Source organism: Flavobacterium sp. LK-23 (assembly GCF_058135255.1).
Window position 1 is genome coordinate 57,672 of sequence record NZ_JBYUVT010000013.1, and the last position, 57,671, is coordinate 115,342.

The following is a 57,671-nucleotide window of genomic DNA, read 5'->3' on the forward strand; positions in this document are numbered from 1 at the left end:
TAGAAGAAGAAATCTCCGGTTTCAAGTTTGGATTTGCTTTTGTGTTTTGTCCGTATAACATACCACCATTACCACCAATGTAAGAGAATCTTTGTTGTGTTTGATAAGGATCTGTATCGTTACCCACTTGAGCATAAGAAGCTCTTAATTTTGCAAAACTAATTACTTCTGGCAATGTAAACATATCAGAAAGAACAGCAGAAAGTCCGAAAGATGGGTAGAAATAATCTTCTGGTAAAGTAGAAGACCAGTCATTTCTAGCTGTTAAATCTAAGAATAAGTAGTTTCTGAAACCAATTTGACCAAATCCGTAAACAGAGTTAATTCTTTTCTCTGAAGCTGTAGAAGTAGATTGAACTGTTTGCACGTTTGATAACGCGAAGAAGTTTCTTTTACTTAATACACCACCAGAATTTAAAGCTGAACTGTTTTGTTGCAATGAACTCGCACCAGCATTAAGACCGATAGAGAAATCTCCGAATTTTTCATTGTAAGAAAGTAAAGCATCAATGTTTAATTCGCTTACTGTTTCATAAGATTCACTGTATGAACCCATGTTGCTGTTGAAAGCTGCAGTTGCATATCTGTTTCTTACGTTTTTGTTTGTCATTTGGTCTAAACCAGCTCTACCTTGTAAACTTAAAGTTTTTGTAAACTCATATTTAAGAGAAGCTAAACCAATAAATCTATTTCTTTTATCTGTACGAGCATCATCTCTTAAAGCAGACCAGAATGGGTTTCCTCCTGGAGCTCCAGTTTCGTCAAGGAAATAGTTTACTTGTCTTTGTCCTGCAGCATCGATATATTCGAAATCTTTGTAATCGTTGTAAGCGATACTACGAGGTAATAAATAAGCAGATGTTCCAATAGACTCTTCACCAGTTCTCAATAAGTTATCGATATCTTGAACGATGTAGTTTGTTTTAGCATCTAAAGTTAATCTGTCTGTAATTTTACTAGTCAATCTTAAGTTAAGATTGTGTCTGTCCAATTGGTTTCCTCCAACAATACCTTCAGCACGTGTGTTAGTATAAGAGAAATATCCTTGCGCTTTTTCGTTACCAGCTGTAACAGTCAAAGTGTTTGCTAAGTTATATCCTGTTTTGTAGAAATCAATAACGTTGTTTTTCTGTGGAGAATAGCTTTGTGTAGCTGGTCCTGCATAATTTGGATTACGAACCAACTGCCAAGCAGATACCTGACGTCCGTCTAAAGGCGCACCCCAGCTTGAGCTTGAGTTAGAAACATAATTTCCATTTGTACCTTGTCCGTACTCGTTTTGTAAATTCATCAAGTTATAAGCAGAAGAAGCCATAAAGTTAGATGATAACGAAACTGAAGTTTTTCCAGATTTTCCAGATTTAGTTGTAATTACGATTACACCATTTGATGCTCTAGATCCATAAAGAGCTGCTGCAGATGGCCCTTTCAAAACAGTCATCGAAGCAATATCTTCTGGGTTAATGTTAGAGATACCATCAGGCTGAGTAGTTCCTCCTGTATCAATATCAGGGTTTGTATTCGTTGTTCCGTTAGAAATTGGCACACCATCTACTACATAAAGAGGCTGATTGTTTCCGTTAAGAGATCTGTTACCTCTTAAAGTAATTCTAGAAGAAGAACCCACACCATTTGATGTTGTAGAGAAGTTAAGACCTGCAACTTTACCAGAAAGTGAGTTGGCAACGTTTAATGATCTAGCTTCAGAAAGTTCGTCTACAGAAACGTTTTGTGCAGAATACGTAATTGCTTTTTTCTCTCTTTTAATACCAAGAGCTGTAACGACTACCTCTCCTAATTGCTGCGTATCTGGACCTAATGATACGTTAATTGTAGTTTGTGATCCAACAGCAACTTCTTTTGTAGAAGATCCTACATAAGTAAAAACTAAAACTGCTGATTGATTTGGAACGCTAATGCTGTATTTACCATCAAAATCTGATGAAGCACTCGTTTTAGTTCCTTTAACAATAATATTTGCTCCAGGAATTGGAATTCCGCTTTGAGCATCTGTTATCGTTCCTTTTACTGTTGTCTGCGCTTGTAGGCCTTGGAACCCAAAAAGGCATATGACAAACAGTAATTTTAGTACGCTTTTAATCATATTAGTTGTTTTTTTAGAGTTAATAACATGTTAAATTTAAGAATACATTCTGTTAACAATATATAATTTCGACAAATGACATTTTTTCGCAGGTGTTGGTGAATGTTTGGTTCAAAATTGAAAGAAAACGTTTTCATTTGTAATCCTACTCTGCCTTATAAAAAAGGCCAAAATCTATTAATCTAATAGATTTTGACCTTTTTTAGTTGTATTCATTTTTTTAACTAAAAATCGTTTAAAATTATTCGGTATTTAACACTTTTTAGTTCGAAACCTTGAATTTGGTTTTTAGAAGATCCGATGAGTTTCCACCAACCATTACCTCGAAGTCTCCTGGCTCTACAACAAACTGTAACTGCCTGTTATACAGACCTAACTCGTCTTTAGTAAGTGTAAATTCTACATTTTTAGTTTCTCCTTTTTTAACATTTAATCTCTTAAAACCTCTTAAAGTTTTCTCTGGAGTTGTCACAGAACTATAAACATCATTTACATATAATTGAACAACTTCATCTCCATCCAAATTTCCAACGTTTTTAACATCAACAGAAACTTTTATTTCTCCATTTGGTTTAATTTCAGAAGTATTCAGCTTTAAATTAGAATATTCAAACTTCGTATAACTTAATCCGTAACCAAACGAATATAAAGGATGCTCGCTTTCTGCTACATATTTATGTATAGCAGATGGTTTTTGGTTATAATATATAGGTAACTGCCCTACTGATTTCGGAACTGTGATTGGCAACCTTCCTCCAGGATTGTAATCTCCAAATAAAACATCGGCTACCGCTCTTCCTCCTAACTCACCTGGAAACCATCCTTCCAAAACTGCTGGAATATTTTCAGCAATCCAATTTGTAGAAAGCGGGCGGCCATTTAATAACACACAAACCACAGGAGTTCCTGTTTTTTGGATCTCTTCAATCAATTGCTGCTGGATTCCGAATAAGTCTAAAGAAGCAACGTCTCTGTTTTCTTCTACCAATTCGTTAGATTCTCCTAAAACTACAATCGCAACATCTGCTTTTTTAGCGGCTTCAATTGCTGGCTGCAGGTTTACTTTTTCTAAATTCCAACGGAAATGAGCTCTGGCTCCCCAGCCTCCTTCCCACATTTCAATGCGCACTTTGTATTTTTTACCTTTTTCGATATTTTTTGGAACTGTAACCATGCTTGTCGCTCCTTTTGTCCAGTTGTCGATTACCAATTGGTCATCAATGTACATTCTGATTCCGTCATCAGAACTTAAACCTAACCAACCGTCCAATGCTTGATCCGATTTTAAGAATCCTGTCCATCTGATAGAAAAATCATCTACATTCACACCATCACCAGGTGCCCAAGGCCAGTCAAACTCTAATTGGCTATCAATACGAGTTAAAGCTGGTGTTCCTTCCAGATTTCTGTTATTGAAATATTCTCCTTTTAATCCGTTTTGAGATTCGTCTGGAGTAAATAAATATTTAGATGGAATAATTTGTCCTTTTACAATTAATGGAACACCTTCTTCATAAACAACATTAGCTGTTTTTCCCATTACTTGCTGAACACCTTCAAAAACAGTTACTCCAACACTATTTTTAGGAGCATAACCTCCCATTCTTGAAGCATTTGCGTTTGGTCCAATAACCGCAATATTTTTTAACGATTTACTTAAAGGTAAAATGTTGTTATCATTTTTCAATAAAACCATCGATTTCTGAGCCGCTTCTAAAGCAACTTTCTGATTTTCTGGAGTATGAAAACGCTCTTTAATTAGATTTTTTTCTGTGTACGGATTTTCAAATAATCCTAACAAGAATTTCAAACGCAAAACTCCTCCCGCCGCACGGTCGATATTTTCAGTTGTCAGTTTCTTTTCATTTACCAATTCAATAATGGTGTTCTGCCAAAATTCATTGCTAAAATCGTAAAATTGCATATCAACGCCAGAAGAAACTGCTTCTCTAATAGCATCTTTTGGAGAATCAGCCACTTTATGCGTAGTTTGAATGTATTTAATAGCTCCTAAATCTGAAACTACAATTCCTTTAAAACCCCATTCTTTTCTTAAAACATCTGTCAATAACCAGTGATTTGCAGCACAAGGAATTCCGTCCAATTCAGAATACGCACACATTGTTCCTAAAGCACCGCCTTTTGTAAATGCTTTTTGGAAAGATGGTAAATGATCTTCTCTTGCTGAACGTTCTCCCACCAAAATTGGCGAAGAATTTCCTCCCGCTTGCGGAATACCGTGAACGGCAAAGTGTTTAGGTTCTGCAATAATTGAACGATCCGATTTTAAATCGTCTCCTTGCAATCCTTTTATGAAAGCCAAACCAATTTCGCTGTTCAAGAAAGCATCTTCACCAAAAGTTTCAGCAACCCTGCCCCAACGTGGTTCGCGCCCTAAATCTAAGTTTGGTCCAAAACCAAAATGAACTCCATGTGCTCTGGCTTCCATACCAATTACTTTACCCACTTTGTCCATTACAGCAACATCCCAAGTTGCTCCAAGTCCAATGTTCATTGGGAAAGCGGTACTTCCTTCGTCTAAATAACCGTGAAGCATTTCACACATAATCAGCGCAGGAATTCCCCAACGGTTTCCTTTGATTACATTGGTTTGAAGATCGTTGATCATTTTCGCTGAACGCGGATAAAGATCATGAATAGCTCCAATTCCTAATTTCCCGATTTTTTCTGCCGATTTAGCTTTAGCAAAATCTTCTTTATCTTTAAAAAAATCTCCTCTATACATATCCATCTGACGCACTTTTTCTTCAAGTGTCATACGGCTTAGCAAATCTTGTACCCTTTCTTCTACTGGTAATTTGGCATCCTGATACGGATACTTTTTCTGGGCGTTGGTCTGGTTAAAAAAACCAACAGCCATTACAAAAATAATGGCCGTTTTCCTCATTCTTAATTGTAACATAGTTGTTGTGTGTGTGTTTAGTTTTGAATCACTTTAAGCTTTGTTCCATTCACAAAATCATCATGTGAGATAAAGAAGCTGTTACGTGTTTTTCCGTTTAGCTCAATCGAATTGATTTTCCCGCCATTATTTTCTTGTCTTTCAATTACGATGCTTTCTTTTTTATAATAGCTTGGATCTAATTTGATCGTCACTCTATGAAACATTGGCGTTGTGATGGTGTAAATTGGATCTCCTGGAGAAATTGGGTAAATTCCCATCATCGAATACACCAACCAAGCCGACATTGTGCCTGTATCGTCATTTCCTGGTAATCCTTTTGGTTCATTTTTGAAATATTCGCGAACCAATTTCTTTACCATTTCCTGAGTTTTATATTCTTCGCCTTTCACATAATTGAATAAATACGGATTGGCAATATCTGGTTCGTTTGCCATATCAAATTGCTTAATATCAAAGATTTTCTGCAATTGCGCCGAAAAAGCTTGATCACCACCCATTAATTTCTTTAATCCAATAATGTCATGCGGAACCATAAAAGCATACTGCCAAGCATTTCCTTCGATAAAGCCAACATTTTCTTCAAAATTAGCTCCAGACGCAGGATCAAAAGGTTCGTACCATTTTCCGTCAGCCGTTCTTGGTCGAAGCAGATTTAAGTTTTTATCGAATAATTTTCTGTAGGATAATGAACGTTCTTTAAAACGTTTTACATTGTCTTTGTCACCGAACTCGTTGGCCATAAGCGAAATAGAATAATCTGAAATATTGTATTCCTGAGTTGTAGAAACTGGGCCTTTATTGTCAGTTGTTAAATATCCTTTTTTGATATAATCTTTCAATCCCGGACGAAGCGGATTATTTTCAATATTATCTGCGCCTTTCAACATCGCATAATAGGCTTTATTAACGTCATAATCACGAACTCCTCTCATATAAGTATCTGTAATTACAATACTTGCAGGGTCTCCAACCATCGTAAAAGTTTCAGTCGAATTCAGTTCCCATTTGGGTAACCAACCGTTTTCATCAAACATAGTCAACATACTTTTTACCATATCAGATTGCTGTTTTGGATAAACCAAAGACATCAAGGGATGTACATTTCGGTACGTATCCCATAAAGAAAATACGGTATAACGGGTGTCATCGGTTTTAGCAATTTTACTTCTTTTGATTACGGGATATTGTCCGTTAATATCATTTAAAATATTGGGATGAATTAAAGTGTGATACAAAGCTGTGTAGAAAATCGTATTGTCATCTTTGGTACCGCCTTCAACCAAAATTTTAGACAATTCTTCGTTCCATTCGTTGTAGGTTTCTTTGTAAATTGCATCAAAAGATCTGTTACCAACTTCTTTTGCTAAGTTTTCACGGGCATTTTCGATACTTACATACGAAATTCCAATCTTCACTTCAACCGTTTCTTGTTTGTCGAATTTATACGTAAAATAACTTCCAATACTATCACCTACTACGGTTTTAATGGTATTTTCCATTATTCTTGCTTTTCCGTTGTACCCCATCCATTGCGCTTCAACACCATTGTATTTTGCAGGTTTTTTCCAAACTCCAAATTTATGGGCAGGTTTAGAAAATTGAGCCACAAAATAAACCGGATAAGCATCTTCTGGACTATTGTAACAAAACGAACCAACAGAACGCATTCCTTCAATTTCTGTCGAAGAAACCACTTTTATCATTGCTCCTTCTTCGTTTGTTAATCCTAAACCAAGATTTAATAAAATATTAGATTGCCCTTTCGGGAAAGTGAATCTGCTCACGCCCACTCGTTTTGAAGTGGTAAATTCTCCTTTAACTTTATATTTGTCGATGTTTACACTATAATACGCTGCTTTGGCAACTTCATTAGAATACGTTGAACCGTATTTTAAATGATCGATTTCTACATTTCCAGTTGTTGGCATCAATAAAATAACACCCAAATCTGGACAGCCAACTCCGCTTAAATTCACTTGACTAAATCCTGTCAAAAAAGTATTCTCATTCACATACGGATTTGAAAGCCATTGACTGTCTTTTTCCATCGGTGTATTTTTTATTCCCGCCACATTAAATGGGCTAATACTTGCCATTCCGCGTGGTGCAATTGGTCCCGGAAAAGCCGCCCCATAATTGGAAGTCCCAATAAACGGATTTACGAAATCGGCAGGTTCCTGCGCAAAAATCGTAATGCTAAAAAACAGCATGTATAAAATACATGCTGTTTCAAATTTATTTTTAATATTTAAAACCATAGGCTTCGTTCTTATCTGTTGATCGCTTCAATTTTTAAAGTCCAAGCTTCTTTTGCAGGAAGATTGTTTCTTAAACTTTCCGGAATAATTACTTTAAATCCGTTTCCTTCTTTGGTCCATTTTAAAGAAGTTTTAGAACCTAACATTGTAATCTTAGTTCCTTTTTTAGGACTGATCGATTTTACAGTAACTGCAGCAGGAATTTTATCTTCTCCGTCTTTAGCTAAATAAAATGCGAACACATTACCCACTTTATTTTGTGTAAAACAAATGTTTTCTTCTTTATAAGGCTCGATCGGTTTTGTATTGTAAATCGCTGTGCTGTTTACTTTCATCCAATCTCCGTACGCTTGCAATAAATCGTAAGCTCCTTTATCCCATTCTCCTTCTGGACTTGGAGCAATGTTCAATAATAAGTTTCCGCCTTTAGCTACAATATCAATCAACATGTGAATACCTTGTCTTCCAGTCATGTATTCAGCACCTGGAGAATAAGACCATCCACCGCCTGCAGGAATACAAGATTCCCAAGGATAAGGCAACGTTTTAGCAGGAACACGTCCTTCTGGAGTTAAGTAGTTTTGGTTTTTACCATGAACCGCTCTATCAACCACAATTAAACCTGGTTGTTTTTGACGTGCTTTTACAACCAATTCATCCATTTTTGGATCTTGATCTACCACTCTGTGTTTGATGAAACCGTTTTTAGATTCGTTTTCAGTAAATTTCTCGTCGTAGTTTTCTTTGATGTTTACTTGGTCTCTTTTTCTAACCCATCCTCCATCTAACCATAAGATATCAACTTTACCGTAGTTGGTTAAGATTTCTAAGATTTGGTTGTGCGTGAAATCAACATATTTTTGCCATTTTTCAGGGTATAAAGACGGATCATAATTTACGTTTCTGTCGAATGGAGGAAAATAAGGATCCCAGTAATTTTCGTTATGCCAGTCTGGTTTAGAGAAATAAGCTCCAGTTGAAATACCTTCGCCTCTAAAAGAGTTGAAAATTTCTTTTAAAACATCTGCTTTTGGGTTGGTATGAAAAGGAACGTCCTTACTAGTAATCTTGTAATCAGAGTATTTAGTATCATACATATTGAATCCGTCATGGTGTTTTGTAGTGAAAACCATGTATTTCATTCCAGCATATTTAGCCGCTTTAGCCCATTTTGCAGGATCAAATTTTACAGGATTAAACGTTTTTCTTAAACCTTCGTAATCTTTAATATAATCATTATAATTAGACGGATTGCTTCCTTTTTTACGTTCACACCATCCGTAATCTTCAGGGCAGATAGACCAAGATTCTACAATTCCCCATTGGCTGTAAGTTCCCCAGTGCATTAGCAAACCAAATTTTTTGCCTTGCCATTCGTCTAAGTTTTTCAAAACCAACGGATCAGTTTCTGGTACGTATCTTTCATCTTCATAAATCGCCTGAGCGAATATCTGAGCTGAAAATAAAAGGGCGATTATGAATATTCCTTTTTTCATCTTTAATCTAATTTATAATTTATTATTCTTTGTTTTTCTGGTTTAATAGGTAATCTTAATTTAATTTATCAAGTATCGGTTGATCTGTAAAAGTTAATTCTTTTTGGGTGTTTTCATTAAGCTGCTCCAATACAGCAAACTTATTTTCTCCCGCTTTCAACCAGCATCCTGGTACATAAAGCGTTTGCTGTGGGCCTACTTTCCAGTAGCGACCAAGATTGTGGCCGTTAACAAATACAATTCCTTTTCCCCAATTTGTCATATCAAGAAAAGTATCGGCTGGTTTATCTATGTTAACTGTAGATTCATATAAAACTGGGCGCCCTGGTTTTATCGTTTCATTTTTGATAACAGGCACTTCACTCATTGGCATTTTATACATTTCCCATCCACCACTAATTTCATATTCATTAATGAATACTGGAGAAATAATTCCTTTCGTATTATGTACTATTTCTGCTCCGTAATTAATACGTCCCATATTTTCAACTAGAATTTCTAAAATACCGTTAAATGGAATAGAAAGGGTCAACTCGTAATTTTTGAAAACTCTATTCAATTCTCCAACCTTAACTCCATTTACATAAACTGTAGCAAAGTCTCTCAATCCCTCAATTTTCAATTTGCCAGAAGAAATTGGCTGCGTAAATCTTTTTCGATACAAAACATATCCATTTCCCTGACCTAACTTTTCAAATGTTAAAGGCTGATCATTTACAACTGCTTTTTCTTTTTTGATCCAACTTAAAACATCCATACTCGATTTGATCGGCTGATTAGGATATTTTACAACTGGTATTTTCTCTGGAATCGGAGCTAATTTTGTTTTAGAATACTTTTGCATTACATCACGTATAGCCATAAATTTTGGTGTTGCCCAACCTGCTTCGCTAATAGGAGCATCATAATCATAGCTTGTAATATCCGGCTGAATATCACTTTCCTCATTATAATTTGCTCCAGAGGTAAATCCAAAATTAGTACCACCGTGCACCATATAATAATTAAAAGAAACACCTGCATCAAGGTATTTTTTAGTTTGACTTGCGATCTCTTCAGATCCAATTTTAATAAATGGTTCTGCCCAGTGATCCAACCAGCCAGAATAAAACTCTGCTACCATGTAAGGTCCTTGCCCTTTGTGGTATTTATCAACCTGTTTCTTTAAATTTTCTATATTAGATTCTCCATTTGCAGTTGGCAGCACGCCTTCAACAGCACCGCCTTCAAACAACCAAGTACCGTCAGAAGTAAAAAAAGGCTCTGGAAACCCCGTTTCTTTAAGCATATTATAAATTGCAGTTTTGTATGCTTTATGATCCTCAGCACTAATATCGGTTCTTTGAGAAACATAAGAACCAAATTCATTTTCAGCCTGAACCATAATAATAGGTCCTCCTTGGTTAGCAAAAAGTCCTTTTACCTCTGCATACAAATGTTCTAGATACGTTTTGCAAGCTTCTAAAAATGCTTTGTTATTGGTACGAATTACTAAATCTGGATTGTTTTGTAACCACCAAGGATATCCTCCAAATTCCCATTCACCGCAGGCATACGGACCTGGTCTAAGAATCACATACAATCCTTCACTTTTAGCAAGACGTACAAATTCTGCTAAATTTTTATTTCCTGTTTTAAAATCCCATACACCTGGCTCAATTTCGTGATAATTCCAAAACACATAGGTTGCCACGGTATTCAATCCCATAGCTTTAATCATTTGCAGCCTATGTCTCCAATACTCTTTAGGAATACGCTCGTAGTGCATTTCTCCCGAATGTATTTTTATAATTTTCCCATCTTGTTTAAATTCTCCATTAGATATAGAAAATCCTTTGCTTTGTGCCATAGTAAAAAACGGCATCAAGCAAATCAATAATACTCCGAGCTTAAATAATATCTTATTCATTCTTTTTCAGATTATACATTTATAAACTTAACAAGCATTTCACGTTAAGCTATGTGTTAGAAACTAATTTCTTTCTAAACTCTTTTACCAAGTTTCAATAAAAACTATGTTTCTATGTGTTTAAAAATTTTTAATTCACCAAAATTTCATCCACAAACAACCAAGAGCTTTCTCCTTTTGGACTTTTCTTTAAGTTGCCTCCAATTACTTTTACAAAACGTGCATTTTGTTTCTGGAAATTAATTTTAAAATCTTTCAATTCCGGAACTGGATTTACCACATACGGACGCATTGTTTTCCCCACTTGCGTATATTTAATTCCGTCTGTAGAAATCAACACTTTTACTTGAATTGGGAAATTAACTCCAGCGCCTTGACTTTCTAAAGCTCCAACTGATACTTGCTCAATACTTTCTACTTTTTCAAGATCTATTACCAATTCCATATCATTAACCAGCCAAGCCTGCCATTGTCCGTCATGGAAATTTTTACTTCCGCGAATGGCATTTACCATTGTATTAGCATCTCCTTTATAACTCTGGTTGAAAGGCGTTAAGTATTTCACTTTTTTCGCAAATCCTTTATGGAAAACAATCGTATCCGTAAATGTTTTTCCAACTGGTTTTTCATCTTGAAATAAAGAAGCTTTTAAAACAGTAGTTGCTGCAATTTCAATTGGAGTTGTGTATTTTATAGCATGATGATCGATGCTTTGGTTTCCTAAAACATAGCGGATATCTGGATTTGGGAACTCATTTTTCAATTCCACTTTGATTTGTTTATTGGCCAAATCTGCTGTTGAAGAAGCGGTTACCAAATACGCGCTTTTCGCATAATTCAATCCTTGATAATCGTAACGTTTGAACATTGAAAACAATCTTGATGTAAAATCATTCCAATTGCGTTTCTCTTTCGGACTCCATAAGGTTTCAGACAAAGCTGCTAATCTTGGAAAAATCATATATTCAGAATCTTTTGGTCCCGCAATATGCTCTGCCCATAAATTGGCTTGTCCTCCTAAAACGTGTGCAGCTTCCTGTGGTGTCATTGTTGCAACTACAGGATCAAATTTGTATACTTCGCTTAACGGATTATAAGCATCAAAAGCTAATGGTTCTTCGTTTTGAGGACCTTGGTAAAAGTTGAAATAACAAGGCGTTTCTGGTGTCATAATTACGTCATGGCCCTGATCTGCTGCTTCAATGCCGCCTTTCATTCCTCTCCAGCTCATTACTGTCGCATCTGGAGCTAAACCGCCTTCTAAAATTTCATCCCAACCGATAACTCTTTTACCTTTAGAATTGATGTATTTTTCCATGCGTTTTACAAAGTAGCTTTGTAATTCGTCAACACTTTTCAAACGCTCGTCTTTGATTCTTTTTTGGCAGTGCGGACATTTTGCCCAATTGGTTTTAGTTGCTTCATCACCACCAATATGAATGTATTTTGAAGGAAAAATAGTAATTACTTCATCAATTACATTTTGCAAAAATTCGAACGTAGTTTCTTTTCCAGCACAATAAATATCTGTTAAAGGCCAAACTCCGCCTGACGGAACGCCAATTCTCTGGTTGAAACAAGCCAATTCTGGATAAGCTGCAATAGCACTGCTTACATGAGCCGGCATTTCAATTTCTGGAATTACTTCAATTCCTTTTGTCGCAGCATATTTTACGATTTCTTTTAATTCCTCTTGCGTAAAAAATCCGCCGTAAGTTCCTTTTTCATCAGGATTTGTCGTTAATCTGGCATTCCAAGAAACATTTTCCTGATCGACTCTCCAAGCACCAACCTCTGTTAGTTTTGGATATTTTTTAATTTCAATTCTCCAACCCTGATCATCAACCAAGTGCATGTGCAGAACATTCATTTTATGGGCTGCCAAACGATCGATTGTGGCTAAAACATAATTTTTATCGAAGAAATGACGTGATAAATCCAGCATTAAACCTCTCCATTTAAAACGAGGCTCATCATTAATGGTCAAGGTTGGAATCTGCCATTTTGCAGAAGTAATCGCAAATTTGCTTTCGATGGCTTCAGGAAGCAATTGTCTAACACTTTCTAAAGCATATAAGAATCCATTATTCCCTTTTGCAGTAATAACAATGTTAGTCGGATTTACATCCAAAACGTAAGCTTCGTTTTTTAAGTTCGGATCTGTTTTTAATAAAACATAATTACTCGCAGGAGCTTTTGTCGTAACTTCTGGTTTCCATCCTGCAGCGGTCTCAAATTTTGATGCCAAAGCATTTGCAGCGTCTTTTTGGAAATCACCGTTTATTACAAACTTTGTATCTTTTGTAAATTCAAAAACTCCTGTTTTAATAAAAGTCTGAGTCGGTTTTGGAATGATATGAATATCATTTTCCGTATAAACTTTCTGCGCATGAGCCGAGAAAATTGAAGTGATTAGGGTTAATAGGAATAGTAATTTTTTCATTCTTTGTTTTTTGGTTTCTTTAAAAGTTACTTATAAAGCTGCTTTTAGAGATATAGTTTTTTAGTTTTTGTTTGTCATTTTGACTGAAAGGAGACCCGAGCGATAGCGAATCGGCGAAGCAAATCACACTAGAGACTCCTCACAGAAACTCACCAATCTTTGTCGAGCTTGTTGCGGAGATTCCTCGTTCCTCGGAATGACAATATTGCGTGTACATCTTTGGCGAATTACTTGTGTGATCCTTCGTTCCTCAGGATGACAAAACTGTGTCATTAAACTTTGTCAAAGTTTGAAACTTTGACAAAGTTTAAAACGTGATAATTACTTATCCCAAGACATTTTAAATTTCGCATCTTCCATTCTGTGGCCTTTGGCGTCATCAGAAACGGCGTAATTAAATCCTGATCTTAAGCTGTAACCTGCGTATTCTCCGTTTTTATTCAAAGCAATAAAACCAACTTGCAGGTATTCCATGTCTTTGTGGTTTTTATGTTTGTTGTAAATACGTTCTGTGATTTCTTTACAGGCATCATAAGGAGATTTTCCCTGACGCATTAGTTCGACAACCATGGCACTTCCGGCAGTTCTAATAACCGCTTCGCCCAAACCAGTTGCCGCTGCGGCTCCCACTTCGTTGTCCAAGAAAAGACCCGCGCCGATTATTGGGGAGTCACCGACGCGTCCGTGCATCTTCCAAGCAGCACCACTTGTGGTACATCCGCCAGAAAGATTGCCATCTTGGTCTAACATTAGCATACTTATGGTATCGTGATTTTCTATATTAATAACTGGCTTGTATTTAGAATCTTCCAGCCATTTTTTCCAATCTTTTTCAGATTCTGGAGTTAATAAATTTTCTTCTTTAAAACCTTCAGACAAGGCAAATTGCAATGCTCCTTGCCCTGCTAACATTACGTGTGGCGTGTTTTGTAATACCCTTTTCGCAACAGAAATGGGGTGTTTAATTCCTTGAAGGAAACAAACAGATCCGCAATTGCTATTATGATCCATGATACAGGCATCAAGAGTCACTTTCCCTTCGCGATCCGGATATCCTCCGTAACCCACACTGCGGACATTCGGATCTGCTTCAGGTATTTTCATTCCGGCTTCGATGGCATCTAAAGCCGATTTTCCTTCTTTTAAATTTTTCCAAGATTCTTTATTTGCAGGCAAACCATGATTCCATGTCGAGATGATGATCGGTTTAGTCTGTTTTTTTTCTTTTGATTCAGCTTCTGGTTCATTTTCGTGATTGGCAGCAAATCCGCTTACGCCCAAAACAGAACTAATGGCTAAGGTGCCTAAAGTGGTTTTCTTAATAAAATCTCTTCTATTTGACATGTCTTTTTGGTTTTAATTCAACTCTAAGAAACTACGTGTTCTTGATGTTGCTAAATTAATCAGTAATAATTTTTAATCCCAGAAAAATCGACTACAACGACGCTTTTACTGACTTAATTGTTTTTAAATTACTTTCTGATAAAGCATTTCCGTCAAAAAATGAAACTCCTGTTGCACCATTTTTCTTAGCTTCTAAAATTGCTTCTTTCAATTCTGCATCCGATTTTAAACCTGGAATATAAATTCCTGTATTTACTTTCGTTGGCTTTCCTTCTAAATCGGCTACACCTTGTTTGGTTGCATAACCTACCCAGTCAATTTCTTCATCATAAAAACTATGATAAATCATTGGATACACTTCGTCAATATTCCATTTATCCCAACGCTGACGAACCATATGATCTGCCATTTCTGGATAAGGAAATACTGCTGCCGTTAATTTCTTATTATGTTTATGAGCAATTTTATACGCATCGTCAACCACCGCTTTTACCGCATTTAATCTAAAGTTTTTCCACTCCATATCAATTGACGTATTGTGGCTCTTTTTTGGATTTTTATGATGTTCTTTTTCGAATTTGCTTACGCACGCATCACAATAACAGAAATCAAATTGTGGCAATTCTACATCTTGCACCAAGTTATATTTTGGCAATAAACTGATTGGCAAGAAAATATCCGGGAAACGAATGTAGTCTAAATGTACACTTTCAATTCCCTCTACTTTTGCTAAACCTTCAACCAAACCTAAAACGTGATTTCTAGATTCTTCTTTAGTTGGGCAAAGCCATTGGTAATAGTCTACATACGGACGATTGTCAAAGCAAGATTTTCCCTCTTTGCTTACTTGATACCAATCTGGATGCTGTAAAGCAATTGAATCGTTTGGACGGTTCATTGCCATAATCCAAGCGTGAACTTTTAGTCCTTCTTTTTTTGCAAGCGGAACTAATCTTGCTAATAGTTTCGGATCGGTTTGCGTGTTAATTAAAACTTCATCGATTCCGCCGTCTTTGTATTTTTTGAATTCTTTCGAATAATCTGCATCCGATTTTTTAGCGTCAGCAGTGGTCCAAACACCAAAAGCGAATTTACCGTTTTCCTCATCTTTGGTTTCTTTTTGTCCGCAAGAGAATAAACTCAGCGAAAGCGCTAATACTAAAACTTTTGATAGTTTTTGCAACCTACTCGTTCGTAATAATTTTACCATCTTCTTTAATTATTAAGGTTTTGTTTGAAAAAGGACTTTTTACCAAGATATTAAATCCTGATGAATGATTTTCTAAAATTGGCTTTAAAGTCTTTCCGTCAACCACTATATTTTTTTTACTGATACTTTGCAGTGATTTTGCCCAAGATTTATTCTTTTCGAAATATCTTTTTTGAGCGCGATACAACGTATACAGTTCCCATTTTACTTTTTCTTCCTGTGGAATTGTAAAAGTATCCTGTCCTCCTATTTCTTTTGAAGAGAAGTATACATAAGCCCATTTTTCGGGCTCATGCATATTTATCACTCCCATAGGCGACCAAACCCAATTGTATTCTGGGAGAAACTTTCCTTCTGAATCCTTTTTACGCTCATATTTTCCGTCAACAACTGAATGCTGCCAATTCACTCTAGAAAAATTGACTTTCCAAAATTTATCTTTCGGAACAATATCGTCGAAATAAGATGTCTTATAAACTGACCACGGAATGGCAATTTCTAATGTCCAGCCTTTATCAATATCTGAAGCATTATTTAAAGTTCCGTCAATCTTTACAGCCGATTTTAAACCTGTAATATTCCAATCGTTTAAAACCGTATTTTTTTCTCTGTAAGGTTTATTAATAAATAGATCCCAAGCGGTGTTTAACGCATTTATTTCTAATTCATAATAATTGTGAGTATCATTATCTGGATCAATAAAAACCTCAAAATCATTATTATAAAAAATAATCGTATCGCGTTGTCTGAGATTTGCCCAAACGTGAGGCTCTTCCATTTTTGCCAGGATATAGTAGTAATTATCGTCCCAAAGCATTTTGACCTGAGTATTGTATTTTGGTTTTTCAACGCCTTCTATGTCGACAAAAGGTGTTGTCCAAGCTGCTTTTTCCCAGTCTTTATCTGCCCCGTCTCCGTCAATAACAATTTCTTTTGAAGTCTTATACGTAATATAACTTTTTGGTGTAACCTCTTTTTCAGATTGCGAATAACCCATCAATCCAACAAAAAAAACGGCAAGGGACAATAATTTACTTCTACTATGCATCTTTATATTATAAACTATTATCTTTTGTAAACTGAATTACTTCACTTAATTTTCCGAAAGCGATTGCTACGTGAGTATCAGCCGCACCGTAATAAACTGCTAATTTATCTTCTTCTACATCATGTAAAGCAGCGCAAGGGAATACTACGTTTGGCACATCTCCAACCATTTCATAAGTTTCTGCTGGCCCTAATAAATATGGTTGTGTTCTGTATTTTACTTGGTCTGGCGAATCAACATCTAAAAGTGCTGAACCCATTGCATAACGGAAACCGTTACAAGTATTAATAACTCCGTGGTAAATCATTAACCATCCTTCGTCAGTTAAAATCGGAATTGGTCCTGCACCTACTTTAGTACATTGCCAAGCACTTTTTTCAAACGGACTTGGTTTCATAACCAATCTATGTTCTCCCCAATATTTCATGTCTGGGCTGTAACTGATCCAGATATCTCCAAATGGCGTGTGACCGTTATCACTTGGACGGCTTAACATCGCGTATTTTCCGTTAATTTTCTGTGGAAACAAAACTCCGTTTCTGTTGAATGGTAAAAAGGCATTTTCGCATTGGAAAAATTCTTTAAAATCGAAAGTATAACCAATACCAATTGTTGGTCCGTTGTAACCGTTACACCAAGTAATCCAGTAACGATCTTCGATCCAAACCACACGCGGATCATATTTATAAGCAGATTCAATCATTTCTGTATTTCCAGATTTCATCTCAATTGGTTCGTGATTAATGTCCCAATTGATCCCATCTTTACTGAAACCAGCAAAAATATTCATCTGAACTGCTTTATTATCACATCTGAAAACCCCAGCATATCCGTCTCCAAAAGGAACAACTGCACTATTGAATATACTGTTTGATGAAGGAATCGAATATCTATCGATAATTGGATTCTCAGAATATCTCCACATTACATCTTTACTGTTTTCGGGTCTGTCTTGCCAAGGAATAGTACTCATTTTTTGTTTTTTTTATTTATTAGTTTTTTGTTTTATTCTTTTTTAAACACATAGAATCATAGTTTTTTGGAACGCTTAAAAGGCATTTCACTTTGAATAAATCACATAGCTCTATTTTGTCATCCTGAGGAACGAAGGATCACACTAGAAGCTCCGCAATCTATGTCGCCAATCTTTGTCGAGTTACGTGTGTGATCCTTCGTTCCTCAGGATGACAAACTGCACTGTAAAACTTTGTCAAATTTTTGAGCTTTTACAAAGTTGCTGTACATAGTAACACCGCCAATCTTACGTCCCCGTAGTTGAAACTACGGGCTATGTTTAAAATCTATGTGTTAGAAACTAGTTTCTTTCTCTTATCTTTTCCAACATCAAAAAAAATCTATGTTCCTATGTGTTTAAAATTTATAGAATCAAAATAATCTCCTCTAAAATCCTGATTCTATACTCTTTATTCTTTTCTCTTTATTCTTTTCTCTTTATTCTTTTCTCTAAAAATCTACTCTTCAATCTTCCTAACTCGATCCAGCCAAGTAAACTTCAACACTGTAGTCGTAACCAAGAAAACCACCAATGCCACAGCCGCTTTTGGATAATCTCTTATAATGAAGTAAATTGGAAGTAGAATCATGCTTGACTGCCATACAATTCCAATTACACAATTCATCATATCAAGATAGAAATCATTATTTTTTTGGAAAGATTGATCTTCTGCTTTTAATTGTTTGTAAACTGGCCCCCAGAATCCCCAAGGTCTCACATTGCTGTAGAAAGATTTCAGTACTTCTATATCTGTTGGCTTGCTTAAGTAAGTTCCTAAAAGACAACCTAAAATTGACATTCCGAAAATTAATGGGAATAGGTAAATCGATGGCACTTGCGAAAGATCATGCAGGAATGTTCCCGCTGCTAGATTTCCTTTGTTTTGATCTAAAACAAATTGAAGGGAAGCTGCGATTAATCCGCCAACCATTCCCCAGAAATACCCCCATCCGTTAAAACGCCACCAAATCCATTTTAAGAAGTTCGCTGCAACGTAACCTCCGTAAAGAGCACTTGTAATCCAAAGTGTTAACGAGTTGATCGAATCTGCGAAGAATCCCATGAAAACTCCAAGACCAACAACTAAGAAAGAAGAAATCTGACTTACTTTAATATAGTGCTGATTTGAAGCAACTGGTTTAAAGTATTTTTTATAAATATCATTTACAATATATGCTGGCCCTGCATTTACAAAAGCGGAGAATCCAGACATGAAAGCGGCTAATAATCCTGCTAGAAGAATCCCTTTAATACCAACTGGAATATAAAGATTGACCACTTTAGGCATTAATAATTCTAAATCTGCTCCAGTAAGATTAACGTTTGCATTTAATTCTGGCGCTAAATTCACTAAAGCAATAACCACAATTCCTGTGATCAATAAATATCTCGGAATGAATAAAATTAAGTTGGTAAAACCACTCATGTAAGCTGCTTCTTTTACCGATTTTGTCGAAAGAACACGCTGTAGATCGTAACTTGGAGTTGGCCCTGCAACACTAGCGAAGAACCCTTTGAAAAGCGTCATTCCGATGAAAGCGCCAAACATCTTATAACCTTCCGTATCAATTAATCGGTTGAACGTTTCAAATTTATCGCTCCATTGCGTTTCAAATTCCCATCCGAAGAAAACATTTTTCCATTCTGGCGTAATTACCGAATTGATCTGAATATCAGTATAATTAATGAATGCATAACCAGCGATTAAAACTCCCGCAACAATCATAATAATATATTGTACAACCTCTGTCGCTACAACAGAAAACATTCCGCCTTTAACCGTATAAATGGTTGTTAAGAAAATGATTAACAATGCATAAGCTTGTTCAGATGTTAAGAAAACAGAACCATTCATGTGAACTGTTAAATCCCAAGGAAGAATGATGGTTACAAATTTTCCGATTCCGACGAAAAAATAAGCGATAAAACCAATTGTAGAAATGATGGCAAAAATAGCCACAATAATATGTGATGCTTTTCCTGCTTTGTCGCTTCCAAAACGAGTTAAAATCCATTCAGAACCCGTCATTACTTTTGATCTTCTAATCCAGACCGCAAGGAACATCATCACAAAAATCTGATTCCAAATTGGCCAAAGCCACATAAACATGAAGCTTTTTACACCATATAGAAATAAAACTCCAATCATCCAGGAAGTTCCCGAAACATCAAACATTCCCGAGCCATTGCTCAATCCTAAAAAATACCATTTGATTGATTTCCCGCCAAGAAAATAATCGTCAAGTCCTTTTGATGCTTTTCTTGAAATCCAGATTCCGATACCGACCGAGAGTACGATATAGATTAAAATGATTGATACGTCTATTATGTTCATTAAATTATTTATTTTGAATTAGTTAGTTCAGACCCCAGTTTTTGTTTGGCTGCGCTCCCATTACAAAATGAAGTACACCGCCTTTTAGCATTTCTTGGTGAGAAATTGCAGTTTTATTAAATGCTTTTCCGTTTAAAGTAACCGATTGGATATAGAAGTTTTTGTTTGAAACATTTTCTGCTTCAATTACAAAAGTTTTTCCATTTGGAAGATTTAAAGTTGATTTTTCGAAAATCGGACTTCCAATTTCGTATTCACCAGAAGCTGGATTCATTGGGTATAATCCCATTGAGCTGAATACATACCAAGCCGACATTTGTCCACAGTCTTCGTTTCCGCTTAGACCGTTTGCTGTCGTATTGTATTGAGTATCTAAAATGTGGCGTACCCAATATTGCGTTCTCCAAGGCTGACCTGCATGATTAAACATGTAAGCAATATGGTGACTTGGCTCATTACCATGTGCATATTGTCCGATCAAACCAGAAATATCTGCAGAAACATTATTTCCTGTAATCTCAGAACTCTCTGTAAATAATTGTTCTAAACGTTTTGTAAAAATATCGTTTCCTCCGTGAAGTTTAATAAAATCATCTACATTATGAGGTACAAACCAGCTGTGCTGCCAAGCATTTCCTTCGGTATAATCGGTATGTTCTCTGTGATTGGAGTGTTTTGGATCGAAAGGTTCGTTCCAAGATTTTCCATCTTCCGATTTTCCTCTCATGAAACCAGATTTGGCATCAAACAAATATTCGTAAGCTTTTGAACGTTTCGAGAAAAATTCATAATCAGCTGTTTTTCCTAAAGCTTTCGCCATTTGAGCCACACACCAATCGTCGTAAGCATATTCTAAAGTAATGGTAACCGATTCGTCTAATAAATTATAAGGAATGTAACCGTATTTTTTGTAGAAATTCAAGCCGCGTTCGTCCTGCATCATCGTTGCTTTCATGGCTTCAAAAGCTTTTTCAGCATCAAAACCTTTAATGCCTTTCATATAAGCATCTACAATAACTGGAATCGAATGATATCCTGTCATCGTATTAGTTTCATTAGCGTATAATGTCCAAACTGGAAGTATCTTTTTGGTTTCATAATACGCTAACATCGAATTAACTAAATCGGAAACTTTTGTTGGTTCTAACAGGGTCAGCAATGGGTTTTCTGCTCTAAATGTATCCCAAAGAGATAATGTTGAGTAAGCGGTATAATCTTTAGCAGTAATAATTTTATCATCTTCTCTTCTAAATTGCCCGTTTTTATCGCTATATGTTACCGGTGCAACTTGAGCATGATATAAAGCGGTATAGAAAATAGTCTTTAAAGAATCAACTGGAGTTTCAACTGTAATTTTGCTTAAAGCTTTGTTCCACTCTAAAGATGCTTCTGTTTTTACTTTTTCAAATTCTTGATCTTTATCTAAATTATCTTTCGCATTAGCGATACTTACAGAAGAAAGCGCCACTTTAACGCCTAATTCTTCAGAGTTTTTGCCATCGAAGAATAATTGCAGAGCTGTATTTTCACCTTCAGCATTCTTACCTGAAACTACTTTTTTATCAGCAGTAATAATAGATTCTGTAATGGGCTTAGAAAACTTGGCAACAAAAAACACTTTCTGATTTTTTGCCCAACCCGTACTGTAACGGTAACCGCTAATGGTATTTTGGTCTTCAACTGTAATGGCAGTTTTTACCGCTTTGTCCCAGTTAATGGCAAAACCTAAATCGACAACAACAGATTGCGTATCGTTATTATTATAGGTATACTTATGGTATGCGGTTCTTAGTGTAGAAGTTAATTCTACATTGATTTTAGGATCTTCAAGAAAAACTTGGTAATAACCCGGTATTGCTTTTTCGTTAACATGATTATATTTTGATTTATACGGTAAGAAATCGCGTGAAGCGGCTTTGGCGGTTAAGTCTAACTTTTTGTTTGTCGGCATAAATAAAATATCTGCCAAATCACCGATTCCTGTCCCGCTTAAATGTAAATGACTAAATCCAGAAACTATCGAGTCAGAATAATGATAGCCTGAGCACCAGTCCCAGCTAGAAACCCCATTATCTGGACTCACTTGCAGCATCCCAAACGGAACTGTTGCGCCCGGATATGTATGTCCGTGCCCGCCAGTACCTATAAAAGGATCTACATAATTTGTTGCAAAACTTTGTTTATGTTGATTTTTATCTACATTTATTTTGCAACTTGCAGTTAAAATTACCGTCAGAGAAAGCAGAGTAATTTTCCTCATATCAAAACAATATTAATTTAACTTTAAATTTAGATAAATTCAACTTTTACCAAAATATTTTTAGACGGACGACATTTAAACAGCTCTAAACATCAAAAAATAGTAACAAACGACATTCTATTCTACGATTATGATTTTCAACTCAAAAAAACCTTATAGTTTACCCATACGTTATCATGTTTACTTTTGGCTAACGTATTTTGTATTCAATACATTCCGTTGGGGAAGTTATTTTAACGATTATGTTTATTCGTTAAAAACCACTTTACTCGGATTTCCAATTCACATGGCATTGTGTTATCTCAATATTTTGGTTTTAATGCCTCACTTTATTTACCGCAAAAAGTACGTCCTATATATTATAAGTGTATTGTCAGCGATTTTTATCATGGTTGTTTTAAAATTTAATCTGACTTACCTACTGATTACACACGACGTTTGGCCTGAAGGTCCGCAAACCATCAGTACACTTACACTCAATTACACGATAGATATGATGATGGGTGAATTGTATGTGATGACTTTTGTTACCGCAATTAAAATCACTTTAGATTTCTTAAAAGAACAAAGACGTGTGACAGATTTAGAAAAATCGCAGCTAGAAACCGAATTGTTGTTTTTGAAGTCACAGATTTCTCCACATTTTTTCTTTAATACCTTAAATAACATTTATTCCCTTTCTGTAGAAAAATCGAACAAAACGCCAAAAATCGTTTTAAAGCTTTCTGAATTGATGCGCTACATGCTTTATGAAACAAAAGGCAAAAAGCAGACTTTAGAAAATGAGATTATGTGCATTCAGAATTATTTGGATCTGGAAAGAATTAGAAACGGAGAGCGTCTAGAAGTAGACATGTCTATTTCTGGAGATATTCACGATAAAGAAATTTCTCCAGTCCTTCTGTTGACTTTCGTCGAAAATGCTTTTAAGCATGGCGTGAACAAAAATACTGGAAATGTTTTAATTGACATTAGATTTAAAGTAAAAGGAGATTTTTTATATTTCACCATTTCAAACCCAATGCCCGAATTTACCGTACATAAAGATAATTTTAACAAGTCAAGTGGTATAGGTATTGAAAACGTAAAAAAAAGACTCGAATTAGGATATAATAAAAGTGACTATAAGCTTTCATTTAAAAATAAAAAGAATATTTTTGTCGTTAAACTAGTTATAAAAGTCACATAACCCCAACTTTTATAAGTTTAGAAAACTATACCTACAAAAAACCACATATCGGCCAAAAATAACAGTACAAATGAAAATAAAGTGTTTAATTATCGATGATGAGCCATTGGCAATAAACGTTATTAAAAATTATATTGAACAGATTGAAGATTTAGAATTGGTAAATACTTTTAGCAATTCTATCGAAGGATTAAATTTCTTGAAAAACAATACTATAGATGTAATTTTTTTAGACATTAACATGCCTGTTTTGGACGGTATTAATTTCATTAAAAGTTTAGAAAATCCTCCTTTACTTATTATTACAAGTGCTTACGATCAGTTTGCGATTGAAACTTACGAGCTTGATGTGTTAGATTATCTGGTAAAACCAATTGAGTTTCCGAGATTAATGAAAGCAGTAAACAAAATCAACAAACGTCTTAATAATGCAACCAAGCTTCCGCAGGAAAATAGCAAAGAGAATCCTTTCATTTTCGTAAAAATCGACAAGAAAAAAATGAAGAAGATTTTCTTGAACGAAATTCTGGTTATCGAAAGCTTAAAGGACTATTTAAAAATCAGTACCACTTCTGGAAAGTTTATCATTCACAGTACTTTATCTGATTTTACAAGTTTATTGCCAGAGAGAGATTTTATCAGAATCCACCGATCTTATACAATCGCGATTGACAAAATTGACGCCGTTGAAGGAAACAGCATTGAAATTGAAGGACTTCGATACGTTATAGGAAGATCTTATATTGATGAAGTAAAACAGAAAATCCTTAATTCTTCTATATAAAGGTTTAACCGCAAAGCACGCTAAGGTTTACGCAAAGTTCGCAAAGTTTTTTCTCAAAGCTTTGCGAACTTTTTTTTCTCATTTTTCAGACAACGTAAAAATAAAATCTTAGCGAACTTTGCGTAAACCTTAGCGCTCTTTGCGGTAAAAAAATCTTTGCGGTAAAACACACAAAACGTATAAAAAACGAAAATGCGGCCAACCACGACCGCATTTTCTCTCAATTATAGGTAACTAACCAAAATAAACCATGAAATAGTCTATTATCTTTATGCTGCAAAAAACTAAAAGTGATATCTTTTAAACGCTTCAATAGCCGAATAATCTGCTAAACCTAAGCTGTGATATTTTTCTGCAGTCAATCTATTTCTGTCTTCAACTCGAACCCAAAACTCCCTGCTATCATCACCTTGAAACATAACGCCGTCTTTTTGAGACTGGTGATAAAAAATAGCATGTCGTTTCTTTAAAACCTGGTCAGGACTCATTGGTACTGCCATGTCAATTTGGTACGATTCCCATTCATGCCATGCTCCTCGGTATAACCAAACCCAGCAATCATCCATAAAGCTTTTGTGTTTTAGTCTTTTTAAAGCTTCAAACAAACTGTCTAAACATACTTTATGAGTTCCATGCGGATCTGCTAAATCTCCAGCGGCATAAATTTGATGCGGTTTTATTCTTTCAATAACGTCACACATAATGTCGACATCTGCATCTGAAAGATTATTCTTTTTAACCGTTCCTGTTTCGTAAAACGGAAGATCCAAAAAGTGTACGTTAGAATCTGGCAAACCAATATAACGAGTTGCTCCAAAAGATTCGCTTCTTCTTATTAATCCTTTTAATTTTCTAACTTCTAATGAATCAATCTCGTTTCCAGTTCTGGTCTGAAGAAAATCGATTATTTTATCAGACATTCTAGAATCTGGATGTAATGCTTTCGAAATTTCTGCAAACTTTAAAGCTTCAACATCTGAAACCGCAATATTTCCAGAAGTCTGATAGGCTACATGAACCTCGTGCCCCTGCTCTACCAAACGGTCGAATGTTCCTCCCATTGAAATCACATCATCATCTGGATGCGGGCTGAAAATGATAATTCTTTTCTTTTCCGGCGTGGAACGCTCCGGTCTGTACGTATCATCAGCATTGGGTTTTCCGCCCGGCCATCCCGTGATGGTTTGCTGCATTTTATTGAACATTTTAATATTCAAATCGTATGCAGTTCCTTCTTCCGTCAAAAGACTCGACATTCCGTTGTCGTTATAATCTTTATCCGTCAGTTTTAGGAAAGGTTTCTTCGTCAACTCACTTAACCAAGCCACCGCTTTTAATTTTAACTCATCTGTCCAAACACAAGACTTAACCAGCCAAGGCGTTTTAACTCTTGTTAGTTCAGACGAAGCTTCTGTATCTAGAACAAATGTTGTGTTGTTATGCTCTTGCAAATACGTAGCTGGAACTTGCGAAGAAACTTCCCCTTCGATTGTCTTTTTTATAATTCCTGCTTTACTGATTCCCCAGCCAAGCAAAACAATTCTTTTTGCATTTCTAACGGTTCCAATTCCCATTGTTATGGCTTTTCTCGGAACATTATCAATTCCTAAAAAAGAAGAAGCCGCATCAACTCTCGTGATATGATCCAAAGTAATACTTCTGGTTCCCGAATTCACATGAGAACCTGGTTCATTAAACCCAATGTGCCCTGTTCTACCGATTCCTAAAAGCTGAAAATCTAATCCGCCGTACGATTTAATTTTCATCTCATAATCGATGCAATATTGCTGTAATTCCTCGGCACTCACCTGCCCGTCTGGAATATTTATATTTTTAGGAAGAATATTTACATGATGAAATAAATGTTCGTGCATAAAATGATAATAACTTTGAATATCATTCTTATCCATCGGATAATATTCATCTAAGTTAAAAGTCACAACATTTTCAAAACTAAGACCTTCCTCTTTGTGCATTCTAACCAATTCTTCATAAACCTTAATTGGCGAAGAACCTGTAGCCAAACCTAAAACACAAGGTTCGTTTAGCTCGTTTTTTCTCTGAATTAAATTGGCAATTTCTTGCGCGACAAGTAAAGAAGCTTCTTGCGACGATTCGAAAATAACATTGTGAATTTTCTCAAAACGAGTTTCTTCAAACTTCCCTGCTTCTCTAAAACCTATATCTTCTTTAATCATATGCCTTGTCATTTAATTTCTAAAATAAAGGTAGAATTAAATTATCCGTTCCTCTCAAAAATTCGACTAATAACGACTGCGCTTCGGCAAAAGACAAAATAAGATATGCTAAGTTATTTTAATACTTCGCAAAGAAGCATTTATTCAATTACCCCAATTTCAGCAATTGAAACGGTTTGCCCTTTTCCTACAGAAGCTGTAGCAACAAATCGTAAAAATCTTGCTTTTACCGCAGTAAAACTCTTAAGCTGCTCAATTGGATTGTGTTTGATGTTAGAGAATTCTCCTTCTGATTGCTTTGTCCAAGTAATATTATCTTCGCTAGTATAGAATTCATAATTCGAAATCAAATTCAAATTATTTCCAACTTGCTGTGGCGTGTATGTAAAGCCTTTTATTTCTCTTGCTTCGCCCATATCGATAATGATTGCTTGAGGCAGTTTGTTTTCATTATTTCCAAATCCCCAATCGGTATTGGCATCTCCGTCAATAATTCTCTCAACCGATTTATCATCTCCGCTTGAAATAGAAATCACGCTCCATTTTTCTTTAGAAACACCATATTTGGCTGTTCTAACTGCACTATTGATTTTCTCTTTTGTATTTCTCGAAATGGCTTTAATTTCTACTGCTTTATTATATATGAAGGGCACTTTGTATAAAGTACTTTTTTCTGAAGGATTTTTTCCGTCAAGCGAATAATAAACTGCATTGCCGCTTTCCGATTTAATCGTAACCAAACCATTTTTATCACGAAGAATTTGAGGTTCTTTAACGAAAGTCGGAGCATTATACGCTTGAATTGTACTGATTACAAATCCTGCTTTAGCATCTAAAATATTAACTCTAATTGCAGAAGCTGTGACACGATCTAAACGAAGAATTCTTTTGTAACCAATTGTAGTTTCGTTGGCAATCGTTTTCCATTGTCCGTCCACTTTTGCTTCAACAGAAAATTCTTTTACACGTTGCCCAAGCTTGATATATTCTTGAAGCAAAATTCTATTGATTGCAGTTGGTTTTTTAAACGTAAATTCGATTGTAGCTTGTTTTACTTTATCGTCGGTTGCCCAATAGGTATTTTTATTTCCATCAATTACATTCTGAGGTCCAAAATTAGAATCGTTTCCACGAATGTTTGAAGCTTGAACCTGATTTTCCGCTAATAGTTCTTTTTTGAAATCTGCTTTAATTGTAGCAACCAATTCTTTTAATCTCGCTTCGTCATTTTCATGAACCAAACCGCGTCTGTCAACTGGAAGATTTAATAATAAAGTAGCATTTCGGCCAATCGATTCGTAATAAATATCGACCATTTCGTCCAGCGAACGAACCTTATCGTCTTCAACAGAATGATAAAACCATCCTGGTCTGATCGAAACATCGGCTTCGCCAGGAACCCATTTTTCACCATTTTCATGCCCAGACATGAATTCGCTATAATGTACTTTTCCAGCCAATTCATCTTTTTGACGAAGTAACGACCAATTGGTTTTTCCTGCGCGTCCCTCTTCGTTTCCAATCCATCTTGCTTCAGATGGACCAACTCCCCAAACTAATGTTTTTGGAGCGATATCGTAAATTAATTTATAAGTTTCGTCCCAATTATAATAAGTCAACGAATTGATTTTTCTGGTTTCGTTGGCACCGCCGTAATAGCCGTCACCACCGTTTGCACCGTCAAACCACATTTCGAAAACATCTCCATAATTCGTCAATAATTCCTTTAACTGATTTCTGAAATACGTTATATATTCAGGTTTACCGTATTGCGGATGATTTCTGTCCCAAGGCGAAAGGTATAATCCTAGCTTTAAATCGTATTCTTTACAAGCTTCGGCCAATTCTTTAACCAAATCTCCTTTTCCATTTTCCCAAGGCGAATTCTTAACTGAACGTTCTGTGTAAGCTGAAGGCCATAAACAGAATCCGTCATGATGTTTAGCAACCAGAATAATGCCTTTCATTCCCGCTTCTTTTACCACGCGCGCCCATTGACGAACATCTAACTGCGACGGATTAAAAAGTTCTGGCGACTCGTCTCCGTAACCCCATTCTTTATTGGTAAAAGTGTTTAATGAAAAGTGCACAAAAGCATAAAATTCCATCTCCTGCCAATCGATTTGTTTCTGTGTCGGAAGCGGTCCAAAAGGCTTTGGTGCATTAGCGAATTCCTGACTTGAAGCATTAGAAATTACACCCAAAAGACATAAGGAAAGGAATATTTTTTTCATTGCTGATCTGCTTTAAAATGGTCTATAAAGCATAAATGTACTATAAATTGAAATCTCTTGAATAGAATTTCGACCAACAACATTTTTTACAGCGTTTTGGGTTATAATGATTTAAAATTTAAATTAATCTTTTAAGTATAATTTCATTTACAGATGGCAATTTAGGTGTTATTTGAAAGAATTAATTTACAAAAAAATAATTATATTTGCATTATTATAAATAAAATAGAAATGGGATTCTTAGATATTTTCAAAAATAAAACAGGTTACAATTTACCAAATATGTATAAAGGAATTGTGACAAAAGATGAATATAATTTTGTCATGAATACTTCTATACAATATCATGAAGAAAATGGTTTTATAATTAGTAAAATAGATGAGGGAGAAATTGTTACAGAAGTTGACGGGGAAGTTCAACATCGATATTTAGATAATTTAGTTCGTACGTTATCTGGAAATAAAGATGGAAATTGGAGAAATATAATTTATGAGCATTTTGCTAAATTAAAATATAATCCTTCAGCTTTTGATTATTTATATAAAGATTTTAGTTATGCTTCACAATTTTTACGAATTTTAATTAAAGGAGACAACTTCATTTTCCCTGATAAAATTGAGAATTATATTTCAAGAATTGATTTTCCAAAAACTAACACGTTTTTAATATTAGAATTTGAAGGTCAATTTCATTATGTAAGAAAAGACGAATCTTTGGAATGGGAACAAACTGAAGAAGAACTTTTTGAAATCGCTATAAGCAATATTCCGACAAATGAAGTTGAAACAAAAATTTATGATTTACATGAAAAATTTAAAATCTATACTTTTTTCAGCGGTGATTATAGCGCATCATACATTTTAAACTTTAAAAAGGATCCCGACTACATCAAAGGAAAATTTGGAACATTAATTTCAATTCCAACAAAGGGAACTGCTCTAGCATGCCCGATTGAAAACGAAGATATTCTTGAGTTAATTAAGGTTATAAATCCAGACAATGAAAAATTTTATCATGAAGATCCTGGAAATATTACATTAAATTATTATTGGTTATATAATAATGAATTTCATGTTTTTCCAACTGAAAAAGCCAAAGAAAATTCAGATGAGATTACTATTAAACTTCCCGAAAAATTACTGGATCTTTTCGTGAATGAGAATTAAAACATTTTTCTTCCTATAAGGATTTGATTCTCAATTTCGAAATAGAAATTAGAATAATAGATAAAATTACAAAGGACAATAAAACAAAAAATCCGTTTATAATTGCCGTTTGAAAACCTAATTGGGTTGCATCTATAAAAGGGTATGGATAAAATTCGGTTGCAAGTCCATGAAATAAAGTGTAAATGATATAGATAATTGGATAAATCAGCCAAGACGAAATAACTTTAAAAGAGATCTTTTCTGGACTTACAAAAAACAGCCAGAAAACAAAAAATAAAATGGGAACGACTGTATGAAAAATTTCGCTCACAATAAGATGATGTCCTTCTAAATGGAGAGTTGGACGAAGGAGCAAATTAAAAACAATTCCGACAATCAATATATAAACTGTAATTGCCGTAAGAGTAGTGCACTTTCTAAAGAAAACATTTGCCTTGCTTTTGCCACCAAATAATAACAAAGCACTGCAAAGAAAAACGATTGTATTTGTTGTAATGGTAAAGAAACTAAAAAAGCGGACTGCTGCGCTGAAAAAAGTAAATTCAGGATTTTTTAACAGCAAATAAAACTGTACAGGCAAGGCGTATAATTCTAAGGCAAAAATAATACCCAGCAAAATCTCCCCTTTTATTTTTGTGGTATTTTCTCTTTCCATATTTCGCTAAAAGTCAGATTACTAAAATAAGGATTTTATTCGAAATATTTACAGCACTCTTTTCTGTTTCTCACTCTCAGCAATCGTTTTTTCAAGCCTTGACAGTTGTGTTTTTTCCTGCTTAGCACTCATGATCCAATGAATCATTACTTTTTTATATGAAGGCGCTTGCTTCTCAAAATATTCCCAAGCGATTTTATTGGTTTTAAACTTTTTTTCGTAAACTTCTAACAATGGAACTGGTTCTTTCTCATGCGAATAAATCTTAGACTTATTTTCGGTTCTAAAACTAAATGCTTTCAAACCTGCATCTGTCATAAGTCCAGCTTTAGTCAAATCTTCCATCTTCTGAATATTAATAGCACTCCAAATACTGGAAGGTTTTCTCGGAGTAAAACGTATCGTATAACTTTCTGCATCTATAGATTTTCTAACACCATCAATCCAACCAAAACAAAGCGCCTGATCAACCGATTCTGGCCAGCTCATAGAAGGCTTTTTACTGGCAACTTTATAAAAACCAACCAAAAGTTCTTTTTCTTTTTGGTGGTTTTTCTCGAGCCATTTTCTAAAGTCTAATTGATCTGCGAAGAATGTTGGTGTCATTTTTGTTTTTTTTATAAATGTATAAAGAATCTCGCAAAGGCGCTAAGTCGCAAAGTTTATTTGAAAAAAAACCATATAAGTTATATAAGTTGAATTAAGAAGATAACTTATTCTAAAAGATTATTTTATATTTGATAATAGTCTAATATACTTTTTTTATGAAAAATATAATCTTTTACATTTTCATTATCCTTACTTTTTGTAATTGTGAAAACAAAAAGGAAAACTACAATTTAAGCACTGGGGAAATTAAAGATATTAATGAAATTGTTGAAGCTGTAATCATTCAAGACAGTTTAGGTGTTTTTTCAAAAAGTGAAGATTCAATTATGTTTTGTAGTGAACTTAGAAAACTTAATATTTATATTCCACCAAAGAAAACAAATGATGATTTTGTACTTCTTCCAAAACAAGATGGCGCATACATTACTAACTTAATACCTACTAAAATAAAAGGTATTAGTTTTTTTTCATCCAAAGATTCTTTATATCTGTTGAAACAAAACTCCAATCCTAAAAAACTAAAAATAGAAAAAACGATAGCTGATAAATTAAATGTAACCACAATCGGAAAAGTCGAAAAAAGAAGAAAAAACAAGCAAAGATCAAGATTTTATGAGATGACAATACCTATTTTTTCATTAGATAGACAAAGTGCTTACGTTGAACTAGATTATCAGTGTGGTGGCCTTTGCGGAAGTGGACAAGTCATTTTTTTGAAAAAAATAAAAGCTAAATGGAAAATAATTGTACAATGGCGAAACTGGATTAGTTAGATAAAAAAATAAACCATATAAGTTATATAAGTTTAATTAAGTCAAAACTTAAAATCACTTACATAGCTTATATGGTTCAAAAAACTTTGCGACTTGGCGTCTTTGCAAGCAATAAGTCTATTTACTTTTGCATTTATATATTAAGTATCACAAGTTACATTATCCCAATCTTGATCCATATAATGAATTAGCCAATTGAGCGCATATTGTCTTTCATACACAATTCCTGGATTAATATTTTCTATTTGTCTTCCATTAATCCTTTCATCTACACAAGCCCAATTGTATCTGTAATACAAATCTGCAGCATCTAAAATTTCTTTTTTAGAACGAACCTCATGAACTGCATTTATAAATTCAAAAGGATCTTTGTCTCTTGCGACAGGATAATTTTCTGCGCTGATATTTCCGAGATCACAAAATTCATTTGGAAAATCAAGTGTATCGACTTTTTTCAAAGCCCACATTAAAGTCCAAATTCCTTCACATTTCCAAGTTTCATACATTTTTCTATCATCTGTTGGATTAGCAAGAAACTCTTTTTCGCCTTCTGTAACAGATTCCCAAAGTTTATAATTCTGTAAATAATCAACAGCTTCTTCAGATGAAATGCTGTTAAAGGCTACTAAATTTGTTACAGCTAAAATACTTGCTCTTTCAGCTATTTCCTTTGCTGATCGGATTGTAGTTTCTCTTTCCGATTCAACACAAGGCAAATGCTTGTTGATTTTTATATTTTCCCTTTCAAGAATTTCTTCGTTTTTGGCTTTTCTTTCTATTTGATCTTCGTCTAATTCTGTCTGATCATTGTCAAAATACTCTGAATTGATATTAACTTTTAGTTCTTCAATTTCACATCTTCCTTCTGTATCAATAATTAGATTTAAATCTTTATCTAAAAAATGCTGCGTTTCAGATTTACTGATAATAGTTTTGGGTTGAACAAATAAAACAGCATCAAATTCCTTTGCGAGATCGGCTATAATGATATCTAATTCTTTTAATTCCCCCTTGTCTTCTCGAATCGAAAATTCAGAATTTAGTGTTTGTATTTTATGAAGAAACAACCCTTTTACTTTTTCATTTTCAGTCGGTAACGAATCTACAAAACCATATAAACCTTTCAAATTGGCAGTTAATTCAGAATCATCTATTTGCGGAATTTGATAAGAAGGAATAGCTCTTTCGCGGTAAAAGAGAGTTACTTTTTTTGATGGACTTAAGATTCCACCTTTCACTTCAAATTCGAGGTTTTCACCATTACTAGAAAAAACGCCACTAGGAACATGAGAAAGAAATATTTGTTTGATTTTTTCCAGTCCTAAATGATGCGAATAAATTGTACAAATCATTTTTCGGCTTTTATATTATTGAAGCAAATATAAGTTTAATTCTACAAGATCAATAAATATTCTGAATGAGCTAGAAACAAAAAATCCGCTTCTAAATTGAAGCGGATTTTGATTGTTTATTATTTCGCTCCTCTGGAGCTTTACTCTTATGTGAGAATCATTTTTCTATAAATATTTCGCTCTTCCAGAGCTAATTTTGAAATCGAATAATTATCTAAAACAAAGCTTCGGAGAAGCTTAATATTTATAGAAATAATCAACGATTAGAGAATAAAAGCTCCAGCGGAGCGACATATAAAATTAATTAACAGTTATCTGAATCGCTGAAACTGGAATTCCATTTCCAGCCGTCGCTTTCAACTGAATATTTTCTTTCTTCCCATTAGACTGAATAATCGCAATACATTTTCCATTAAACAATTTACAAGAATTCGCTTTAAACGAATCAAGATTAGCCTGATAACCATTATCAACTCCAACTAAATTTCCTCCGCCAGAAACTTCAAAGTTGATTAAATCCATGGCGTTTGGCACTAAATTTCTATCTTTATCAGTCATAGAAACGGTTACATAAACCAAGTCGTAAGTATCATTTTTTATTGACGTTTTATCAGCTTGCAAATCTAATTTAGAAGCTTCTCCTGCAGTTCGGATTTCTTTCTCTAAAACTACTTTTCCGTTCTTTCTTGAAACCGCTTTTAATGTTCCTGGTTCAAATTTTACACGCCAAGAAATATGCAAATCATCATTTTGTTTTGCTTTCTTCCCTAGAGATTTTCCGTTTAAGAATAATTCTACTTCATCAGCATTATTATAATAAGCCCAAACTTCTACTTCCTGATCTTTTTTCCAGTTCCAATGCGGTAAAATATGCAGAACTGTTTTATTCGACCATTCGCTTTGGTACATATAATACACATCTTTTGGAAGTCCGGCTAAATCAACAATCCCGAAATAAGAACTTCTTGCAGGAAAAGGATACGGATCAGGTTCACCGATATAATCAAAACCCGTCCAGATAAAAGTTCCCGCCATGAAATCCTGTTTTTTAATTGTTTTCCAGTTCTCTTCGTGCGTTGCTCCCCAATACGATTTTACCTGATCGTAAGCCGAAACGGTCCAATCGGCATTTCCGTCAAACGGAGCACCATGTTTGGTCGGCCAGGCTTTAATTCCATCAGGGAAATCATAATGACCGCGTGTTTCTAAAGCCGAAACACTTTCTGAAGCTAATATCTTTTGTCCTTTAAATTTAGTTGGAAAATCTTTGTAATCTTCGTGTTTATAATTGAATCCTAAAAGATCTAAAGCTCCCGATTGGTAAATGAAGTTTTTCTCAATTACATTTTCGGTCAAAGCCGAAGTTACAGGGCGAGTTGTGTCTAAAGATTTTACAATTTTAGCTAATTCTCTGGTAATTGAAATTCCAGTTGAATCAAATTGTTCTCTGATTTCGTTTCCAATACTCCACATTATTACCGACGGATGATTACGGTCTCTTTTGATAAAATCTTCTAAATCTTGTTTGTGCCAAGCATCCCAATCTTTGTGGTAATCATTGGTTACTTTTTTCTTTTTCCAAACATCAAAAGCTTCATCCTGAACAATAAATCCCATTTCGTCGCACAATTGCATCATTTCCAACGAATGCGGGTTGTGTGACATTCTGATCGCGTTTGCTCCCATTTCTTTCATTAAAGCCAACTTTCTTCTAACAGCATGAATATTTTCTACCGCACCCAAAGCACCATTATCATGATGCAGACAAACGCCGTAAATTTTTGTTGGAACGCCATTTAATGAAAATCCTTTCTCTGAATCAAAATTAAAATATCTAAATCCAAGAGGCGTTTCGTAATTATCAACCAATTTCGATTTCTCGTACACTTTTGTAATCACTTTATACAAATACGGATTCTCTGTACTCCACAATTTCGGCTGATTTAAAACCAAATCATGAATCTTTTTTTCAGATGTTTTAGCACCAATTTTTTCTGTCGAAGTAAAATTTACTACTTCTATATTTTCTGCATTTACAATCGAAGTAACCAGTTTAAATTCTTTTGAAACTGTATTATCATTATCAATCGTAACTTCTAAATGTATTTTTGATTTTTCTGCGGAAACTTCTGGAGTCGTTACAAAAGTTCCCCATTTTCCAACATGAAGTTTTTCACTTGCAACCAAACGTACATTTCTGTAAATTCCAGAACCCGTGTACCATCTCGAATTGGGCTGAGAATCATTATCAACTTTTACAGCAATCAAATTCTCTTTTCCAAAGTTTAAATACTGCGTTAAATCATAACCAAAAGAAATATAACCATTCGGACGAATTCCTAATGATTTTCCATTTATGAAAACTTCGCTGTTCTTAAAAACACCGTCAAATTCAATTGAAACGGTTTTGTTTTTCCAGTTCGTAGGAATTGTAAAAACTTTACGATACCAGCCTTCTCCTGCAGGTAAAAATCCTTGTGCTTGTTTCGTTTTACTGTTTTTATCAAAAGTACCTTCAATACTCCAATCGTGTGGCAATTGAAGTCTTCTCCAATCTGATGCATTGAAATTGGCATTTATTGCTTCGGGATAATCTCCTAATTTGAAGTTCCAGTTTTTATTAAAATCTTCGACAATTCTGGCTTGTTTTTGCGCAAAAATGGATACTGAAAACAATAAGGCAATTGTAATTTTTTGAAATATGTTTTTATGTTTTATCATAAATATGTTTTTAATACTAATATTTTTTAGACATCGTTTTGTCAGGCTGAGCGAAGTCGAAGCCCACACAAACTAAATCGCCAATCTTTGTCGAGTTTCGAGTGTGATCCTTCGTTCCTCAGGATGACAAACTGGACGTGCTATTAATTGTCTTCACTTTGCGTGGGCTTCGACTTCGCTCAGCCTGACAAACCAAATAAACCTTTGCAACTTTGTTCCTCTGAACCTTTGCACCTCAAAAAAAACCTATTGAAACTCAAAATTATCCAACATCAATCCCTTCAAATCATCACCTTCCAATGTAATTTTATACGTTCCAGCATTAATATAACCACCAGAAGTTGTATTCAAAATCTTCCATTTTTCAGGCGAAGGGAAAAATTCAATTGTATCATTTCGCATTAAAATTCCGTACGCATCTTCCATTTTGAATTTAACTTTTAACGGCATTTCATTTCGATTCATAAAACGGAAACGCATTAAATAAATTCCAGCAACTCCAGGTTTTACTTCAAACTCGATGCTGTTGTTTGTCTTTTTTGTGAACTCAATATAATCCGCTTTTTTGAAATTTCCTTTTTCGATTCCAGTTCCCGTTGTTTTAGTCTTTTCTGCTTCAATGATTACGACTGGTCTCGAATCGTCTTTTTCGCCCATATCGTAAGTTGGAACAATGGCAATTGTATTTATAATTTCAGTATTATCAAAAATAACTTTCTCGCCTTTCTTTACTTTCTTAGTGAAAACATCAAATGAAATTCCGTTGCTGTTTTTCGCTTTTTCTTCTATTTTTTTATAATCTGAAAGCCATTTTAATGTCTTTATTTTATCATCAACTAAAATATAAACAGTCGATTCTTCTTTAGCTGTAAACGAACCTTTATTTTTAGAATTAGATGAAAACTGTAAATAATCTGCTCCAAAAACTTCCGAAGGCAATTCGTTAAAAACAACATCAGAATCTGAATATTGTTTTGAATTAATATCCAGCCATGAAGCTATTTTGTTGGTTTTATCATAAGAATCTAAAACCAGATTTTGAATATTTTTTGAAGATTCGGCTGCTGGTCTTGCATGAATATCTTTCGTCGCAATCGCAATCGCAGAAATAATCGCCTGTGAAGCCTTTACATTTGGAAACGAAATCACAATTTTTCCGTTTTTACTTTTTACCTTAAATACCTTTTTTAGCGCATTATCATGTCCTGCTTCTGCCCAAATATCGAAATCTTTTAAAACTACCTTATCGTTGATGGCAACGTCAAACAATCGCCAACCTTTACAGTCTAATCCTCCGCCAGTTCCGTACCAAGGTTCTGTGAAATATAGTTCAATTAAATATTCGCCGTCTGATGCAGGAAATTCGTAACATAATTTATCAACTCCATATCTAAAACTCTGGAATAATTCTGAATCTTTTGTTCCGTTTATTGGGTCGAAAGTTTTTCTCTGACTGGCAAAAAAATCTGGGAGTTTTTCAAAATTATCTGTCCAAGATAAAGAGCCCCAAGTATTTTGACCGTTTTTATGCGCATCGGTAAACCAGGTATTTCCCGTAGAATCCGTTAATTCTGAACCTCCGCAATTGACTCTGTAAATATAATTGTAACCGCTTTTTGCTTTTGTAATATCTGATTTATCCGTTGTTAAAGCATCAAAATTTGGCGCTTTTGGCAGATTATTTAAAATGATATAATCTTTGGCAACTGCTTTTCCGTTTACATATCCAACGGCATACAAAACATTGTATTGAATGTTGACTTTGTTAAACTGAAAATGCTGTCCGATTCCTGGATTTTTTAGTTTCCCTAAAGAAGATTTATTCACATCATTAAACAATTCTACTTCATCACAATTCGAATAAATATCGATTCCGTTTTTGATTCCCGGCTTTTCCCAACGGCTTGGCCAAGTATGCGAAACAATATAAACCATCGGATTGGTTTTGTTCGAAACATAGTTCGCACGATACATATAAAATGCATCCAAAGGTTCACCCCAAATGGTAAAAAGTCCTTTGTAATTCACTGGCCCGACTTTGTCAATGTCTCTAAAACCTTCTCCGTTTTGGACACGTCCCGGATTTTCATGAGAAGCAAAAAGCCAGTTAAACTGTCCCGCAATTTTATCTTTTACTGATTCAGCTTCACGAACTTTAATTTCCATTAATTGAGAAAAACGGTTTTCGCTTAAAATTCCTTTTTGGTCAAATTCACCTTCGGTATGTAAATCGGCTGAACGCCAAGCGCCATATTCTCCGTTTAATAACTGAGTGGTCATTTCCAAATGGTATTTCAACGGATCTCCACCATAGGTTCCTGACCAGTTTTGAACTACATTCCAATCTGTTCCTTCTCCTCCGTTACAAGTCGTTACAATTCTTTGTGAAGCTGATAACGGATCCATTTCGCGAATAATCTGTGTGCATTCTTCAGCAAATTCTTTTGGAATCGTGCTTTCATTCTGTAATCCCCACATGACAACTGATGGGCTGTTTCTGCGTTCTTTAATCCATTCGCGTAAAAGGGTTTTAAAGTTTTCTTTAAACTCAGGCGTATCGTACCAAATATGTGCCGAAAACTGACTCCAAAACAAGATTCCGTTTTCGTCTAATTCTTTTTGATATAATAAATTATGAGGCTGATGTGCTTCTCTAAAAGCATTAAATCCGCCTGCTTTGATTTGCTGAATTCGGGAATGAATCATCTCGTCTGAAAACGAATGACTTTTTCCAATTAAGTGTTCATATTCGCAAACGCCATTTATAAAAACAGGTTCATCATTAATGAAAAAACGATTGTCTTTTCCGTCACGACTCACCGGCCAGCTTACCCAGCGAATTCCGTAAGGCGTTGTTAATTGATCGATTATTTTTCCGTTTTCGTAAACTGAAGTCACCAATTTATACAAATACGGATTGGATGGCGACCATAATTTCGGATTCTGAATCTCAGGAAGTGTTTGAGCTATTTCTTTTGTTTCTCCTGAATTGATTTTGTTGTCGCTTTTTGTAATGACAACTTTCTTTCCCGAAGCATCCAAAAGAATATTTTCAATAGTCAAGTTTCGTTGTGAAGTGCTGTAATTCTTGATTTCTGTTGTGGTATGAAGAATCGCTTTTTGTTTAGAAACCGATTTATCATTCCAAATATGAACACCAAACGGCTGAATTCTCACATCGTTTGTAATTACCAAAGAAACTGGCCTAAAAATTCCCATTGGCTGAGAACCTTCAGAAAATCCCCATTCTCCTGAACAGCCACCGCAAACCCAAGGCAAATCGGCAATAAAGGATGGATGCGCTGCTTTTACTAAAATGATATTTTCTTTATCGAAAGAAACCGATTTTGTAATATCTAAGGTGAAAGTGGTTCTTCCGCCTTTGTGTTCGCCCACTTTTTTACCGTTTACCCAAACTGTGGCATAAGAACTTACACCTTCAAAATAGAGAAAATGTTGTTTTGAACTCTCTTTTTTATCAAGTTTTAGCGTTTTTTTGTACCAGGCAGTACCATGTAAATTTCCATGTTTTGTTCTTCTGAAACCATAATACTGATCCCAATTGTGAGGCACACTAACCTTTTGCCAATTGGAATCAGTTTTTGGATTTTCTACAAAATCTTCCTCTTTCAGCGGAAGATTATCCAGTATTACGGTTTCCCAAGACGAATTCAGTGAAATTTCTTTACGAAACTTCCCCGAATCTTTGCTCTGACTCCAAACAGAGCAAAAGCTTGAGAAAAAACAAAAAATAAAAAAAACTATTCTATTCATATTTTTAAAACCATATAAGTGATTATAAGGTTGTTTAAGTTATTCTATTTTACCTCGCTTTTTTGTCATTTCGACGGAGGAGGCTCGAGCGATAGCGAACTGGCGAAGCAAATCTTCGCAAGTAACTCCACATAGAAATGTCGCCAATCTTTGTGGAGTTTCTTGTGGAGATCCCTCGTTCCTCGGGATGACAAGATTGTGTTTTTACTTTGCAAGCAAACCTGACGGGTTTTTAAAACCCGTCAGGTTTCACTTTTCCTATAATTTTAATAAAACAACCAGTCAATAGCTGCTTTTTCTCCTGCATCGATATATCCAACATCACGTGGTGTTACAGTTTGATCTGCGTCGATGAAACCTAAAATCAATACTTTCCCTTTTCCTAAATCTAATTTATTCTCGCCCGGCTGAAAAGTATAGGTATGAATGTTTACACGTGGTAAATCTTTTAAATTCATTGCACTTGCCAGAATCACTTCGGCTTGACCGTGCGCATTTCCTGCCGCATCGGTTTCTAAACTTGGTGGTAATAAAAATCTCTTCTGATCTGAATTGAAATACCCGACAACTAATTTAACCGCTTTTGTATTTCTAAACTTCAAATGTGTTCCTTTTTCGTTTTGATCGTTTTCTACGAAAGTAAAACCTTTTAAGTTTTGAAGTTCAGGAGCAATTTTAGTTAACTCAGAAATATCTGTTCCGTAGACTTTTGTCCCTTTTTTAACTAAATAAGTTCCTGGTTTTTCGTCAATGAAAGTTACTTCAGCTGTTTTCCAAGGTTTTCCCTCTTTGGTTTCAATTTTACCATCTTTTGAGGCTTTTAGCTTCTCTAAATTTCTTTTAAAATTAGCCAATTCACGTTCGTAATGTGGCAATAATTCAGCCCAAGTTTTATTGTTTCCGTCGTCTCCTCCAATTGGAATTCTACGCTGAGCCGTCTGCATACTGTTAGCGTAGTAGTAGGTATCTTTTGTCAGTTTTACCAATAATTCATAATGCTCAATGCTTTTTTCTAAATGAGGCATTGCTTTGTCTAAATCGGCAATATCGTTTGAATAACTGTATCTTAAAACCAATAAAGCTGCTTTTACTTTTTCTGAGAAGAAATCGGCGAAAGCTTTATACGCATGAATATCATTTCTAAGGCGTTCAAATTCTTCTTTGTCTTTGGTTACACTGGCTTCAGCTTTGTCGATTGCTTCAACAGCCAATCTTCCGTGTTCGGTAATTTCGGCAATAATCTGAGTTGGAAGCTCGCCAGAATGTGGTTCTTTATTCCATTCTTTTTTAGCATATTCTAAAAGCAATTCTCCCGGAGGCCCACAAGATTCGTGGAATCCCGGATAAACTCTCCATTTTGACGGATTAACCAACTGACTTTCGAACATTCCTAACAATAAAGTTTGGCGGTTTCCTTCTGTGATTCCGAAACGTCTTAATGTTTTTGGAGCTATTTCTCCTGTTTCATCGTAGGCTTTTTGGATGTTATTTGCGGCTTCTTGAGTCGTTCCGAATTTCGAAGCTAAATCATTATCCCAAAATTTAACTTCTTCGTTTCGATCTCTTTTACTGTCCCAAGCATATCTTGCCCAAGCTTTGTACCAAATCCAGTCGCGATCCATTTCTAATAAACGTTCTCCTGATTTCGTTTTATCTGCCGAATATGGCCAATCCCAATAGGAAGCTTGCGGATATAAATGCAGTGCATTTGCGCCGTGAACGCTGTGCATCGCTTTTACTGTTTTTTGGATAAAATCTGGCGAACCATATCTAAAAGGTTCTAAATTGGCCAAAATATGAACGTTCTCAATATGAATTGATTTAAGAGAACTCAACTGTTTATGCGTTTCTCCCCAAGGTCCGCCCGGCGTATAAGTCGTTAAAGATTCTCCTGTATATTTACTTTCTGTGTAAAGGTTTTTGTATAATGGCAGTGACTTTTCCATTACCAAAGGCCCATCTGTATCATGAGAACGAAGAATAATTGGCGGTTCGTCTGTTCTTCCCAATGCTTTTAATCCATCTTGAACTCCTGGAATAATGGTTTTGGTAAACCATTCTACATCATCATCAATCGTATTTATGGCTTCTCCTAAACAAACTAATAACCCAACGTTTGGATATTTTTCGATAAATGCAGCAATAGATTTTCTGGTGTAATCTGACAACAGAGGCGTAATTGGTCTTGAACGATCCTGCGTTTTAATGTTGTAATGCTCTGCAAAAGGCTTAGAAACAATAATATTGTAAAACATCTGAATGACCCAGATTCCTCTTTTGTTCGCTTCGACCGTTAAGAATTTATAGATTTCTTCGTTCTTTTTGAAATCTTCGTCGCTTACCTCAACCGCAAACGGATATTCCTTTAATTTCACCAAAGAAGCAAAAGGATGTCCGTTCCATAAATACAGTGAATTCATGCGGTTTTCTACTAGCATGTCCAAGTATTTTATCCATAAGACTTTATCATAAAACCAAGGAAAAGTTTCTGGTGTGTACGGATATTCGTAAACATCGCGTCCTGGAAGATAAACCGGTTTCTGCATTCCGATACAAGCGCCTCTCAAAACCATTTCTGGACTATCTTCAATATTCAAATCTGAAGGAAGTTTTCCTGAAGCTTTAATTTTATCTTTTAATTCTAAAGCTCCGTATAAAGTACCAGAAGCATCTGTTCCTTCAATATAAATTACATTATTTTGAGTAAGAATCTGGAAACCTTCTTTCTTGGTTAATTTGCTGTCATCGATTTTAGCACTTTTAGCATTTTTCTTCCAGAAATCAGTTCCTTTTTCTCCAATTACAATTATTTTATCTTTTGATTTTTTGAATTTATCAGAAGAAGTTACATTGAACCCTTTCGCTGAAAGTGTTTCAGATAATTTCTCTGCTCCAAACTTTGCTCTCGGCGAACTCGGATCACTCACAACATTGATGTTCTGAGCTGTCGCGAAAGAGACGTAAAGACATAAAAAAAGTAATTGTAAATATTTCATAGTATGCTGTTTTTGGGTATTCTATTTTAAAATTAATCTGTTTTTATCTATATAAATCTACGTGCAAAAAATTTCACGCAGATTAGGCAGATTTAAGCAGATTTCATTTTGATTCTTTTGCCACAGATTAAAAGATTTTCACAGATTAAAAAAAATCATATTAATCCTTTTAATCTGTGGCTATAAATTAATTCTGGAAAATTCGTTTTAAATAAGCCACGTTTGCGCCATAATTGGCTTTTACATTATGCACTTGTGTCACGTCACGAGAACGCTCTACAATTAGCCATCCGCTCCATTTCATTTCATCCAAAGTTTGTTTGATTTTTGGCATGTCGATTGCTTTGTCATTTTCTAACCAAAAGTGATCGGTGTTGGAAGCGTGAATTTGTGCTACATATTTCTTGCCTAAAATTTTCAATTCTGATGAAATATCTCTCTTGTTGTCTAAAGCATTCGCAAAATTGAAAGAGCTTTTAATGTATTTTGAACCTACTTCTTCTAAAAGTTTTTTCTCTTCATTAGCACTTAAAGAAGTTTCAATGGCGATAACGCCGCCAATTTTCCCCACTTCTTTTCCTGCCCATTGCAGTCTTTTAATTACTTCTGGACGCAATTCAGGATTCTTAACCAAATCGGTTTGTGTTCCTAAAGGAAGATAAGCTACTTTTACATTCATGTTTTTCATCGCTTCAATACAATCCGTAATCATTGGTGTGATTTCTCTTGTGGCAAAAGATTGTGCATAAAATCCAGACATCGCAATAGAGCTGATTCCAACGCCAGTTTCTTTCGATTTATCTAAGAATTTTTGTCTTTCGACAGGATCTCCCAGTTTACTATCAAAAGTTGGTCTATTTCCTAAACCTCCCATATCCAGTTCGATTCCGTCAGCTTTTATTTCAGAAGCCAAACCAAAAGCACCTAATTTTTGTCTTTTTAAAATCATCCAGTCGCAAACTGCCACTTTGTATTTTTGCTTTTTGGAAGACTGAGCCGTTGCGCAACTGTTGAATGTTGCCGATAGAACAACAAGCATTGCAATAATTAAGTTTTTATTTAGCTTCATGTTAATTGTTTTTACCATTAAGGTATTAAGTAAATTAAGCTTCACTACTTTATATTATTATCATTAGAAGATGAAGAAAATTAAGTTTAATTCTCTTTTTAAAAGCATAAATTAAGCACAGCAACTTAACTTTCTTAATCTCTTAATGGTTCAATTAATTTTACTCTTCTTCAGCTTTTACCGCTGTAACTACTTTTCCTTCTTCTCCTGGCCAGATTCCGTTTTTGATTGGGAGTGCAACCAATTTACTTGGATCCACTTTTACGTATTTCAGTTTTTCTCTTCTCCAAGTATAAACGATGTGGACCATTCCGTCTGAACTTTGAATCATCGAAGGATAAGAATATTGGCTGATTTTTGAATCTTCTAAAACCAAAGCAGCGTTCCAGTGAATTCCGTCTTTAGAAACCGAAACATTCAAAGGCGTTCTTGGACCTTTAGCTTCTTTTCCTGGAGGAAGAACGTGATTGTAAACTAATAAATGTCTACCATCTTTTAACGTTACAGCATCGGTTCCTGAGTTGTTATTTGGAAGTCCGATTAACTCTACATCCGACCAAGTTTTTCCATTATCTTTTGAGAAAGTGCTGAAAATAGCTCTGTTTCTAGTTCTTCCGATAGCTTGAATACTTCCGTCTTTATGGAATAAAATACTTGGCTGAATCGCATTAATTTTTTGTTTTCCTCTTGGAAGCGTATCGCCCATTACCCAAGTTTTTCCGAAATCTGGAGTAGATTCCATACGAAGTCTCCAGCCGTCGCCTTCTATACTTGACGGACATAATAAAGTTCCGTTGCTTAATAAAACTGGTTTATTTTTGATTGGCCCTAAGAAACCATCAGGCATTTTTTGAGCTTCAGACCACGTTTTTCCGCCATCAGATGAAGTTCTGATTACGCCCCACCATTCTGATGGTTTTGGTCCGATTTTGTAAAATAACATTAAATCGCCACCTGGAATTTGATATAAAACCGGATTCCAAGTTGGTAATCTCGGTCCTTCTTTCATCACACCGTCAGCCACTTTAACGCCTTCATTCCAAGTATCGCTTCCTTTTGGTTTAATCGCAACGTAAATACAAACATCAGGATTTCTTTCGTGAGTTCCTCCAAACCATGAGGCCACTAAATCACCATTTGTAGCTTCGACGATTGTAATCGCATGGCAAGACGGATAAGGCGCTTTATCGTAAACAAATTGATCTACTAAAATTCCTTCTTTCCAAGTCTTTTTCTCTAAAGCCGATTTACAACTTCCTAAAAGGAAAAGTCCAAACAAGACAAATGCTAATTTTGTTATCTTCATTATTAATTAAATTATGAATTATTTTTTTTGACTTTAAATACATACCTAACATTTTTTTAGGTAAAAATATTTAATAAGTGTAAAAATAACACCAAAAAATTAACAATGTATCCTGTACTGTCCCGAATTATTAAAAATGCAGATTATTTAACGTTTATCGCAAAATTTCCTGACGAAAGTGTGACAATTATTTGATTTTTTTCTACCGAATAAGTGTAAGAAGTCTTGTCCAACCTCTGTTTATTGATTGAAACAGCTGCAATATCGCTTGCAGGAAGATACACAATTGCAGAAGTATTTGCAGGAACTGTAATATTCCAAACCAAAGCCTTTTTTTCTTTTTTCCAATCGCTTTTAATTGTTCCGTAAATCGATTCGTATGAAGCATTTACATAAGTCAATCCTGCATTGAAATCGGGTTTCATAATAATTTGTTTGAAGCCCGGTGTTTCTGGATTGCTTTTGATTCCTGCCATATTTTCGTAATACCAAATCAATAAATCGCCTAAAAGCATGACGTGATTTTGCGAATTCATTGCAGGATCGGCGGTGTTTCCATTCCATAATTCCCAAATCGTCGTTGCCCCGTTTTCTACCATATACCCCCAACTTGGATAGGTTTTGTTTGAAGCCAATTTGAAAGCCAAATCGCCACGTCCAAAATTGGTTAATGTTCGCATTAAAAACTGGGTTCCAATTACACCTGTACTTACATGACCATTTTTAGTCACTTCTACTTCATGCACTAAGTTTTCAAAAACTTTTTGTTCTAATTCTTTAGGAACCATTCCGAAAGTCAAAGGCAGTAAATTGGCTGTTACGGTATTATTGGCGTAACTGTTTTTGGCTGAATTAAAATATTTAGCGTTAAATGCTTTTTTGATTCTCGAAGCTAATTCGTCATAATGTTTGATATCATTTTCAGCATTTGCGATTACCGCAAATTTCTTCATGATATTTAAAAGCTGATAATAAAACGCACTCGAAATCAATTCACCATCAGTTAATCGAGAAGGATCTTTCGAACGAATTAATTCCAACGATTCTGGCGGAACACACCAATCGCCATATTTATCTTTGGTCATGATATCATCAACCAAATAGTTTTCTTCCATATAATCCATCCATTTTTTCATCGACGGATATTGTTTTTCTACTACTTTTTTGTCTCCAAACTGCTGATACAGCATATCCGCAACTGTAATATAAGTTCCCGGCCAAGTAACATTATCGCCATAATAACGCCAGAAAGCAGGTGCCACATCTGGAATTCCGCCATCAATAGTTTGAGCATTTTTAATATCATCTAACCATTTTGCATACAAAGTCTGATTATCGAATAAGAAACTTTCGCCGTAAGCTCCTGTTGTTCTGTCTCCCAACCAAGGCTGACGCTCATTCCTCTGTGGACAATCAATTGGCATTCCTTTATAATTCCCGCTGATTCCCCACCACGCATTTTTAAAAATCTGATTCATTATTGGGTTAGAAGAATCAAAAGTTCCCGTTGTCGCAATATCATCGTAAACGACTTTTCCGACGAAATTTTCTAAAGTCGCTTTGGTTTTGAAACCTGAAATTTCTACAAATCTAAATCCGTGAAAAATAAAACGAGGTTCCCAAACTTCTTCGCCTTCACCTTTTAAAGTATAAATATCTGTAGTTTTTGCATCACGTAGATTGGCAATGTATAATGAGCCATCTGGCTGAAGTGATTCAGCAAACTTCATGGTTATTTTATCGCCCGAATTTCCTTTTACTTTCAATTGCAACCAGCCCACCATATTTTGCCCCATATCTAAGATATAAGTTCCTTTGGGTGTCTGTTTGATTGAAATTGGCTTTACTTCGCGCTTAACCTTCATATTTGCCGACATCTGTCCTTCGTAGAATCCGCCCGGTTCCTGAACATATTCTGCCGAAAGCCATTTTTTATCATTAAAATTAATGGTATTCCAGCCTTTCATTTCTTTACGTGCATCGTATTCTTCACCGTCATATTCGTTATTCGATAAAATCGGTCCGTCAGTTGTGATTTTCCAAGTATCATCGGTTCTAATCACTTCTTTGCTACCGTCTGTATATTCTACAAACAACTGCAAAGCCATTTTCGGGTAACCAAAAGTTTTAATTTTATAGGGTTTATAATCCTGACGCATCGTAAAAAAACGTCCGTTTCCTAAAATCGTTCCCAATGCGTTTTTGCCTTCCTTCAATTGTGAAGTCACATCAAAAACATTGTATTTTACATTCTTCGTATAATCTGTCGGAACAGGTGCTAAGACTTGATCACCAATTTTATTTCCGTTAATGTATAACTCATACAAGCCCATTCCCATGATATAAACCTTGGCACTTTTGACTTTCTTTTTTAAGTCAATTTCTTTTCTTAAATATCTCGCTGATAATCTAGAATACTGCGAAATACTATCTCCTGGAGACGTTTTTTCATATCCAATCCAGCGAGTTGATTTCCAGTCTGCATAAGTCAAAATTCCAATGCTGAAATGGGCTGTTTCTTTTGATTGAACTTCGCCTTTATTCGTAAAAACCGTTACTTTCCAGTAAACATCTTGTCGGTCTTTTAGCTTTTTTCCGTTGTAAATTACATTTACAGATTCGTCGCTTTGCACTTTTCCGCTATCCCATAAATCTGCGTTTCCGGCATTTAGTTTTTCTAAAGATGAAGAAGCTGTAATTTGAAAATGAGTTTGTTTTACATCATTTACGCTTGCTTTAATTTTCCAGCTTAGTCTTGGCTGTAAAACGTCAATTCCTTCAGGATTGGTCAGCATTTCGCATTTTAAATCACCCACAATTATTTTGGTTTGGGCTTTCGCCGAAAGAGTGAAAAGTGAAATGATTATTGTAAGATGTAAAAAAAACTTTTTCATGATATTATTTTCAGTCCCAGAGGGACGATATATTTATAGATTTTATAATAATTAGTTCCATAAGCCCCAGCGGGGCGACATAATTTTCTATAGGTATCGCTCCCCTGGAGCTTTAATCATTTGGGTGTGTAATTTGCTATAAATATTATTCTTCTCTGAAGTAATCAAACTTTACTCCGAAATCACTCGCTCCAATTTATCAGAAACCGCAATTTCTTTTCCGTTTTTAAAGATTCTAAAACCTTTTCCTTTTTTATATTTTTCTCCTGTTTTATCCCAAAGAATCGTAATAATATTTCCGTGATACAAAACATTATCCAAACAAAACCAATCCCATTTCTCCTGCGGAATCAACGGATTCACTTCAATCTTTTCATCTGCTCTTGGACGTAAACCAACCAATCCTGTAATCACTAAATCATTGAAAGTGGAATGATTATAATAACGGCTTCTTTCTCTGTCGCCCATTAACCAATATCCTGTTGTTTCGTCTAAATACTCGCCAAGATATGGTTTCCCTCTGTAATACTGCGACTGAACGTACAATTCTATTTGCTTAAAATAATCAGGTTTGGCTACAAAATTCTGATTATAATTATTCAAAACATTTGCCAAAGCAGTTAACGTCTGCGAACTTGCAAATGGCCAGATTGCACCGTCCCATTCGCAAGTACCTGTTCCATGAGTTCTAAAACGCGGACTTCTTCTTTCTGCTGTTGTTAAACCAAACGGAGCCGAAAATCCTTTTTCATCTTTAATTTGTTCCCAAGCTTTCTCAAAACCTTTTCCTTTTTCAGGAAGATTAAAATACCACGGAATAAATCCGATCGCTTCTCTAACTTGTGCTAAAGTATCTTTTTCTGTTAAAGTTTCAAAGAACTCACTTTTTGAATTCCATAATTTGGCTTCAACTAATTTTTGCAAAACATCCGCTTTAGCTTTGAATTTTGCTTCAACTTCTTTATCGCCTTTCAATTCAGCCATTTTAGAAATCGCTATAGCATTCCCGTACATATAACTGTTAATCGTTGGTCTTGCATTTTGTACTTTACGCCCGCCACTTAAAGATTCTTCCATTCCATCTTTTACATCATGCTGCCAAAACAAACCATCTTTACGCTGACGGTCTTTTTCCCAAACAGCATAATCAGTAACCATATCTGGATACAAATCCAATAAGAATTTTTCATCCTTATTCACCAAATAACGATTGTATAAAGCATCGGCTGTCCAACTGCTGAATTTATACAATTTGTTCATCGGTTTTCCATCATTTCCTCGATACCAAATTTTCACATCCTGCTCGATATATTTAGGATCATGAACCCATCTGAATTCGTTGATATGATGTCCCAAAGCACAACTAATCATATTGTATTTATCGGCATACGAACGATCTACCAAAAACTCTGTAATCGCAAATCCTTGTGGTGTATTTTTTATATGCTTACGAACACTCCACCATCTGAAATAATAGATTTCCTCAAAATTCTGCTGCGGACATTCAAACAAAGGAATATTCTTTTCCATCCAAGTCCAAGCTGAATCATTCGGAATCGCAAACTTCAAGTTTTCATCTTCCATCGTGTTGAAATAATCCACATAATGTTTGAAGTTTTTTTCTTTTAAAATAACCGACTTTCCTTTTTGAGAATGTTCCGCAGTCGATTTGCAACTGCTGTTTATACAAGCAATTACAATTGAAAGTGTTATTATTTTATGTTTGAAATGTTGTAACATATTCTATTTTTATTTTATTCTTTTTACTCAATCTTGTCATTTCGACGAAGGAGAAATCTTAGTTAGAAGCTCCACAAAGATTAACGACTCTCTTTGCGGAGATTTCTCCTTCGTCGAAATGACAAATATGGCGTGCTATTATATTTTCTTTTATCACTTACATGGTTTTAAAATATTTTTTAATTCCCCGTAAAAATATAAGTCTGCCCTGCTTTCATATTCACATCGTAAATAGTATAATTTGGCAATTGTACTTTAGGCAATTTTGCTTCATTAGAAATAATCGGTTTCTTCACTTCCACATCATAAAACAAAGGATTTGAATTTTTCCCTTTTGCTTTTTTTAGCGAAGAACCTTTCAGCGTATTCTCAACTTTTAATCGGCAGTTTCCTCCAATTTTCGAATAGATTTTCAACTCCGAAACTTTGTTATTTTTCCAAGTCATATCAATAACAAATCCGCCTCTGGCAACTAAACCTTTAATGCTTCCATCTTTCCAAACCGTTGGTAAAGCAGGCAATAAATGAATCGCATCTTCTTGACTCTGCATCAACATTTCGGCAAAACCGGCTGTGCATCCAAAGTTACCATCAATTTGAAACGGCTGATGCGCATCCAACATATTCGGATACGTTCCTCCGCCTTTTCTCTGATCTGCTGTTACCAAATGCAATTGATCTTGAATTAATTTATAAGCGTGATTTCCGTCTAACAATCTTGCCCACAAATTCACTTTCCATCCCATTGACCAGCCTGTAGATTCGTCGGTTCTGTAAATTAAAGATTGTTTAGCGGCTTCAAATAATTCAGGCGTTTTTATTGGCGAAATCTGATTACTCGGATACAATCCGTACAAATGTGAAACGTGTCTGTGATTGTCTTTCGGATTGTCCCAATCGTCCTGCCATTCTTGTAACTGATTGTGTTTACCTACTTTCATTGGAGGCATTTTTGCCAAAGCATCACTCACTTTTTTCGCATAAGCAGCATCTGGCGAAACCAAAGCCGAAGCTTCCATAACATGCGTAAACAAATCAAAAACCAGCTGATTATCCATTGTTGTTCCCGATGCAATTGTTGCTTTCCCTGTTCCGCCTGCGTGTGTGTTTTCAGGAGAACTTGACGGCACAACCACTAAATACTTTGTATTTGGATCAATAACCATGAAATCTAAAAAGAAATCAGCAGCGCCTTTCATGATCGGATAAATCTCTGCTAAATACTTTTTATCTCCCGTATATAAATATCTTTCCCATAAATCCTGACAAACCCAAGCACCTCCAGTTGGCCACATTCCCGACGCAGCTGAATCTACCGGAGCTGTAACACGCCAAATATCAGTATTGTGATGTAAAACCCATCCGTTTGCATTGTACATCATTCTGGCAGTTTCTGCACCAGTTACAGCTAACTCTTTTGCCATTTGCACAAAAGGTTCGTGCATTTCCTGTAAATTAGTTACTTGTGCAGGCCAGTAATTCATTTCGGCATTGATGTTTGTGGTGTATTTACTGTCCCAAGGCGGAGTGACCATATCGTTCCAAATTCCTTGTAAATTTGCTGGCTGTCCTCCTGGCTGTGAACTTGAAATTAAAAGATAACGTCCGAATTGGAAATACAACGAAGCTAACTGCGGATCAAACTGTTTTGAGAAATCTCTGATTCTTTCGTTTGTTGGTTTCTTAGTTAATTCGTTTGAACCTAAATCTAAAGTAACTCTGTTGAAGAATTTTTGGTAATAATCAACATGCGCTTTCTTTATGGTTTCAAAATCTTTTACTTCGGCTTTAGCTAAATAGTCTTTGCTTTTTGCAATTTCATCTCCTGAAATATCTTGATAGTTTTTGAAATTGGTTGCAATAGAAATGTATAAAATCACTTCATCGGCTTTGTTGATGCTTAAAACGCCGTTGCTAGCATCGATTTCTCCGCCTTTATTTTTCGCCGTTAATCGGCCTTGAAATTTTACTTTTCCTTTTACGCCTTCAAAGTTAGTTCCAACTCCCGAAAGTATAATCTGGTTTCCTTCTGTGGATGCAACCGTTTTATCAATTGGACTGTTCATGAAAACATTACAAGTAATTTGCCCTGGCTGACTAGCAGAAAGTTTCACCACAATAACCTGATCTGAAAATGCAGTTAGAATTTCTCTTGTAAATTCGACGCCATTTACTTTGTATTTTACTTTTGCTGTAGCATTGTTGATGTCTAAATCACGGTAATAATTCGTATATTTTTGATGTCCTGCGAAGGAAATATAAACGCTTCCAAAAGTCTGATACGGCATTCCATCGTTGGTTTGCGACATAATATCTTGCGTAGCCAAATTCTGCGCTTCATCAAATTTTCCGTCAAAAATTAACTGTCGAACAATGGGAAGTGCTTTAATAGATTTATTATGTGCATTGCTATTCGGAGAACCTGCCCAGATGGTTTCTTCGTTCAATTGTAAACGTTCTACAGCTGGATCGCCAAAAACCATGGCACCCAAACGTCCGTTACCTAATGGCAAAGCTTCGTTCCAGATTGCAGCTGGTTTGTCGTACCATAATTTTAGGTCACTTTGAGCTGTTGTTGTAAAGGAAAAAATTCCAAAACAGATTGCCGTTATTTTAATTTTTAACTTCATAGTATATATTTTTTTCAGCCACGAATTCACGAATTTACTCTAACTATTCTTTGCGCTTTATTTCTCAAATTTTATCGAAAAAGTTAATCCGATCAATTTTAAAGTAAAAACTGCGTATCGTTTATAAAAAATAAATTCGTGAATTGCTTCGCCTGTTCGCTATCGCTCGGGTCGTGGATCACTTTTTAACTTCGTAAACTTTCAGATTTTTTTCTCCGAACATTTCATATAATTTGTTGATATCTTTCAGTGCGTTTTTTGGCAGATTTTCAGCTTTGTTTCCAAAAACATATAATTTGTCATAAGGTTCAATTACACAAGTCGATTCGTCGATTTCGCCTTTTTCATTCTTTATTTTATTCAAATCCAGATTTAAATATTTCGCCATAAATGGGTACAAAGCCATACGTTTCGAGATTCCGAAATCGTGTCCTTCTTTTCCAAAATGAGCATTCTCAACTAAATCTTTCTTTCCGTACAATTCATACGTTCTTTGGATAAAAGGAAATTCCAATTCCGGAACCGCCAAAGTCCAATCTTTTCCATCAGAAACAATCAATTGCGGTTTTGGAGCCATCATAGCTGAGATTTCGGCATTGTTTGTTCCGTTTCCGCATAAGTGAATACCACGTCCGCTTTCGCATGGACAACCGCCTGAGAAATGTGAAGAAACCATCACAACTGGAGCTGAAACTTTTACTCTGTCATCAATTGCAGCTAAAAACATAGTGTGTGAACCTCCGCCAGAACCTCCTGTAACGCCAACTCTCGACATATCAGCATTTTTTACGGTTGCTAAATAATCCAATAAACGAATTCCTGTAAGCAATTGAACGGTTGATGCAATACTATTTCTATGCGTTTCTTCTGGAAATTGCAATAGCGATTCTCCCCAAGCAAATAAATCGTAACCTACCACAATTGCTCCCATTTTTGCCATCATAGCACAACGGTACTGCTCATCTTTTCTATATCTTCCGTCGCCAAAATGTCCGTCAGGAGTTAAAATAACTGCTGCTTTTTTATTTAACGGATATGGTTTGTAAATCGATCCTGTCGCATAAACACCAGGCAAAATTTCTAATGCAATATTTTCGACACTGTAGTCTTTATAAATTCTCTTTGGAGTTAAAAGTGGTTTAGATTTTGGCATTGGGGGAGCCTTTTCTAATCCAAATGAGGTTATCATACAAGCTTTTAACTCCGTTTTACGTTTTTCCCATTGTTCTTTCGTCGAGTAAAGGCTTTCTAAGTAAAACAAACGTTCTTTTCCTTTATCTACCGAAACTTTATGGTTTTCATACTTGCGTATGATGTAGGTTCCATCAGGTTGTTTGAAATACATCAATTCAAACGGCGCTAGAATATTAGTCAGCGAAAGCGCCAAATTTCCAGGTTCAATTCTCCAATCGGCATAATCCAGTTCTTTTCCTTTTAATAAACCTCTATCATCGTTGATTGTGACATTAAAAAGAGTTTCTATTTTTTTAAGCGTTTCTGATACTGGTTTTCTAAAGTTAGTGTCAGAAGTACTTTGTGCATTGGCAAATGTCAAAGCAAAAATGGAAACTAAGAAGATGTATTTTATTTTTTTCATTATTACATTTTTTTGATTTGCCTCCTGCTTTAGCTGGAGGAAAACAAATTGTTTTTTTAAATTAGCTTTAGCCGAACTTAATTGTTTGGCTAAAGCCCTGTGACCTGTCTTATTTTGAACCTCCAGCTAAAGCAGGAGGCAATTAATTTTTTCTGTTTTTTTTCGAGTTTAATTACAATTCATAACTCATAACTCATAACTCATAACTACAATTGACATTCTATTGTATAAATTCCTGATCCTAATTCCAAAACAGGCTTTTGAGCTTTTTCATCAAAACCTACCCTAACTTTTTTATTATCAATTTTTATTTCTGAATTTTTAGCAACCGGCAATTTTACTGTAGCAGTTGTATTTACTGGAATCTGAACTGTCAAAATAAATTTACCGTCTTTCTTTTCCCAAGACGAAGCAATTTTTCCGTAAACCGATTGATAGTCCGCTTTCGCGAAAGTCATATCGCCAACCACTTCTGGCTGAATAAAGAAATGTTTGAATCCTGGTTTTTCAGGATCAGACATAATTCCGGCTAAACTTTGATAAAACCATTCTTCGATTTGCCCTAACATAAAATGATTCCACGAATTTCCTTTTCTAGGATCCCATTGCTCCGTTAAAGTGGTCAAGCCAAATTTAATCTGAAAACCGTAACCCGGCGCATCATAATGATTGTGCATTCTGTACATCGTTTCGTTTTCTCCATTTCTGGCTAGAGTCTGGAATAAATAGCGATTTCCAACATCTCCTGTTGTCAAACGATCTCCTTTTTCTTTGATATCTGCTAGTAAATTCTGCATTACTGCCTCTTTATATTGCGGTTCTACGATATCCATAAATATCGGAACGGCATTGCTAAACTGACTGTTTGTTCCGTATTGTTTGGTTTCTTCGTTGAAAAATTCCTTGTTGAAAGCGGTTTTAATCTCTGAAGCCAACGCATTGTATTTCTCAAAATCTTCCGTTTTACCCAATAATTTTGATGCTTTTGCGACTAAATAAGCTCCGTAATAATAATGTGAAGTCGCAGAAAGCGCAATCGGACTATTTTTAGAATATCCTGCCGGATGTTTTCCGTAATCGTACCAATCGCCCAATCCGTGCGAAACGATGTGGTTTGTTGCTTTCGTTCCCAGATAATCCACGTAATTTTTCATTACCGGAAAATATTTCTCAAATAATGAAGCATCTCCGTAATATTCATAATACATCCAAGGCAGAATTACACCTGTAACACCCCATTCTGGAGAATCAGTAAAGTCGCCTCCAAAAATTACATATTCAGGAACGATTGTCGGAATTAAACCGTTATCTCGTTGTGAATCAGAAATATTCTGCATCGTTGCTGGAAGGAAAGTTTGAAGATTATAATTGAACATCAAACCAGGACCATTCAGCTGAATTTCTTCTAACCAGCCTAATTTTTCACGTTGTGGACAATCGGTAAAAACACTTTGAAAATTACTTTTTATGGAGTTATTGATCAATTCGTGTGTTTTATTGAAAATCTCATTCGAACAAGCAAAACTTCCTGCTTCTCCAGCCGAATTGTAAATGAAATTCGATTTTAAATCAACCAAAGTTGGAAGTTCTTTGTTTTTAGCTTCTTTATAATTGATGTTTTCAATCTGAACATATTGATAACCGTAGAAACTGAATTTTGGCGTCCATTCTTCTGTTCCATCTCCTTTTAAAGTATAATCATAATAATACGGTTTTCCAGATCTTCCCTGCGCGATTGTTCCTTCTTCATTTAAACCTTCAGCCACCCAAACACGAATCGTTTGTCCTCTTTTTCCTTTTACTTTGATAGTTGGAAATCCTGAAAGATTTTGCCCCATATCAAAAACATAGAAATTCGGTTTCAGTTCTTTTACGGTTTTAACTTCATATTGTTTCTGAATCGTAACTGGCGGAGCTGTCTGAGGTCTTAAAACTCCTTTTGGCCCTTCTTGAATCACTACTTTTTTCCAATCTCTATCTTTGAAACCTTTTTTATTCCAGCCTCTTTGTTCTAAATTAGCATTATAATCTTCTCCTCCAAAAATACTGTTATAGGTAATAGGACTTTTGCTGTATTTCCAAGTTCTATCTGATTTTATAATTTCTTCTGAACCATCATTATACTTGATTTTCATTTTAAAGTATAAAGTTGGCGGTCCAAAACTCACGAAAAACTTGGTATATCTTTCTGCCAATGTATTGTACATTCCGTTTCCTAAAAGAACGCCAATTACGTTATCGCCTTTTTGAAAATCTTTTGAGCTTAACTCGTAAACATTATAATTAACCGTTTTATCATAATCGGTCCACAAAGGCGCAAATTGGCTGTTACCCACTTTTTTCCCGTTGATAGTCAATTCGTAATGTCCTAAACCTGAAATATAAACTACAGCTTCTTTGACTGCTTTTTCTATTTCGAAAGGTTTGCGAAGCATTATACTTCTGCGTGACAAAGAATCGGAAGCATTGATAAAAGAATTCTTTTTTTCTCTGTTGAAAGTGGCTGTGTGGTAGTTTCTTCCTTCCGGCAAATGACTATCAGCCTTTGTAATCGCTCCAATCCAAGTCGGATTTAAATCGGATTCTAATGATTCTGTTCTGAAAGTAGCTGTTCTACTCCATTTTGAAACTTTTCCTGACTGATTCCAAACTTTTACTTTCCAGAAATATTTGGTTTCACTTTTTAATAGTTTTCCGCTATAAACAATATGCAGATTTTTATCTGTATTTACTCTTCCTGTATTCCATATATCTCCATCGTCATTGTTTAGTTTCTCTTCTGATGAAGCTACTAAAATCAAATAAGCGACTTGCGATGCATCGGATTCTTTTGAAACCAATTGCCAGCTCAATTTCGGCTGATTCTCGACAACTGCTAATGGGTTTTCGGCCATTTCTGTTGTTAAACGTACAGGTAGAATTTGTCCTTTAGAAACTACAGTTACTAGAAGACAAACTGCTAATAATATGATTTTAAAAAACTTCACTTTGTATATTTTTTTTTCGCCACGAATTCACGAATTTTCTCTAATTATTCTTTGCGTTTTATTTCTCTAATTTTTACCGAAAGTTTAATTCGATTAATTTATCACAAAAACTACGTATTGATTATAAAAATAATTCGTGAATTCGTGGCTATTTCAACTTTTTACAACTTCTTAGTTATCAACGATTCAATATTGAATACTGCTTCTGGGATTAATTTTCCGGTTTGAGGCAGATCATCGTAATCGTCGGTGTCTGGTGCTGTGTCTGGATTTGGAGAATATCTTTGTTCACCTGTTCGGAACATAATTCTCTCGAAACCGTCTGTTGGCGCATAAAATATCTTTGTTGATTCTTTTCCATCGTTTACTTTTATAGTATACTGACGGTTTTTAGCATCTAATTTAACTGTGATTGCATATGCTTTGTTTGCTTCGTATTTTGTAACCGAACTCAAACGCGCGCCATTTTTTACCTTTAATTCTCCATCCGAATCAAAAATTAATCTTACCGATGGTAAACCTTGTTTGTTTTGGAATTCAATCTGTAATAAACCGTGATTATTTTGCTCTGGTTTTACGGTGAAAATGGCTTCCAATTTTGCTGTAAATGGTATTATTCTTTCGGCACGTGAATAGTCAAAATAA

Annotated in this window: 32 protein-coding genes (2 of these 32 cut by a window edge); 4 read left to right on the forward strand and 28 right to left on the reverse strand. The window is 35.2% G+C overall.

Going from position 1 to position 57,671, the window contains the following annotated elements; genetic code table 11:
• The 12 genes from AC3Y25_RS17660 to AC3Y25_RS17715 form a co-directional block, all read right to left on the reverse strand.
• A protein-coding gene (locus tag AC3Y25_RS17660) for a SusC/RagA family TonB-linked outer membrane protein (protein WP_379799419.1) crosses the window boundary here: on the reverse strand, nucleotides 1-2,104 show its 5' portion. Its footprint begins 983 nt before the window's first position; 2,104 of the gene's 3,087 nt are visible here — the first part of the coding sequence; the start codon lies at nucleotides 2,102-2,104; its stop codon lies beyond the left edge, outside the window.
• Between the two features lie 262 nt (nucleotides 2,105-2,366).
• Nucleotides 2,367-5,012 (reverse strand): glycoside hydrolase family 3 protein, encoded by a 2,646-nt coding sequence (locus tag AC3Y25_RS17665; RefSeq protein ID WP_489903638.1) that lies wholly within the window; start codon nucleotides 5,010-5,012, stop codon nucleotides 2,367-2,369.
• Between the two features lie 32 nt (nucleotides 5,013-5,044).
• Nucleotides 5,045-7,288 carry a GH92 family glycosyl hydrolase gene (locus AC3Y25_RS17670; RefSeq protein WP_489903639.1) on the reverse strand — a complete coding sequence of 748 codons (2,244 nt, stop codon included), beginning with the start codon at nucleotides 7,286-7,288 and terminating at the stop codon, nucleotides 5,045-5,047.
• Nucleotides 7,289-7,299: 11 nt separating this feature from the next.
• Nucleotides 7,300-8,784, reverse strand: coding sequence for an alpha-L-fucosidase (locus tag AC3Y25_RS17675; RefSeq protein ID WP_489903640.1), 1,485 nt, complete (start codon nucleotides 8,782-8,784; stop codon nucleotides 7,300-7,302).
• Nucleotides 8,785-8,839: 55 nt separating this feature from the next.
• On the reverse strand, nucleotides 8,840-10,693 hold the full coding sequence (locus AC3Y25_RS17680) for a glycoside hydrolase family 35 protein (protein WP_489903641.1): 1,854 nt from the start codon (nucleotides 10,691-10,693) through the stop codon (nucleotides 8,840-8,842).
• Nucleotides 10,694-10,823: 130 nt separating this feature from the next.
• Nucleotides 10,824-13,136: a beta-N-acetylhexosaminidase gene (locus AC3Y25_RS17685; RefSeq protein WP_489903642.1), complete on the reverse strand. Its 2,313-nt coding sequence runs from the start codon at nucleotides 13,134-13,136 to the stop codon at nucleotides 10,824-10,826.
• 321 nt (nucleotides 13,137-13,457) lie between these two features.
• Complete coding sequence (locus AC3Y25_RS17690) at nucleotides 13,458-14,480, reverse strand: isoaspartyl peptidase/L-asparaginase family protein (RefSeq protein WP_250836314.1); 1,023 nt, start codon at nucleotides 14,478-14,480, stop codon at nucleotides 13,458-13,460.
• Between the two features lie 91 nt (nucleotides 14,481-14,571).
• The gene (locus AC3Y25_RS17695; RefSeq protein ID WP_489903643.1) at nucleotides 14,572-15,690 is read right to left on the reverse strand and encodes a putative glycoside hydrolase; all 1,119 of its coding nucleotides are present in this window, start codon (nucleotides 15,688-15,690) and stop codon (nucleotides 14,572-14,574) included.
• Nucleotides 15,665-16,738 carry a carbohydrate-binding family 9-like protein gene (locus AC3Y25_RS17700; protein ID WP_489903644.1) on the reverse strand — a complete coding sequence of 358 codons (1,074 nt, stop codon included), beginning with the start codon at nucleotides 16,736-16,738 and terminating at the stop codon, nucleotides 15,665-15,667. The genes AC3Y25_RS17695 and AC3Y25_RS17700 overlap by 26 nt, the downstream gene beginning before the upstream one ends.
• A gap of 7 nt (nucleotides 16,739-16,745) precedes the next feature.
• Nucleotides 16,746-17,711 carry a glycoside hydrolase family 130 protein gene (locus AC3Y25_RS17705; RefSeq protein ID WP_379799397.1) on the reverse strand — a complete coding sequence of 322 codons (966 nt, stop codon included), beginning with the start codon at nucleotides 17,709-17,711 and terminating at the stop codon, nucleotides 16,746-16,748.
• A gap of 499 nt (nucleotides 17,712-18,210) precedes the next feature.
• Nucleotides 18,211-20,088 carry a sodium:solute symporter family protein gene (locus AC3Y25_RS17710; RefSeq protein ID WP_489903645.1) on the reverse strand — a complete coding sequence of 626 codons (1,878 nt, stop codon included), beginning with the start codon at nucleotides 20,086-20,088 and terminating at the stop codon, nucleotides 18,211-18,213.
• A 22-nt stretch (nucleotides 20,089-20,110) separates the two neighbouring features.
• Entirely contained in the window at nucleotides 20,111-22,348 is a 2,238-nt protein-coding gene (locus AC3Y25_RS17715) for a GH92 family glycosyl hydrolase (RefSeq protein WP_489903646.1), read from the reverse strand.
• A gap of 130 nt (nucleotides 22,349-22,478) precedes the next feature.
• On the opposite strand from AC3Y25_RS17715, the gene AC3Y25_RS17720 reads away from it, so the two are divergent.
• Both AC3Y25_RS17720 and AC3Y25_RS17725 read left to right on the forward strand, forming a co-directional pair.
• On the forward strand, nucleotides 22,479-23,537 hold the full coding sequence (locus tag AC3Y25_RS17720; protein ID WP_379799391.1) for a sensor histidine kinase: 1,059 nt from the start codon (nucleotides 22,479-22,481) through the stop codon (nucleotides 23,535-23,537).
• A gap of 70 nt (nucleotides 23,538-23,607) precedes the next feature.
• Complete coding sequence (locus AC3Y25_RS17725; RefSeq protein WP_379799389.1) at nucleotides 23,608-24,321, forward strand: LytR/AlgR family response regulator transcription factor; 714 nt, start codon at nucleotides 23,608-23,610, stop codon at nucleotides 24,319-24,321.
• 284 nt (nucleotides 24,322-24,605) lie between these two features.
• On the opposite strand, the gene nagB is transcribed toward AC3Y25_RS17725, so the two are convergent.
• Together nagB and AC3Y25_RS17735 are read right to left on the reverse strand one after the other, a co-directional pair.
• Nucleotides 24,606-26,519: a glucosamine-6-phosphate deaminase gene (gene nagB / locus AC3Y25_RS17730; RefSeq protein WP_489903647.1), complete on the reverse strand. Its 1,914-nt coding sequence runs from the start codon at nucleotides 26,517-26,519 to the stop codon at nucleotides 24,606-24,608.
• A gap of 140 nt (nucleotides 26,520-26,659) precedes the next feature.
• On the reverse strand, nucleotides 26,660-28,753 hold the full coding sequence (locus AC3Y25_RS17735) for an alpha-L-fucosidase (protein ID WP_489903648.1): 2,094 nt from the start codon (nucleotides 28,751-28,753) through the stop codon (nucleotides 26,660-26,662).
• A gap of 231 nt (nucleotides 28,754-28,984) precedes the next feature.
• Between AC3Y25_RS17735 and AC3Y25_RS17740 the strand changes: the two genes are divergently transcribed.
• The gene (locus tag AC3Y25_RS17740; RefSeq protein ID WP_489903649.1) at nucleotides 28,985-29,920 is read left to right on the forward strand and encodes a DUF1444 domain-containing protein; all 936 of its coding nucleotides are present in this window, start codon (nucleotides 28,985-28,987) and stop codon (nucleotides 29,918-29,920) included.
• 13 nt (nucleotides 29,921-29,933) lie between these two features.
• On the opposite strand, the gene AC3Y25_RS17745 is transcribed toward AC3Y25_RS17740, so the two are convergent.
• The gene (locus AC3Y25_RS17745) at nucleotides 29,934-30,578 is read right to left on the reverse strand and encodes a Pr6Pr family membrane protein (protein WP_489903650.1); all 645 of its coding nucleotides are present in this window, start codon (nucleotides 30,576-30,578) and stop codon (nucleotides 29,934-29,936) included.
• Between the two features lie 48 nt (nucleotides 30,579-30,626).
• A complete protein-coding gene (locus AC3Y25_RS17750) occupies nucleotides 30,627-31,184 on the reverse strand; it encodes a YdeI/OmpD-associated family protein (protein ID WP_489903651.1) in 558 nt (185 codons plus the stop codon).
• Between the two features lie 158 nt (nucleotides 31,185-31,342).
• On the opposite strand from AC3Y25_RS17750, the gene AC3Y25_RS17755 reads away from it, so the two are divergent.
• Entirely contained in the window at nucleotides 31,343-31,960 is a 618-nt protein-coding gene (locus AC3Y25_RS17755; protein WP_489903652.1) for a hypothetical protein, read from the forward strand.
• A gap of 140 nt (nucleotides 31,961-32,100) precedes the next feature.
• Here AC3Y25_RS17755 and AC3Y25_RS17760 read toward each other — a convergent pair whose 3' ends face one another.
• The 12 genes from AC3Y25_RS17760 to AC3Y25_RS17815 form a co-directional block, all read right to left on the reverse strand.
• Nucleotides 32,101-33,312, reverse strand: coding sequence for a DUF4272 domain-containing protein (locus AC3Y25_RS17760; protein ID WP_489903653.1), 1,212 nt, complete (start codon nucleotides 33,310-33,312; stop codon nucleotides 32,101-32,103).
• 300 nt (nucleotides 33,313-33,612) lie between these two features.
• The gene (locus AC3Y25_RS17765) at nucleotides 33,613-36,033 is read right to left on the reverse strand and encodes a glycoside hydrolase family 2 TIM barrel-domain containing protein (RefSeq protein WP_489903654.1); all 2,421 of its coding nucleotides are present in this window, start codon (nucleotides 36,031-36,033) and stop codon (nucleotides 33,613-33,615) included.
• A gap of 246 nt (nucleotides 36,034-36,279) precedes the next feature.
• Nucleotides 36,280-39,807 (reverse strand): malectin domain-containing carbohydrate-binding protein, encoded by a 3,528-nt coding sequence (locus tag AC3Y25_RS17770; RefSeq protein WP_489903655.1) that lies wholly within the window; start codon nucleotides 39,805-39,807, stop codon nucleotides 36,280-36,282.
• A 266-nt stretch (nucleotides 39,808-40,073) separates the two neighbouring features.
• On the reverse strand, nucleotides 40,074-42,803 hold the full coding sequence (locus AC3Y25_RS17775; protein ID WP_489903656.1) for an alpha-d-galacturonidase: 2,730 nt from the start codon (nucleotides 42,801-42,803) through the stop codon (nucleotides 40,074-40,076).
• 187 nt (nucleotides 42,804-42,990) lie between these two features.
• Nucleotides 42,991-43,872 carry a sugar phosphate isomerase/epimerase family protein gene (locus AC3Y25_RS17780; RefSeq protein ID WP_489903657.1) on the reverse strand — a complete coding sequence of 294 codons (882 nt, stop codon included), beginning with the start codon at nucleotides 43,870-43,872 and terminating at the stop codon, nucleotides 42,991-42,993.
• 160 nt (nucleotides 43,873-44,032) lie between these two features.
• Complete coding sequence (locus AC3Y25_RS17785; RefSeq protein WP_274250416.1) at nucleotides 44,033-45,178, reverse strand: sialidase family protein; 1,146 nt, start codon at nucleotides 45,176-45,178, stop codon at nucleotides 44,033-44,035.
• A gap of 143 nt (nucleotides 45,179-45,321) precedes the next feature.
• Nucleotides 45,322-48,072 (reverse strand): glycoside hydrolase family 78 protein, encoded by a 2,751-nt coding sequence (locus AC3Y25_RS17790; protein ID WP_489903658.1) that lies wholly within the window; start codon nucleotides 48,070-48,072, stop codon nucleotides 45,322-45,324.
• Between the two features lie 171 nt (nucleotides 48,073-48,243).
• On the reverse strand, nucleotides 48,244-49,812 hold the full coding sequence (locus AC3Y25_RS17795; RefSeq protein WP_489903659.1) for an MGH1-like glycoside hydrolase domain-containing protein: 1,569 nt from the start codon (nucleotides 49,810-49,812) through the stop codon (nucleotides 48,244-48,246).
• 179 nt (nucleotides 49,813-49,991) lie between these two features.
• Complete coding sequence (locus AC3Y25_RS17800) at nucleotides 49,992-52,442, reverse strand: glycoside hydrolase family 95 protein (RefSeq protein ID WP_489903660.1); 2,451 nt, start codon at nucleotides 52,440-52,442, stop codon at nucleotides 49,992-49,994.
• Nucleotides 52,443-52,620: 178 nt separating this feature from the next.
• Nucleotides 52,621-54,039: an acetylxylan esterase gene (locus AC3Y25_RS17805; RefSeq protein ID WP_489903661.1), complete on the reverse strand. Its 1,419-nt coding sequence runs from the start codon at nucleotides 54,037-54,039 to the stop codon at nucleotides 52,621-52,623.
• A 206-nt stretch (nucleotides 54,040-54,245) separates the two neighbouring features.
• Nucleotides 54,246-57,026, reverse strand: coding sequence for a glycoside hydrolase family 78 protein (locus AC3Y25_RS17810; protein ID WP_489903662.1), 2,781 nt, complete (start codon nucleotides 57,024-57,026; stop codon nucleotides 54,246-54,248).
• Nucleotides 57,027-57,187: 161 nt separating this feature from the next.
• Nucleotides 57,188-57,671, reverse strand: partial view of a six-hairpin glycosidase gene (locus AC3Y25_RS17815; RefSeq protein WP_489903663.1) — the final stretch only. 1,382 nt of this gene lie beyond the right edge of the window; the window shows 484 of its 1,866 coding nt (coding positions 1,383-1,866); its start codon lies off the right edge, out of view — the gene reads right to left on this strand; the stop codon is at nucleotides 57,188-57,190.

Bases quoted from the DNA above. Each gene is read 5' to 3' on its own strand.
- AC3Y25_RS17665 (WP_489903638.1), bottom strand. From the start codon at position 5,012: ATGAGGAAAACGGCCATTATTTTTGTAATGGCTGTTGGTTTTTTTAAC.
- AC3Y25_RS17670 (WP_489903639.1), bottom strand. From the start codon at position 7,288: ATGGTTTTAAATATTAAAAATAAATTTGAAACAGCATGTATTTTATAC.
- AC3Y25_RS17675 (WP_489903640.1), bottom strand. From the start codon at position 8,784: ATGAAAAAAGGAATATTCATAATCGCCCTTTTATTTTCAGCTCAGATA.
- AC3Y25_RS17680 (WP_489903641.1), bottom strand. From the start codon at position 10,693: ATGAATAAGATATTATTTAAGCTCGGAGTATTATTGATTTGCTTGATG.
- AC3Y25_RS17685 (WP_489903642.1), bottom strand. From the start codon at position 13,136: ATGAAAAAATTACTATTCCTATTAACCCTAATCACTTCAATTTTCTCG.
- AC3Y25_RS17690 (WP_250836314.1), bottom strand. From the start codon at position 14,480: ATGTCAAATAGAAGAGATTTTATTAAGAAAACCACTTTAGGCACCTTA.
- AC3Y25_RS17695 (WP_489903643.1), bottom strand. From the start codon at position 15,690: ATGGTAAAATTATTACGAACGAGTAGGTTGCAAAAACTATCAAAAGTT.
- AC3Y25_RS17700 (WP_489903644.1), bottom strand. From the start codon at position 16,738: ATGCATAGTAGAAGTAAATTATTGTCCCTTGCCGTTTTTTTTGTTGGA.
- AC3Y25_RS17705 (WP_379799397.1), bottom strand. From the start codon at position 17,711: ATGAGTACTATTCCTTGGCAAGACAGACCCGAAAACAGTAAAGATGTA.
- AC3Y25_RS17710 (WP_489903645.1), bottom strand. From the start codon at position 20,088: ATGAACATAATAGACGTATCAATCATTTTAATCTATATCGTACTCTCG.
- AC3Y25_RS17715 (WP_489903646.1), bottom strand. From the start codon at position 22,348: ATGAGGAAAATTACTCTGCTTTCTCTGACGGTAATTTTAACTGCAAGT.
- AC3Y25_RS17720 (WP_379799391.1), top strand. From the start codon at position 22,479: ATGATTTTCAACTCAAAAAAACCTTATAGTTTACCCATACGTTATCAT.
- AC3Y25_RS17725 (WP_379799389.1), top strand. From the start codon at position 23,608: ATGAAAATAAAGTGTTTAATTATCGATGATGAGCCATTGGCAATAAAC.
- nagB (WP_489903647.1), bottom strand. From the start codon at position 26,519: ATGATTAAAGAAGATATAGGTTTTAGAGAAGCAGGGAAGTTTGAAGAA.
- AC3Y25_RS17735 (WP_489903648.1), bottom strand. From the start codon at position 28,753: ATGAAAAAAATATTCCTTTCCTTATGTCTTTTGGGTGTAATTTCTAAT.
- AC3Y25_RS17740 (WP_489903649.1), top strand. From the start codon at position 28,985: ATGGGATTCTTAGATATTTTCAAAAATAAAACAGGTTACAATTTACCA.
- AC3Y25_RS17745 (WP_489903650.1), bottom strand. From the start codon at position 30,578: ATGGAAAGAGAAAATACCACAAAAATAAAAGGGGAGATTTTGCTGGGT.
- AC3Y25_RS17750 (WP_489903651.1), bottom strand. From the start codon at position 31,184: ATGACACCAACATTCTTCGCAGATCAATTAGACTTTAGAAAATGGCTC.
- AC3Y25_RS17755 (WP_489903652.1), top strand. From the start codon at position 31,343: ATGAAAAATATAATCTTTTACATTTTCATTATCCTTACTTTTTGTAAT.
- AC3Y25_RS17760 (WP_489903653.1), bottom strand. From the start codon at position 33,312: ATGATTTGTACAATTTATTCGCATCATTTAGGACTGGAAAAAATCAAA.
- AC3Y25_RS17765 (WP_489903654.1), bottom strand. From the start codon at position 36,033: ATGATAAAACATAAAAACATATTTCAAAAAATTACAATTGCCTTATTG.
- AC3Y25_RS17770 (WP_489903655.1), bottom strand. From the start codon at position 39,807: ATGAATAGAATAGTTTTTTTTATTTTTTGTTTTTTCTCAAGCTTTTGC.
- AC3Y25_RS17775 (WP_489903656.1), bottom strand. From the start codon at position 42,803: ATGAAATATTTACAATTACTTTTTTTATGTCTTTACGTCTCTTTCGCG.
- AC3Y25_RS17780 (WP_489903657.1), bottom strand. From the start codon at position 43,872: ATGAAGCTAAATAAAAACTTAATTATTGCAATGCTTGTTGTTCTATCG.
- AC3Y25_RS17785 (WP_274250416.1), bottom strand. From the start codon at position 45,178: ATGAAGATAACAAAATTAGCATTTGTCTTGTTTGGACTTTTCCTTTTA.
- AC3Y25_RS17790 (WP_489903658.1), bottom strand. From the start codon at position 48,072: ATGAAAAAGTTTTTTTTACATCTTACAATAATCATTTCACTTTTCACT.
- AC3Y25_RS17795 (WP_489903659.1), bottom strand. From the start codon at position 49,812: ATGTTACAACATTTCAAACATAAAATAATAACACTTTCAATTGTAATT.
- AC3Y25_RS17800 (WP_489903660.1), bottom strand. From the start codon at position 52,442: ATGAAGTTAAAAATTAAAATAACGGCAATCTGTTTTGGAATTTTTTCC.
- AC3Y25_RS17805 (WP_489903661.1), bottom strand. From the start codon at position 54,039: ATGAAAAAAATAAAATACATCTTCTTAGTTTCCATTTTTGCTTTGACA.